The sequence below is a fragment of the Paenibacillus sp. PK3_47 genome, assembly GCF_023520895.1.
In the GTDB taxonomy this organism is placed as follows: Bacteria; Bacillota; Bacilli; order Paenibacillales; family Paenibacillaceae; genus Paenibacillus_AQ.
Map to the genome: position 1 here is coordinate 2,478,240 of NZ_CP026029.1, position 57,671 is coordinate 2,535,910.

General features: G+C 52.4%; 50 protein-coding genes and 1 riboswitch (2 of these 51 cut by a window edge). Of the genes, 10 read left to right on the forward strand and 40 right to left on the reverse strand.

Going from position 1 to position 57,671, the window contains the following annotated elements; translation table 11 throughout:
- Window positions 1–820: the 5' portion of a DUF2339 domain-containing protein gene (locus C2I18_RS11095; RefSeq protein WP_249901235.1), read on the reverse strand. Its footprint begins 1,757 nt before the window's first position; 820 of the gene's 2,577 nt are visible here — the first part of the coding sequence; the start codon lies at window positions 818–820; its stop codon lies beyond the left edge, outside the window.
- A 178-nt stretch (window positions 821–998) separates the two neighbouring features.
- Between C2I18_RS11095 and C2I18_RS11100 the strand changes: the two genes are divergently transcribed.
- Complete coding sequence (locus tag C2I18_RS11100) at window positions 999–2,030, forward strand: copper amine oxidase N-terminal domain-containing protein (protein WP_249901236.1); 1,032 nt, start codon at window positions 999–1,001, stop codon at window positions 2,028–2,030.
- Window positions 2,031–2,096: 66 nt separating this feature from the next.
- On the opposite strand, the gene C2I18_RS11105 is transcribed toward C2I18_RS11100, so the two are convergent.
- The 17 genes from C2I18_RS11105 to C2I18_RS11185 all read right to left on the reverse strand — a co-directional run bounded on the left by C2I18_RS11105 (window position 2,097) and on the right by C2I18_RS11185 (window position 23,519).
- Window positions 2,097–3,671, reverse strand: coding sequence for a histidine kinase N-terminal 7TM domain-containing diguanylate cyclase (locus C2I18_RS11105; protein ID WP_249901237.1), 1,575 nt, complete (start codon window positions 3,669–3,671; stop codon window positions 2,097–2,099).
- Window positions 3,672–4,048: 377 nt separating this feature from the next.
- Entirely contained in the window at window positions 4,049–4,903 is an 855-nt protein-coding gene (locus C2I18_RS11110; protein ID WP_249901238.1) for a diguanylate cyclase domain-containing protein, read from the reverse strand.
- Entirely contained in the window at window positions 4,893–6,986 is a 2,094-nt protein-coding gene (locus C2I18_RS11115) for a cellulose biosynthesis cyclic di-GMP-binding regulatory protein BcsB (protein ID WP_249901239.1), read from the reverse strand. Before C2I18_RS11115 ends, C2I18_RS11110 begins: the two co-directional genes overlap by 11 nt.
- A gap of 43 nt (window positions 6,987–7,029) precedes the next feature.
- Window positions 7,030–8,280, reverse strand: a complete 1,251-nt coding sequence (locus C2I18_RS11120) for a glycosyltransferase family 2 protein (RefSeq protein ID WP_249901240.1) — start codon at window positions 8,278–8,280, stop codon at window positions 7,030–7,032.
- Between the two features lie 26 nt (window positions 8,281–8,306).
- On the reverse strand, window positions 8,307–9,842 hold the full coding sequence (locus tag C2I18_RS11125; RefSeq protein WP_249901241.1) for a hypothetical protein: 1,536 nt from the start codon (window positions 9,840–9,842) through the stop codon (window positions 8,307–8,309).
- Window positions 9,839–11,431: a glycan biosynthesis hexose transferase WsfD gene (gene wsfD, locus C2I18_RS11130; protein ID WP_249901242.1), complete on the reverse strand. Its 1,593-nt coding sequence runs from the start codon at window positions 11,429–11,431 to the stop codon at window positions 9,839–9,841. Before wsfD ends, C2I18_RS11125 begins: the two co-directional genes overlap by 4 nt.
- A gap of 12 nt (window positions 11,432–11,443) precedes the next feature.
- Window positions 11,444–12,583 carry a glycosyl hydrolase family 8 gene (locus tag C2I18_RS11135; protein WP_249901243.1) on the reverse strand — a complete coding sequence of 380 codons (1,140 nt, stop codon included), beginning with the start codon at window positions 12,581–12,583 and terminating at the stop codon, window positions 11,444–11,446.
- A gap of 211 nt (window positions 12,584–12,794) precedes the next feature.
- Complete coding sequence (locus C2I18_RS11140; RefSeq protein WP_249901244.1) at window positions 12,795–13,808, reverse strand: potassium channel family protein; 1,014 nt, start codon at window positions 13,806–13,808, stop codon at window positions 12,795–12,797.
- Between the two features lie 79 nt (window positions 13,809–13,887).
- A complete protein-coding gene (locus C2I18_RS11145) occupies window positions 13,888–14,280 on the reverse strand; it encodes a DUF350 domain-containing protein (protein ID WP_249901245.1) in 393 nt (130 codons plus the stop codon).
- Window positions 14,277–14,933 (reverse strand): hypothetical protein, encoded by a 657-nt coding sequence (locus tag C2I18_RS11150; protein ID WP_249901246.1) that lies wholly within the window; start codon window positions 14,931–14,933, stop codon window positions 14,277–14,279. The genes C2I18_RS11145 and C2I18_RS11150 overlap by 4 nt, the downstream gene beginning before the upstream one ends.
- Window positions 14,930–16,144, reverse strand: a complete 1,215-nt coding sequence (locus C2I18_RS11155) for a glutathionylspermidine synthase family protein (RefSeq protein WP_249901247.1) — start codon at window positions 16,142–16,144, stop codon at window positions 14,930–14,932. The genes C2I18_RS11150 and C2I18_RS11155 overlap by 4 nt, the downstream gene beginning before the upstream one ends.
- Window positions 16,141–16,803: a hypothetical protein gene (locus C2I18_RS11160; protein WP_481857933.1), complete on the reverse strand. Its 663-nt coding sequence runs from the start codon at window positions 16,801–16,803 to the stop codon at window positions 16,141–16,143. Before C2I18_RS11160 ends, C2I18_RS11155 begins: the two co-directional genes overlap by 4 nt.
- Window positions 16,804–16,827: 24 nt before the next feature.
- The gene (locus C2I18_RS11165) at window positions 16,828–17,034 is read right to left on the reverse strand and encodes a hypothetical protein (protein WP_481857934.1); all 207 of its coding nucleotides are present in this window, start codon (window positions 17,032–17,034) and stop codon (window positions 16,828–16,830) included.
- 121 nt (window positions 17,035–17,155) lie between these two features.
- Window positions 17,156–18,280, reverse strand: a complete 1,125-nt coding sequence (locus C2I18_RS11170) for a response regulator (protein ID WP_249901250.1) — start codon at window positions 18,278–18,280, stop codon at window positions 17,156–17,158.
- Window positions 18,281–18,300: 20 nt separating this feature from the next.
- Window positions 18,301–21,387, reverse strand: a complete 3,087-nt coding sequence (locus C2I18_RS11175) for an ATP-binding protein (protein ID WP_249901251.1) — start codon at window positions 21,385–21,387, stop codon at window positions 18,301–18,303.
- A gap of 189 nt (window positions 21,388–21,576) precedes the next feature.
- A complete protein-coding gene (locus tag C2I18_RS11180; RefSeq protein ID WP_249901252.1) occupies window positions 21,577–22,908 on the reverse strand; it encodes a nucleobase:cation symporter-2 family protein in 1,332 nt (443 codons plus the stop codon).
- Window positions 22,902–23,519 (reverse strand): xanthine phosphoribosyltransferase, encoded by a 618-nt coding sequence (locus tag C2I18_RS11185; RefSeq protein ID WP_249901253.1) that lies wholly within the window; start codon window positions 23,517–23,519, stop codon window positions 22,902–22,904. The genes C2I18_RS11180 and C2I18_RS11185 overlap by 7 nt, the downstream gene beginning before the upstream one ends.
- A 194-nt stretch (window positions 23,520–23,713) precedes the next feature.
- Window positions 23,714–23,817, reverse strand: a riboswitch (purine riboswitch).
- A 248-nt stretch (window positions 23,818–24,065) separates the two neighbouring features.
- On the opposite strand from C2I18_RS11185, the gene C2I18_RS11190 reads away from it, so the two are divergent.
- From C2I18_RS11190 to C2I18_RS11200, 3 genes are all read left to right on the forward strand, one after another.
- Window positions 24,066–24,572: a hypothetical protein gene (locus C2I18_RS11190; RefSeq protein WP_342760355.1), complete on the forward strand. Its 507-nt coding sequence runs from the start codon at window positions 24,066–24,068 to the stop codon at window positions 24,570–24,572.
- A gap of 232 nt (window positions 24,573–24,804) precedes the next feature.
- Window positions 24,805–28,515 carry a response regulator gene (locus C2I18_RS11195; RefSeq protein WP_249901255.1) on the forward strand — a complete coding sequence of 1,237 codons (3,711 nt, stop codon included), beginning with the start codon at window positions 24,805–24,807 and terminating at the stop codon, window positions 28,513–28,515.
- Between the two features lie 53 nt (window positions 28,516–28,568).
- Window positions 28,569–29,744 carry an ATP-binding response regulator gene (locus tag C2I18_RS11200; protein WP_249901256.1) on the forward strand — a complete coding sequence of 392 codons (1,176 nt, stop codon included), beginning with the start codon at window positions 28,569–28,571 and terminating at the stop codon, window positions 29,742–29,744.
- Window positions 29,745–29,813: 69 nt separating this feature from the next.
- On the opposite strand, the gene C2I18_RS11205 is transcribed toward C2I18_RS11200, so the two are convergent.
- Complete coding sequence (locus tag C2I18_RS11205) at window positions 29,814–30,494, reverse strand: S-layer homology domain-containing protein (RefSeq protein ID WP_249901257.1); 681 nt, start codon at window positions 30,492–30,494, stop codon at window positions 29,814–29,816.
- A 130-nt stretch (window positions 30,495–30,624) separates the two neighbouring features.
- A complete protein-coding gene (locus tag C2I18_RS11210) occupies window positions 30,625–31,017 on the reverse strand; it encodes a winged helix-turn-helix transcriptional regulator (protein ID WP_249901258.1) in 393 nt (130 codons plus the stop codon).
- A gap of 161 nt (window positions 31,018–31,178) precedes the next feature.
- Here C2I18_RS11210 and C2I18_RS11215 point away from each other — a divergent pair, with 161 nt between their 5' ends.
- Both C2I18_RS11215 and C2I18_RS11220 read left to right on the forward strand, forming a co-directional pair.
- Window positions 31,179–32,384: an MFS transporter gene (locus tag C2I18_RS11215; protein ID WP_249901259.1), complete on the forward strand. Its 1,206-nt coding sequence runs from the start codon at window positions 31,179–31,181 to the stop codon at window positions 32,382–32,384.
- 72 nt (window positions 32,385–32,456) lie between these two features.
- Window positions 32,457–33,299: an aldo/keto reductase gene (locus tag C2I18_RS11220; RefSeq protein WP_249901260.1), complete on the forward strand. Its 843-nt coding sequence runs from the start codon at window positions 32,457–32,459 to the stop codon at window positions 33,297–33,299.
- 12 nt (window positions 33,300–33,311) lie between these two features.
- Here the strand turns inward: C2I18_RS11220 and C2I18_RS11225 are convergent, their stop codons facing one another.
- The 8 genes from C2I18_RS11225 to C2I18_RS11260 form a co-directional block, all read right to left on the reverse strand.
- Window positions 33,312–34,241 (reverse strand): AEC family transporter, encoded by a 930-nt coding sequence (locus tag C2I18_RS11225; RefSeq protein WP_249901261.1) that lies wholly within the window; start codon window positions 34,239–34,241, stop codon window positions 33,312–33,314.
- A gap of 166 nt (window positions 34,242–34,407) precedes the next feature.
- Window positions 34,408–34,884: a transcription elongation factor GreA gene (gene greA, locus C2I18_RS11230; RefSeq protein ID WP_249901262.1), complete on the reverse strand. Its 477-nt coding sequence runs from the start codon at window positions 34,882–34,884 to the stop codon at window positions 34,408–34,410.
- Between the two features lie 145 nt (window positions 34,885–35,029).
- A complete protein-coding gene (locus C2I18_RS11235) occupies window positions 35,030–35,317 on the reverse strand; it encodes a DUF6509 family protein (protein ID WP_249901263.1) in 288 nt (95 codons plus the stop codon).
- Window positions 35,318–35,337: 20 nt separating this feature from the next.
- The gene (rlmN, locus tag C2I18_RS11240; RefSeq protein WP_249901264.1) at window positions 35,338–36,426 is read right to left on the reverse strand and encodes a dual-specificity RNA methyltransferase RlmN; all 1,089 of its coding nucleotides are present in this window, start codon (window positions 36,424–36,426) and stop codon (window positions 35,338–35,340) included.
- A gap of 229 nt (window positions 36,427–36,655) precedes the next feature.
- Window positions 36,656–37,012: a nucleotide excision repair endonuclease gene (locus C2I18_RS11245; protein ID WP_249902085.1), complete on the reverse strand. Its 357-nt coding sequence runs from the start codon at window positions 37,010–37,012 to the stop codon at window positions 36,656–36,658.
- Window positions 37,013–37,120: 108 nt separating this feature from the next.
- The gene (locus C2I18_RS11250) at window positions 37,121–38,095 is read right to left on the reverse strand and encodes an SDR family NAD(P)-dependent oxidoreductase (protein ID WP_249901265.1); all 975 of its coding nucleotides are present in this window, start codon (window positions 38,093–38,095) and stop codon (window positions 37,121–37,123) included.
- 249 nt (window positions 38,096–38,344) lie between these two features.
- Window positions 38,345–38,893, reverse strand: a complete 549-nt coding sequence (locus tag C2I18_RS11255; protein WP_249901266.1) for a TetR/AcrR family transcriptional regulator — start codon at window positions 38,891–38,893, stop codon at window positions 38,345–38,347.
- A gap of 295 nt (window positions 38,894–39,188) precedes the next feature.
- Window positions 39,189–40,346 (reverse strand): nitric oxide synthase oxygenase, encoded by a 1,158-nt coding sequence (locus tag C2I18_RS11260; RefSeq protein ID WP_249901267.1) that lies wholly within the window; start codon window positions 40,344–40,346, stop codon window positions 39,189–39,191.
- A gap of 155 nt (window positions 40,347–40,501) precedes the next feature.
- Between C2I18_RS11260 and C2I18_RS11265 the strand changes: the two genes are divergently transcribed.
- Window positions 40,502–40,828 (forward strand): putative quinol monooxygenase, encoded by a 327-nt coding sequence (locus tag C2I18_RS11265; protein WP_249901268.1) that lies wholly within the window; start codon window positions 40,502–40,504, stop codon window positions 40,826–40,828.
- A 95-nt stretch (window positions 40,829–40,923) separates the two neighbouring features.
- Here C2I18_RS11265 and C2I18_RS11270 read toward each other — a convergent pair whose 3' ends face one another.
- The 6 genes from C2I18_RS11270 to C2I18_RS11295 all read right to left on the reverse strand — a co-directional run bounded on the left by C2I18_RS11270 (window position 40,924) and on the right by C2I18_RS11295 (window position 47,851).
- A complete protein-coding gene (locus C2I18_RS11270; protein ID WP_249901269.1) occupies window positions 40,924–41,757 on the reverse strand; it encodes an EcsC family protein in 834 nt (277 codons plus the stop codon).
- A 250-nt stretch (window positions 41,758–42,007) separates the two neighbouring features.
- Entirely contained in the window at window positions 42,008–42,280 is a 273-nt protein-coding gene (locus C2I18_RS11275) for a hypothetical protein (protein ID WP_249901270.1), read from the reverse strand.
- 76 nt (window positions 42,281–42,356) lie between these two features.
- The gene (locus tag C2I18_RS11280) at window positions 42,357–43,769 is read right to left on the reverse strand and encodes a hypothetical protein (protein WP_249901271.1); all 1,413 of its coding nucleotides are present in this window, start codon (window positions 43,767–43,769) and stop codon (window positions 42,357–42,359) included.
- 75 nt (window positions 43,770–43,844) lie between these two features.
- A complete protein-coding gene (locus C2I18_RS11285) occupies window positions 43,845–44,633 on the reverse strand; it encodes a class I SAM-dependent methyltransferase (RefSeq protein WP_249901272.1) in 789 nt (262 codons plus the stop codon).
- 287 nt (window positions 44,634–44,920) lie between these two features.
- A complete protein-coding gene (locus C2I18_RS11290) occupies window positions 44,921–46,909 on the reverse strand; it encodes an FAD-dependent oxidoreductase (protein WP_249901273.1) in 1,989 nt (662 codons plus the stop codon).
- Window positions 46,910–47,044: 135 nt separating this feature from the next.
- Window positions 47,045–47,851: a MerR family transcriptional regulator gene (locus C2I18_RS11295; protein WP_249901274.1), complete on the reverse strand. Its 807-nt coding sequence runs from the start codon at window positions 47,849–47,851 to the stop codon at window positions 47,045–47,047.
- Between the two features lie 179 nt (window positions 47,852–48,030).
- On the opposite strand from C2I18_RS11295, the gene C2I18_RS11300 reads away from it, so the two are divergent.
- The gene (locus C2I18_RS11300) at window positions 48,031–49,116 is read left to right on the forward strand and encodes a UvrB/UvrC motif-containing protein (RefSeq protein WP_249901275.1); all 1,086 of its coding nucleotides are present in this window, start codon (window positions 48,031–48,033) and stop codon (window positions 49,114–49,116) included.
- Window positions 49,117–49,226: 110 nt separating this feature from the next.
- Here C2I18_RS11300 and C2I18_RS11305 read toward each other — a convergent pair whose 3' ends face one another.
- On the reverse strand, window positions 49,227–50,093 hold the full coding sequence (locus tag C2I18_RS11305; RefSeq protein WP_249901276.1) for an SDR family oxidoreductase: 867 nt from the start codon (window positions 50,091–50,093) through the stop codon (window positions 49,227–49,229).
- A 128-nt stretch (window positions 50,094–50,221) separates the two neighbouring features.
- Window positions 50,222–50,809: an NAD(P)H-dependent oxidoreductase gene (locus tag C2I18_RS11310; RefSeq protein WP_249901277.1), complete on the reverse strand. Its 588-nt coding sequence runs from the start codon at window positions 50,807–50,809 to the stop codon at window positions 50,222–50,224.
- 122 nt (window positions 50,810–50,931) lie between these two features.
- Between C2I18_RS11310 and C2I18_RS11315 the strand changes: the two genes are divergently transcribed.
- Together C2I18_RS11315 and C2I18_RS11320 are read left to right on the forward strand one after the other, a co-directional pair.
- Window positions 50,932–51,360: a MarR family winged helix-turn-helix transcriptional regulator gene (locus C2I18_RS11315; protein ID WP_249901278.1), complete on the forward strand. Its 429-nt coding sequence runs from the start codon at window positions 50,932–50,934 to the stop codon at window positions 51,358–51,360.
- Between the two features lie 819 nt (window positions 51,361–52,179).
- Complete coding sequence (locus C2I18_RS11320; protein WP_249901279.1) at window positions 52,180–53,235, forward strand: C40 family peptidase; 1,056 nt, start codon at window positions 52,180–52,182, stop codon at window positions 53,233–53,235.
- An 81-nt stretch (window positions 53,236–53,316) separates the two neighbouring features.
- Here the strand turns inward: C2I18_RS11320 and C2I18_RS11325 are convergent, their stop codons facing one another.
- The 4 genes from C2I18_RS11325 to C2I18_RS11340 all read right to left on the reverse strand — a co-directional run.
- Window positions 53,317–54,306, reverse strand: a complete 990-nt coding sequence (locus C2I18_RS11325) for a sensor domain-containing diguanylate cyclase (protein ID WP_249901280.1) — start codon at window positions 54,304–54,306, stop codon at window positions 53,317–53,319.
- Between the two features lie 39 nt (window positions 54,307–54,345).
- A complete protein-coding gene (locus C2I18_RS11330; protein ID WP_249901281.1) occupies window positions 54,346–55,140 on the reverse strand; it encodes an alpha/beta fold hydrolase in 795 nt (264 codons plus the stop codon).
- Window positions 55,141–55,285: 145 nt separating this feature from the next.
- Entirely contained in the window at window positions 55,286–56,104 is an 819-nt protein-coding gene (locus C2I18_RS11335) for a methyl-accepting chemotaxis protein (RefSeq protein WP_249901282.1), read from the reverse strand.
- A 156-nt stretch (window positions 56,105–56,260) separates the two neighbouring features.
- Window positions 56,261–57,671, reverse strand: partial view of an S-layer homology domain-containing protein gene (locus C2I18_RS11340; RefSeq protein ID WP_249901283.1) — the 3' portion only. The gene runs 173 nt beyond the window's last position; the window shows 1,411 of its 1,584 coding nt (coding positions 174–1,584); its start codon lies off the right edge, out of view; it ends in the stop codon at window positions 56,261–56,263.

Genomic DNA, 57,671 nt, shown 5'->3' on the forward strand with positions numbered 1-57,671 from the left:
AGCCGTACAGAACAGAAATCCCTCCGCCCAGCACGCCAAGCGCAAACGCCCCTCTTCCCCTGCGGAACAGCCACTCGCCTCCGCCCAGCATCAATAATCCGAGCAGGAAAAAGGCTGCGCCCTTCATATATCCGTTGAACCAGGTTAAATAGGTGTACCTGAAGCCCGCACCCACAGCCAGAATTAACAGCAGAATGGCCAGACGGTTAATCCAGTTCAGCCCGATTTTCATTTCAATCACGTTCTGCTTGCGGCGGCGCTGCATCGTCTCCTCACTGACCCCTTCAGCAGCAAAATCATCCATCCGGCCCTGCATGACATCACTCTGCAGCTTATGGGATTCACCCAGTGCTTTTCTGCGCATTAAAATCCGCTCATCCAGCCTGCTCTTCAGCTCATCCAGCATGTAAGTGAATTCCGTCCGGTCTTTACCCAGCTCATGCTCGGCCGCCTTGTACATTCTCTCGATACGCTGCTTTGTTTCCTGTTCAAAAGATGTCAGACGGTCCAGATAGCGGCGGCTTTGTGATGCAAAATAAGTCTGGAGCTTCTCCCGCGATACCCGCAGAATACCCAGCTTTTCATCCAGAATCTGCTCCGCAAGCGCAGTCCGCAGCTCCGAATTTTCGCGGCGCAGCTTCGCCGCCTGGCTGTTCAGCTCAGCCAGAGCCGCTTTATTCTCTTCATACTGCTTCTTCAGCACTTCGTTCTCATGTACCAAATCGCTGTTCTCATATTCTGTGATCAAGGCTTTGTACTCTTTAAGCAGCACATCCTGCTGCTCCTGTACCGCTTTCAGCCGATCCCTGAACTGCTCCATAAGCGCCCCCCGGTAACACTATTTGTTAATATTTTCATTTTACCCTGAAAGAGCAATGTCGGAACAGGTGCAAATCATATCAATTAAATTCTTAAATGCATGCAACAAATTTCAGCCAACCCCCGTTAAGAAGATGACACCTACCTGACAATCCCGACGAAAAGGAGCTTACACACCAATGAACAAATCACTCAAAACAAGCGCAGCCCTTCTGACCTTATCACTGGCCCTTACCACTGGTGCCGTATCTGCCGCACCGTTCATTACCACGCTGCCGGCCACCAAAGCACCGCAGGCTGCCGCAGCCAATCAGACTTTTTCCATTGAGGTCAACGGAACCGCCATCGCTGAGCACGGCTTCCAGACTGCCGGAGCCAAAGAGCCTCTGATTCCTTTGCGTTCGGTTGCTGAGGCACTCGGATTCACGATCACCTGGAATCCTAAGACCAAGGCTGTGGATTTGAGCAAAGGCACTACTTTTACGACTGTAAAGAGCGGAGAGGACCGCTACGCCGTCAATAAAATGAACAAATCTCTGGGAACAGTCCCGGTAACAAAGGCGGACAAGCTGTTCGTTCCGGTTTCTTTTGTCAGCGAAGTGCTGAACCAGAACATCTCCGTGGAGGGACAACAAATCATGGTATCATCTGCGGTGGAGCATCAGAATGAGACCGGCGTCATTACCGCCATTAATCAGGACAAAAAATATCCTTCGGTTCAAATCAAAGGAACAGGCACAGCCGGCCTCGTGCTGAACCTGGGCGAGGATACTGTTATAGCTGCGGCTGACGGTACCAAGCTTGATATCGCCGACCTGCAGATTGGCATGACCATTGAAGCGGAGCATGCGAACTTTGCAACCCTCAGCCTCCCGCCGCAGACTCCTGCCTACGCAATCACCGTCCAGGACAGCAAGCTGCAAAAGGATACGCTCGGTACACAAGGCATAGTTGAAGAAGTGCTAACATCTGAAGACGGCTCGCTCAGCATCCGGATCAAGGGCACCGGTCTTACTGATACGTCCCAAAGTGAAGTCGTACTCCGCATTAACGCTGACACCGCCATTGTTAATGAAAGCGGCGAGGCCGTTTCGGGCAGCTCACTGGTTCAGGGCGCACAAGTGATCGGCTTCTATAGTCCGGTCTTGACCCGGAGCCTGCCGCCTATCGGCACGGCCCTGAAGGTAGTAGTGGAAACCGTTCAGCAATAAAGGAACATAAAAGACCACGTCTCCGGTAATTACGGAAACTGTGGTCTTTTGTTCAGAACGGAGCGGCTATCCGCCAACTGCATTTTTAGGAAACGGCCGGCGGCCGAGCGTCACCTTGTTTTTGCCTGTGGACTTGGAGACATAAAGCGCCTCGTCGGCTTCACGGTACAAATCCTCGAATGTAACATCACTGCGTTCTGTATAAGCAATCCCGATGCTGACGGTAAGCCTGATGCAGCGGCCATTGTCCAGCTGAACGGCATGCTCACTCATCGTGGTGCGGAAACGCTCCGCCTCCTCCAGCGCTTCCTGCTCACTGAACGCCGGGAAGCATACAGCGAACTCTTCGCCGCCCACCCTGCCGGAAATGCCGTTATTATGGTAAACCCTAAGTATTTTGCGGGAGAAATCAACCAGTGCCTGATCACCGGCCAGATGTCCGTATGTATCGTTAATCAATTTAAAATCATCGATGTCGAACAGCAGCAGTGCTGTCCCTATATCTTCCTGCAGCGTGTAATTCTGCACCAGCCTCATGAAATGTCTCCGGTTGTACAGGCCGGTCAGATCATCAACGGTTGCCTGATACAGCAACTCCCGCTCATACCGCTTCTTCTCGCTTAGATCGCTGAGAACGATAAGCATGCCGCTCTCCTCTGCCTTGGAACGCTCTGTAGCTATCAAAGATACGCCGTAGCAGGCTTCCTGCCGGCCGCCCGGATGAATCTCGAATTCCCCTTCAATCCGCTGCAGATAGTGGGAAGAGATCTCAGCGTAATGCTCCAGCATTAAATAGATGCTCCTGCCGGTCCACGTATTCTTCTGCACCCCTGTCAGCACCGGCAGCATTCCTTCTGCCGTCTCATTGACCACAATAATCTGGTCGTAGCGGTCTGTCAGCAGGATTCCGTCCTTCATGTTCTCGAAGATTTTATTGCCCGGAGGCGGATAGAGTGCAAGCTGCGGAACACGGAACAGGATGAAATACGCTGCAATAACAGGAGGCAGATACATGAAGGCCGTAAACCCGGTAATCGTTATCCGGAGCAACGGAAGCAGGGCAATGCTGGCTACCGGAATCAGAAGTGAGATCAGCAGCACCAGATTCCTGCGGAAATACGGTTTTGCCGTCCACCGTAATGAAGCAGCCAGCAGAAAGACTGCATACAGGCCGAAAAACTGGTCATAGGCAATCAGAATCATGCTGAGAGCTGTAGGCTCCACCATAATTCCGCTCACACCGGCTACCGTATCAATGGCCGTACTCCTGCGCATCAGATGATGATGGGAATCTGTGAAGATCAGCACAATATCAAAGATCACCGGAACGCAAAATAAGGCAAGTCTCTTGACCAGCCCTTCCGAAGAATGGGATAGATGCTCCTTGACGACAGCATAAGTGAATATTGTACTCAGAAATAAGGGGGCCTGCTGCACATTCTTCCACCACAGTTTGGCCTCAAAGCTTGAAGAAAGAATTTCCCCCGCTGTTGCCGCAAATATCAGGCCGGCCAGCAGCATTAAGATCCATAAAAAGCGCCTTCCTGGTGTATGCCGGTGAGTGTATGCACTGACGCTCATGTAGAGACTTAGAACACTGCCCATTAATAAATAATAGGGATAACCCTGCATCCACGGCATGTCATATTTCTCCTAATCAAAGATAACTTGGTTTTATTATATCCTAGTCTATCCTACAAATGAATCACTCTTGAAAAAATATCCAATCACACACGAAGACCCTGCGGGCAGCCCGCAGGGTCTTCAAAAAGGTGAGAAGCGGTTATTTAATTATGCAAGTTTCCAATTTCTAGGGTGCTGCACCTGAAAACCAACGGCGAAATCTTGACCTGGTTTTCCCTTTCAGATAGTACATGGGTAATCAACTACCTTTCGGAATACACGTTACATGTCGTTCCATCCGTTAATTGATGCCTTCCACTTCCCACCTGCTTATCATTACCCGGTAACGCATTCTGCTAAACACCTTAATTTACAGTTACATTACCATGGCGATGCTATACATCGTACTCCAGCTGCTTTTTGGCCTGAACAATGAAATCGAACGGGTTCTCGACCGCCGCCGGATCATACTGCACCGCCCCGATCTTGAGTCCCAGATTCACTTTGTACTTACCGGAGAACCCTGTGTCATTCAGCTGCTGCAGCTTGTACTTGATCCGCTCAATGACTATTTTGGCACCTTCACTGTCCGTGAACAGCAGCAGTCCCCAGGTCGCATCCTCCTTGTCGAGCAAATAGAGCGCGTCATTGGTCCGGATGCTGGACTGGCTGAGCTGGGATACATCATAAATCGCCTCCGACAGCTGTTCCTCAGGAATCAGGCGGCGGATTTCACTCCAGTATTTTACTTTGATGACCAGCAGGGTGAGCGGAATTTCATAGCGGGTTGATATTCCGGTGAACAGGCTGGCATCCTTTTGAAAAGAAATGCTGTTCCGCAGATCCGTATTCTCATCGACCGCAGCTAGACTGCTGGTCTTCTTCTCCAGCCGCTCATTCTCGGCCTGCAGCTCCCGCACGCCTGAAGTAAAAATCCAGATGACCACTGTAAGCAGCGGCGTCATAATCAGCCAGAAATAAGTGTCCACCCCTACAGTCCCGCCCTGAGTTACAGTCTGATAGACAACAAAGAAGCCGTAAAGGAAAATAAAGGCGAGGTTCAGCGTAAGCCCGGCGGTAACTGTGGTGAAATACGTGACCAGCGCCAGCAGAAAAGCGATATTCAGAATGATGATATTCTGAAGATACTGGTCCGGGGAGCCGGCGATGAACACGATGCAGATGAACATCAACAGCAGAAAGCCGAGAAACCCGAGATCCGAAATCAGGCTGCTGCGGTTACGTCTCACGCTGATCACCACGTTTCTTTTTATGTTTGCGGAGCAGGAGAAGCAGGGACAGGGCCGCCAGCAACACTGCGAGCATCACTGCGGCTACGAAGCCCAGCACATCGCCCCGGTCCAAAATTTGCGAGACTACGGAATCCTCAGCCGCTCCGGTAACGGTCTTGAAGCGGTAAGCGCTGATGTCCCCGTCCTTGTCGGTTACCACACTGTCCCCGTACACTTTCCATTTGTTCTCCTCTGTAGCAATCAGCTTGGAAGCAAGATATATATCTTCTGCGTTCACTGCAGTTACAGCCAGAAAGCCCCGGCCGCTTTCATAAGGAGATTCCAGCAGCTGCAGAATACCGATCCCGCTGCCGTACTGCTCTTCAATGCTCATTTTTTCGTTGGAGAGAAAAGTCTTTCCGTCCTTGCTGTACCGGAAATACAGCTTGTCATTATTATCGCGGATCACCCTGTTGTTCTCATAAGAGCCAACCGCAATAATGTTATTGTTCTTCAGATGCTCCGGACTGATATCATCACGGTAATAATGAATGTCGCCGGTATTGCCGCCCGCATATTGCCCAAGCAGATTAAACACATGGCCAAGTGTCTGGTAGGTGTAATCATCCATTTCCTGCGGCAGCACAACAGCTACATGATTATAGATTTCATCGCGCAGGAACGGATAAGGATAATTGTTAAAGAGCAGCTCGGTACGGTCCTTCGTGTTGAGATGAAGCTGTGATCCGCTGCCGATAAAAGCCCATGGCATCAGCTCTGTATTCGGTGTACAGACGGCATTCACCATTTCGAGATCAAAGGCTACCGCTACCGAGAAGCTGCCTGAAATATTCAGGCTCTGCGGCACGGCCAGATTAAGTGAATCTCCATTCGCCAGTTCCCGGGACAGCTTTTTGCTGCCGATTGGCGTATCATTGATGCTCACTGTCACCAGCGAGCGGTCGAAATCAAGATTTTGCGCATAGCTGAAGTCCAGACTGATTTTTCCCGAATCGGCAATGGAACGGTTGGACGGTAAAGAGACATAATAAGTCTGCACCTGATGCCCCGCACCGCTCAGCTTGTCGCCGTTCTCTGTAAAAGCAATCTCCGAATTCAGCGCAGCCGCCGGCCCACTGACCTCGGTTGCAAGGTCAACCACCTTTACATCACTTGCCAGCTGGCTCATCAGCTGCCTGTTCGATAACAGCCTTCCCGCTTTGACCAGCAGGCTCTCATCCCTGGAGGTGACCACCAGCGTTGGACGGCTGTCCTTATTTACGAGCTGGATCAACGCATGGGTGCCCAGATCCTCGGAGGTGCTTAGCAGCTGCTTCAGGCTGTCCGGCACGTTATCGTACATAGCTACAAGCACAACAGCGCTTTTGCCTTTGACAGTGTCCTCACGGTAAGGCAGCAAAGGAATCGTCTTGCCGGACACCGTATTGTTCTTGGCGAACCCGGAAAGGGCATAAGTAGCCGACTCCAGCTCCGGTCCGCTCGCATTCCGGGGTACAGTCATCAGGCTTTGATTATTCCTTACATTATCCATTCCGGAGAAACGGCCGCTGAAATCGCTGATTCCACCGGTAAGGGCCGTGGGCGTGTACGTTACCGCAACACTCGATGTATTGTACAGATGCAGCCAGTCTCCTATTTTATCGCCTATGTTGCACAGCCCGTTATCCCCCATGCTTGTCTTCACATTCCCCTGGATTCCCAGCGTGTTACTGCCTTCCTTGAGGAACCCCTTGGGGGCAGCAACAGATACGGTTTGTTCCCCGTTATTTTTAAGGGAGGGCCGGAAAGAATAGAACGGACTGCCGTTAAGCGACAGGGTGATACTCGACTGCTGCTCCTCTGTAATTTGCGAGATTTGAAAGCGCAGATGGACGGTTACCTGCTCCACGTTCCAGTAATCCATAATTGTAAAAGACTGCTGCCGCGCCTCCCCGCCGGAGAGCGGAGTGTCACTGCCGGCAAAGGCCGTCTCGTACGTCAGCTTGCCCGTTCCGGGAAGAACGGCAGCCAGGGCCTCAGGCATGTGCGTCAGGAACAGGGAGAGGCAGAGCGCCCATATGGTCAGCTGTTTTTTTATCATAATATGTTCTCCTGACTAACTGATTTCTCTTTCCCGGGTGCTTCTAGAAGCGCTCGGTTTTATACCATTTGGCTTCCCGCTTAAACAGGACATCCTTGAGATAAGTAAACAGCCCGTTTGCGGCCACCACCATCCACAGCTGGCAGTAAGACACATACATGAGCAGAATAATACATAGATTTGACAGGCTCATCTCGCCCTTCTCTGTCGTCAGCGTGACGAAGATCCCGACCACGAACAGGACAATGGCAAGCAGCCACAGGAAGCTGCTGAGCCCGGCGATTGTGGTATGCACATAACCCATCGCATGCAGCACCAGCAGCGTGTCCGAGGTGATGAGCGAGATCAGCAGCAGAAAGTAGATGGACAGATAATACAGGATATCAAAGCGGATTTTGCCCGCCGAGCGCTTGAACAGCATCGGTATATTTTTCACAATGACATAGATATTGCCCTTGGCCCAGCGTGTCCGCTGTCTGAACCACACCTTCACCGTCTGCGGCTCCTGCTCCCAGGTCACCGACTTGGGCTGGAATTTGATCCGGTAGCCCAACAGGTAAATCTGGAAGCTGATCTCCGTATCTTCAGCCAGCGCTTTGACATCCCAGCCGCCGACGCTCTCCACAATCGACCTGCGCATCACATAGTTGGTTCCGGGGATGGTACACAGTTTGAACAGCTTCCACCGGCCGGCCTGGGCCATCCACTGAAAGGATAAGGTCTCGATATTAATAAACCTTGTCAGCAGACTTGCATCACGGTTGCGTGTGCGGAATTTGCCGATCACTGCGCCGAGTGTGGAATCATTCACGAGCTCGGCTACCAGATATTTCAGCGCCATCCGTTCCGGTGTATTATCGGCATCATAGATGGCGATGAGCTCACCCCCGCTGCGGGCAAAGCCTATATTCAGGGCATTCGATTTGCCTTTCCCTCCGGTCACCTGATCCGTGTTAATAATGATCAGATTGCGGCCGGCGTATTTGCTCTGTATATTTGCCAGTAAATCAGCACTGTTATCCGATGAATTATCATTGATGACAATAATCTCGTACCGTTCATGCGGATAATCGAGCGCCAGCAGGGACTCAACGGTTTTGCCGATCACTACAGCCTCATTGTGTGCGGGAACCATAATGGTCACAAAGGGATACTCTCCCTTAATTTCGGGAACGGCCTCATTCTCAGTCCTGATGTAGTACAAATATCCGGCAATAATCAGGGTTACATTCACCAGCAGCAGCGACCAGATACAGAACACTGCAATTACCATCAGCACATCCGAGATTGTCATAATGTTCTCCTGATTATCAAATTTCTTTATTTAAAATACTTCCTCCGGTACAGCCTGCGTCCGATCAGCAGCAGCCCGCCGAAGAACAGCAGCGCGATGATAATGACCACGATAAAAAACCGGTTCTGCACACTGAACAGCCTTGTAAAGCTCCTGACCTGCTCCTCCTGGTACTGGTAATCACTGCTTACTGCCTTAGGGACATAGTCTGTGTTCACAGCTTCACCGTTGATCATGATTACACCGTCTCTGGCAGTCACCGTATTGTCATCCGTAAGGACTGTATGAGCTTCCTGCCGGTAATCGTCAAAAGTAATCCAGCTTGCCTTCAGGCTCTGCAGCATGGCCGCAAGCCCGTCCTCATCCTCCGGCAGATTAAGCGTAACCGCCACATTCAGCGGCAGCTCCGGCGCAGCTATCCCGGTGCCCGACAGCTCCTGGAGTGATTCCGGGGTCATGCTGTACAGGGAGGAGCGGAACGCTTCTGAAGTCGGGAGCTGCTCCATATAATGAATTTCTTCATCTGGAAACAGCGCTGCCGAATCAAAGAATCCCATGCCGGCTGCCGAATACTCCCTGTCATAGGCCCAGTATCCTTCTGCACCTATGCCAAGCGGCGCAACACCTCCGGCTGCCAATACATTGATAAAGCCCGCCATTTTACCCTTAAGGGTCCGGTCACTGCTGTTGATCGGCGGCCTGACGGCCGGTGCGTTCACCATGATGCTGCCCCCGCGGGACTGCACAATTTTCAGTGCCTCCATATAACGCTCCATGGCCGGGAAATCCGTATTGCTGAAGACAGGGCGGATACTGGCAATGAACGGGATGCCGCTCTCATAGAGACGCTCTGCCGCCTGCTCCAGCAGGTTCAGGTCAGAGAACGGATAAATCTCTTTAAGCACCAGATACATATGCGGCTCTGCAGCAGCCTGCAGCCAGTCCCGCAGCACATAAGCCAGCGCCGTCACACTGCCGTTATCCTGTTCCAGATAAGGAACATAGGTATATTGTCCGCTGCTTACCGCGTAGGGCAGCTCAAGGCTGCCTTCCTGCAAGGAGAGCGTGCCGTAAGCGCGCCCCGCCTTGTGTGCTGTAATGTATGGCATTTCCTCCACTTTCAGCGGCAGCCCGGTCAGATCCCCTATGGATAGAACGGCAATGCCGGACGGCCAGACAGCAGTACTAAGCTGTAACCCGCTTTTCATCAGGCCGGGAAGATTGTAGCCGATATGCAGGGCTTGCCCGTGATAATCCTTCAGATCTTCAAGATAGGCTCTATTGTTTAATGGCAGATCCGCACTGTTGCTGACTGTAATTATCCTTGAATAGGCAGCCATCGTACCTTTTTCATAATCCTTCAGCCTTTGCAGTGTGACCGTGACGCTGAAAGCAGCCAGCAGCCGCTGGAGCTCAGTTACATTGCCTTCACGGGACGTTCCTTTCGCCAGGCTGTCATAGAGCAGCAGCACCTGCCCCCCCGCCGGAGCAGCTTGTGCAGGTGCAGGGAGCAGCAATACCGCCGCAAGCACCAGGCAAATCATCATCTTTGCAAGCTTCAAGCACTCACACCCTCTTTGGCTGCCGTATGCGGTTCTGCAGGAACTAACGGAATTACCGGGATGTCCGGAGCTGCCGGAAGTGGTTCGGCAAGCTTTCTGCGGAATATTCCGCGGCCGATCACATCCGAGACAGTCAGAAAAGACACCAGATCAAACGATAACGTGAACAAAAACTCATGCTTCGCAATGTCGGCATCGCCTGCTCCGATAATGGATACGAAGATTCCTGATAAACCGACCAGCATCGTGGCCAGGATCAGAACCGAACGCTGCATTCCCCTGGCATCGCGTTTTTTGACTGCAGCTGCAAATGACGGCATGTATGCTCCTGTCACTACCGCCATCCACAACAGAATGAAGGAAAATGTACGGGGAGCCAGCTTTTCCTTTAGCTGGCTGTATCCGGTGAAAAAGTGGCTCTGCGCCCGGAACTCCTTGCCTGCCGACTTCTCATAGTTGCCCATAGCATCCGGTTTGATGGTGTAGGCGCTTTTGGCTGCCACATCCAGAATGGAGCCCAGCTGGCCGGGATGTGCCGCATAATATTTCAGAATCGAGACAAAACCGTAGCGGCTGTAAAAGCTGTCCTCGAGAATCTCTGATTTCACATCAATGGTGCCGTATTGGTCATAGTACGTATTCCCCTTCAGAATGGCGTACTGCCCGTTGATGCCGAACTTCCCCAGAACCGTCTCCGGATTATCTGACTGCATAAGGACACCGCGGGTCATGGCATGATACTGGTTGATATTTACAAATTCCCTGGAAATGTTCAGGTATGTAGCTGCTCCGGTGAACAGCATCAAGGCGGCAGAGGCGGCGGCAAGCCAGCGGAACAGCCGTTCCTTGCGAATCCACACCAGTGAGACCGCCATAAGGGCAACAACGATCCCCACCGGGGCATTTTGCTGCTTGGAAGACGTCAGAATGACGGTGCTGGCCAGAAAGATCAGCAGGAGCACATAATCGTTGTATCTTTTGCGGTACATCAAGAGCCACGAGGCGAAGACGAAGATCATCATGATCATCACGACGCTCTCGCCGAAAAAAGAATTGAAGTACGCAGTGTACCCGGTATCCCCGAAAATAAAGACGGCCACAGCCGCAACAATCATCCCGCGCTTGCGGGTCATCCGGCAGGTGACGGCTTCAATCAGCAAATAGACCGCAGCCACATACAAAATCACATAGACCGCAGCCTGAAAACGGATATCAAAGACTTCCTTACTAAAGAACAGCTTGTTAAATACTATAGCCAGCTTAATAAACAGGGACTGGGAGGAGAGCAGCATGGAGCTGTTCTCGTTGTAATACTGGTAGATGCCGTATTGTCTGACAAAATAGCCGAAATACCGGCTGTCATAATCGGGCAGATTGAAATAGAGGCCGTTGCTGTAGATAATCCGGAAAAAGTCACCGTTATCCGCCATGCCGACATAGGGAGCCGTAAACAGGGCGATGACTGCAATCATCAGCACCCCGAAGGCCGCTGCAAAGGCAGGAGATATCCGGAGACCGGCTATGATCATGTTCTGCCGCAATGTTGTTTTTACCGTGCTGCCGGTCATGCGGTCTTCACCTTCATTCACTTCATTGTTGGTTCAGTAAGAGTAGGCCAATAAAGCCATCAGATTGTCAAAAGAGTAGGCCTCACCGGTATCCGGATTGCCGAACCCGCCGTAGAGAGGGCTATCCGGGTCCGTAATTCTGAATTCATTCATTCTCGCAAGGCCCGCCTGGTAGAGGTCATCATCCCCGGCTTCAGCGCCGATCATTGCCGCAAGCGCATAGATGGCAGTAGAGCGGATATCATTCGCCGGTTGTCCATCCCGGGTATACTGCCCGTACAGGGTCCCCGCTTCCACCTGTTCCTTGATATAGGTGATACTGCGCGGATTCTGCCGCTTCATTTCCGTCAGGTTGAGAATACTAAGCAGCGACTCCACCGTATTTATATTTTCCGAGCTGTATTTACCTGTTCTGTAATCAAACCGGGTTTCATAAAACGGAAATTCATTGGAAAGATAGCCCTCCTGAAGAATTCCGGTCATATTATGCAATAAAATACCTCTTAAACCGTCAGGAATCGACAATTTTTGCAGAACGCTCAGATTAATATAACATAAAGTAATAAACTCGTTAGTATTTTTGTAATAATTGTCATAAAAATCTTTTAAATAACCATCTTTTACATTATTACTATAAAATCTTAGCGCGTACTTATCAGCCTCTTCCGTATAACTCCGGTCTGCGAAGGCTTTGCCGGCATCATACAGGGCACCGATCAGCCTGAGATCATCTACAGCCGCATTCACCGGGTACTGCTTCTCAAGCTTCGGACTGTAACGGTAGCTGAAGCCCCCGTCCATATCGAAAACCGCTCTGGCTATGCTCCAATGTCTGTCAAAAAGCTCTTGATTGCCGCCAAGCACGGCGCTTCTCATGATCAGCGAGGCTGATTCGCTCAGCACCTCATGTCCTGTAGCTGCTTCATCCGACTGGTCTGTATCCAGCAGATTTGTATATATGCCATCAGGCCCGCTGAGCTGTGTCTCTATAAAATCCAGCAGCTGCGCTGCCTCTTGCGGATGCTGCATGGCAAAAGGGTCCTGTACAGGTGAAGGCACTTCCGAGGGAACCGCTTTTGAAGTAGGTATGGGCCGGGATTCATGAGTACTGCAGGAGGCCAGCAGGGCCACGGACACTAAGAGAGCAGCAAATATAATGAGCCTGTTCCCCAAACCACCACTTCCCTTAACAGTTAATTTTGCGTCCATAACAATATAACGGTAATATAAGTCACAAGTTGAATGGCAAAAGCGATAAAAATGTGTCCATAAAGCTTAATATTTGTTAATCTTGTCACCCTGACTGTTTGGTAAACCTCTGCTGCGCTTACTTAGACAAAAAAACGCCGCCTTCCCGACGGGATGGCAGCGCAGTTTCCGTTATCTAACCTCTGATCTTACGGTAAGTGTCCTCGTCCGCTACGATATACAGCCTGGCATCCTGCGGGATCTTCTGGTCCAGCTTGCGGTTAATGCCAAGGTCTCCGCGGTCGGCGAGCAGTGTCGCTCCGCGGGACAACAGATCCTGAAAGGCATCCCCGTACGTTGTCCAGGCGGATTTGAGCGGGATTTCATAAATATCATCGCCATGCTGGCGGCTCAGCAGCTGGGTAATCACTTCAGCGTTTCCTTCCTCCAGCGCAGATCTTACAGCCAGCCGGGAGATGGCATCATGCGAAAGCACAAATTCATTCACATGAACATGGCGGAAGTTCTGGATGTTCTTCTCCTGCATAATCTCTACAGTTGTATGTACCTGTGGGGCGATCCGCTCAATGCTTGAGGCAATCAGCAGCGTTTTGCCGTCAGTCAGCGAGGCTTCGTCAATCCGGGTATCCCCGAATATAATAGCTGCCCTGGCCTCATGAATACAGGCCTTCTGCAGTATCTCATCACTTGAGGCATCGCCGCTGATGAAGTGGACCTGATCCATCTGCTCCAGGGGATGCTGACCGGATTCATCGATGATGACGATCCGGCAATCCGGTGTGTAGCATAAAATCTCATGGACCGCGGCCTGCGTCTTACGGTTCCAGTTAATGAGAACGATATGATCCTTCCCGTAAAAGCTCAAGGTTCCCGCTCCTCTCCTTCTCTGCATCTCCCCGAACGCCTCAACGATCTTGCCGATAACCAGGCTGAGCAGGCCGATGCCAAATATGTACAGAAAAATGGTGAACACCTTGCCCGCTGCCGTTACCGCAAAGTAATCGCCGTAACCGACTGTCGCCATCGTGGTCAGCACCCAGTAAAAGGCATTGAACCAGTTCCCGAAAGTACCCGGTTCAATGGCAAACGCTATGGTGGAGCTGAGCACCACAAACAACAGGATCATCAGCCCGATGGACTTCTTCTTCAAACGCATCAGCTTACCGGAAATCCGGAGTAAAAAATGCACCCTCTTTGCCCCGCTTCCACAATGGAATATGGCTGCCGCCCGCTGAATCTGCGGGGGCAGCCTCGGCCTGCCTGGTCTGCTAAATAATGAGACTGCTTACGGCAAAAGCGGTACCGATGAACACCAGGCACAGCATCGTGCCGACAGCCGTATTTCCCTGCTGCAGCTGCTCGGAAATCCGGAATCCGGGAGTAAATAGTTCAAAAACCCAGTAAGAGACGATCAGACAGACGTAGCCTACTGCAAACCACAGCATCATATGCCAGATCGAGGTATTCGTATAGGCTGCGACACCGAGAATAATCGCAGTGGCCAGGAACTTTCCGCCAAGCGCCAGGGCGACTGCCACGTTGCCTTTCTTCAGTTCATCCATATCCTTGAACGGTGTCATCAAGGCAAACACAACCATACCGATGACCTGGAGCAGGATAATTGTCAAAACACTAATTACGAGATTCATAACAATCGTCAATTCGCCCACCCCCGAAATTTCGCATATGCCGAATCATAATCGGCAAAATCATGTACTTCCTCCAGGACTACGGAGGCTGTTTTTTGTTTCTCCAGCGCGGTATAGCGCTTGTCATCTATCGGCTGCTTGATCCGGTTGCCGGAGGGCAGCTCAAGCACAGCGAAATTTCTGGTCTTATCCTGATATTTGGTCTTGTATACTCCGACAAGGTCAACATCAGTGGTGATCGATACCTTCAGATTCTTCAGGTCCTCAGCCGCAGCCTGCTGGTCCCCGTAGGATTTAAGCGTGCTCCATGAGGATAAACGGACTTCATTCTTCTGGTCCGCACCGGTGATCAGCTCAGCATCCATGAACTGCAGCGTCCAGATTTTGTCGCCTGTCGCATAGTTGCCGTCATTCGGCAGCAGCTCATTGTCCGGCAGAACCGTCATGTCGCTCCCGATCAGGTCGCCTACCGTGCTCTCCACCACGCGGTAATCCCACGGAACACGTGATACGTTGCTTGTCGTTTCCGAATCACCGGTACGAAGCACGCTGTTTGCATTACCGCACGCGCCCAGCAGCAGAACTGCTGCAAGCAGCATGACGAGCATGCTGCCGGCACGGGCCGTTCTGCTGCCGCCGGCCTGCCGCTTTCTACTCTTGTTCATCTCGTAAGCCCCCTCACTCCTAGCGCGATAAAATGACTGGTATTGCCTGTAATAGGTCCGCCGGCACGGCCAAGCAGCCCGCACGGCTTTCCGTTGATTACGAACATTCCGGTCAGCAGGTGAAGCTCTCCTTCAGCTGTCCTGATCCGGGCCATCTCAGCTCTTTTTTGATAAACCGTAGGAAATAACTCACTGCTGTCAAAGCCGTCTTCATCCTTAAGCTCCAGCGTCCCGCTGTCGTCGAACAGGCGCACAGATCCGCCTTCACGGCCGAATACCGTTTTGGACACGAAGTTTCCCGAGAATACAGGCTTATTATAGGTCGGCAGCACATAACGGGAGATCAGCTCCCGTTCCTCTGCATCAAACAGCAGCCCCAGCTCATACATTCCCCAGACCGCAGCGATCAGTCCCTTGGACTGAAGCAGAATGCTGTGCGGCCCGTTGAACAGCTGCAGCTGTCCGGTCTCAATAGCATAAGCAAGCGCCTCTCCGCCTTCGTCAACGGCCATCCATTCCTTCGGATAGAGCGCGAACATCCGCTGAATGACCCGGTCTTCGCCAACCCGGACGCTGCCTTCATCAATCCACAGATCAAGACAGTCAACGCACTGTACATCCAGTCCGCTATGCTGTACAAGCGCCTCAATTGTCCCCGAATCCTCCTCATGGGAGCCGTAAGCCACACAGGCAGCCGTATCCGGCTGCTCCACGGCCCAGGCCGCCGCAAGCAGCCCCTTCATAGCGGTGTTGGGGCTGGTAATGCCGGCCTGTTCACAGATCCAGGGCGTGGCTATTGAGGCTTCCACGTAACCGGTGGGCGTATCGGCATTCAGCTCCAGCAGCTTGATAGTCCCGTCATCCGCCACCGCAAAATCAAACCTGGCATACCTGCTGATCAGTCCCGGCTCAGGCAGCGGACAATCATCCAGCATCTCCCACAGCACAGGCGGAATACCCAGCAGATCATACAAGTCACGTCTGCGGTGGATGTAGCGGACTGCTTTGTCCAGCACCGCCCACAGTCCGGCGGAGGCCTTCTCCAGCTCCTGATAGGTCTCCCGGGACATCACCGCGACCGCATCCAGCCAGTACTCCTCATCTTCCAGGTCGGCCCAGGTAAACCCGAGCTCACGCAGCTGTTCTACCCGCGGAGCCCGTTCAAGGTGCGACTGGTCCCTGAATTCAAATACACTCTCTGCCCGGTTCATCCTCCGAAACCGCTCCTGCTGGAGCTTTTGCCGGCGCTGGACTTGCTGGATCCCAATCCGCTGGAGGTGCCTCCGATTCCGCCGCTCTTCGAGGAAGTCCCTCTTCTTGTAATGGAGCCGGTGGAGGAGGTTGAGGTTTTGGGCTTGGCAACCGAACCGGCCACCGGTCTGTTCTGAAAGCTGCCGCTGTTATAAGTAGGCGGCCGGTAGGTTGTCCGTGTGCCTCCATAATAGGTGGGCCGGTCATTGTACCAGCCTCTGGAGGAATAGTACGAACCGCTGTTGAACAGCATGTGGTACAGGAGCAGATCATCCCAGCCGAAGCCCGAGCTATATCCGCCGTAGTTGTTGATCACGGTTGTTCCGCCGGAGGTGCTGACACCCGTCCCCTCCTGGACGGTCTCCTCCGTGCCTTCTTCCGGATAAGGAATATTCCAGTCTACATTCTTATCAAAATAAGCTTTGACCTCTTCCGTAGACCACGATACCAGCTCCGGTTCTCCGCCCGCGCTGCCGCTGGCGCCTGCTCCCCCGGGAACAAACAAGGCATTGGCCAGCAGGGCAATGCCCAGCGAGGTCGACAAAACACGCAGCGGCTTGCCCTCTGCATTAAATAATCTGGTACCGGCCGTTTCTTTTGCGTTATCATCATTTGCCAACATGGGCCCCTCCTTTCCTGATCTTTAGCCTTCTGTACGCATCGGGACAAGCAGAAGCTCCAGCTTCCCTTCATCCACATTCAAACGCCCCTCAACCGCTTCATATTCCCGGCTGCCCACCACCACGTAATTGACATGCTCCAGGGCAGCAATCATATTCATGCTCCAGGTGCGCTCCTCGATGACCCGCAAATCTCCCTCAGGCATTTTCTCAAACAGGATGACATTCATTCCATTATCCACTATATCCTTCCTTCCTGAAAACTATTATGCTTCTGATACGCTGATTTTACCAATTCGTTTCATCACAGATGACCTGCACACCGGGGCAGGAAGAGAAATCCGGGGGCTGCTAAAAAATATTTTTTACCCAGCTGTCCATGACATGGTCGGGATGAATGCCCAGCTCATTTTGCAGCAGCGCTTTATAATTTTCATAATGGTTCTTGAATCCGATAAAATCCCCCAGATCAGCATAACACCGGAGAGTAAGCCGGCAAATATCCTCTGAATAGGCATCCGCCTCCCGCAGAGCCAGCAGACGTGTAAGCGCCTGGCGGGGACGTTCCGTGCCGAGCTCATATTCGGCTGAGCGGAGCGCCATCTGCAGATATTTGGCCTGCAGTTCCTTGCGCCTGCTCTCCGCCCAGCTGTAGTGGTGCTCCCCGAGATAATCACCGCGGTATAATGCAAGCACAGCTTCCCTGCGGCCCCAATCCTGATCATTTTCAACCGGAGTCCCGGACCATCCCTGCTCAAATTGCTCCACATCCAGCGTTACATTCTCCCTGACCAGCCGGTACCTTTCCTGCGAGAATTCCACAAGCACACCCATTTCCCGCGTCTTCAGCAGCTTGCGGATATGGTATACCGTAGTATGGAGATTGGCCAGGGCCTTCTCCGGATTGAACTCCGGCCACACCAGATCAACGATCGTATCTTTCAGGATCCACTGTCCGCGGGAATGAAGCAGCAGGGCGAATACCTCCTGTGCTTTGCTTGTTCTCCACTGTATTTTTTGTCCGGGCTCTCCGCCTTCAAGAAATTCGAGCTGCTTGAAGCAGAGAATGCCCGGCTGACGATCGGCCTCAACCACAGCAGCTGCCTGCTTGGCCTGCTCCTCACGGCTTACCAGCCGCTCCAGCGTTTTGCACAGACGCTGGGAGGTAACCGGCTTCAGCAGGTAATCCACCGCGTTCAGTTCAAAGGCATCAATGGCATATTCGGTATATGCCGTAATGTAAACCACACGGATGCTCCGGTCAAGATTTGCGATATGCTCAGCTGCCTCCAGCCCGTTCATCTCGGGCATACCGATATCCAGGAAGACAATATCGGCCTTCTCCTGCTGTAAATGCTGGAGTCCGAGTCTTGCCGAGGTATACTTGCCTGTAATCTCCAGCCGGGAGTCTTTGGTCAGCAGGCGCTCAAGGTGCTGCAGGGCGGGTTTTTCATCATCTATCAGTATCGCTTTCATGAAGCGGCTTCACCTCTTGTTCATAGTTCTGAAGATGTAGTGATCCGGGGTATTGCATAAGAGATCGTCGTCCCCATGCCCGGCGTACTTACAATGGCCAGGCCGGTGCCGTAGATTTTGAGCAGGCGTCTCTGTATATTTCTCAGGCCGATTCCGCCTTCAGGCCTGTCGTAGGCCAGCACTTCAGCAATCCGTTCCGGTGACATCCCGACCCCGTCATCCGATACTGCAACCACAAGCATTCCGGGATGCAGGCTGATGGACAGTCTGACGGTTCCTCCGGCTTCTTTTCGCATAAGTCCGTGGTTAACTGCATTCTCCACCAGCGGCTGGATGCTAAGCGGGGGAATAAGCTCTCTGATACCCTCCTGCACATGAAACTCAATATTCAGCCTGTCATCGAATCTCGCCTTTTCCAGTGCCAGATAGGATCTGACTAGCTCCAGCTCTTTATCAATCAGTATGGTCTGCCCCCGGTTCTGGAAATCAAAGCTGCTGCGCAAATACTGGCTAAGCTCCAGCAGCAGATCAGTAGCGGTGTCCGGATCATCCGGAGTGATCGAAATGATGGCATTGAGCGCATTATATAGGAAGTGCGGTTTGATCTGTGCCTGCAAAAAGGCAACTTCCGCCTCCACCGATTTACGGATCGATTTACGCATCTCCAGCAATGTGTGCACACGGGCCTTGAATTCGCGAAGCTCTACCGGCTTGGTCAGATAATCATTCGCTCCTGCTTCAAAGGCTGCCTGAATATCCTCCGGCCGGTTGCTGGATGTCAGCACGAGTATCGGCAGCTCCGACAGAATGAACCGCTCGCGGATCGCCTTGCAGAGTACCAGTCCCGGCATTCCAGGCATTACCCAATCCGTAATAATGAGATCGAGCTCCGGATAATTCAGCATTTGCTGAATCGCATCCGGGCCGTTGCTTGCCGTGATAACCGTGTGATTCTCCAGCTGCAGTGCATTGGCAAGCACCTGAAGATTGACAGGATCGTTACCGACAACCAGAATCAGGCAGCATTCGCCATCCTGGGCCGATACACCGCCCGCTCCTGATCTCTCCATAGCCGCAGCCGGTTCCCAGCCGGTAACCTCCATATAATAGGGACCGGAAAAGGCTGCCTTCTTCTGAAGGACGGGCAGTGTGAAGCGGAATTCAGTGCCTTTTCCCGGTTCAGACTGCGCTTCGATCGTCCCCCCGTTAAGCTCCACCAGCTTCTGGGTAATGCTGAGGCCAAGCCCGTTCTCCCTGTACAGCTTCTGCGCACCCGCCCCCTCCGGATCATAGGCGTCGAAGATCGTCCGCAGACGTTCCGGAGAAATACCTGCACCCGTGTCCGTTACAATGATAACAACATACTCATCTTTAACCTCTGCGGAGAGGGTTATCACACCTTGATGGGTATTATTCACAGCATTTGACAATAAATTAAATAAAATCTGGGCCAGCCGCTGTTCATCCGTCTCCACCAGCGGAAGGTGATCAGGAAAATTCAGCTCGAAGTCCAGCTTGGCCTTGCCTGAAATATGACGGGTAACCGCCATGACTGAGGAAGCCACCATCCGCAGATCCACAGCCTCCCGCCGCAAAAAGAGATCGCCGTGGTTCAGCTTGGCGAAGTCGGACATATCGTTAATCAGTGCAGACAGCCGTTTGCCTGTAGAGACAATCATGGATAACTGTCCGGTCTGCTGGGCTGTAACATGGCCTGCGGCGCCCTCAGCCATTGTCTGTGCAATGTTCACAATGCTCTGCAGCGGCTGCCGCAGCTCATGCGAGGTATCTGCCATAAAGTCATCCTTCAATCCGTCCAGCGTAAGCAGCCTGCGCGACAGCTGCTCCACTTCGAGAAACGAAGAGCTGTACTGGCGGGTCAACACCAGAGCCTGAAAGAGGCCGAACAGGATAATCTCATAGGAAACGATAACACTGCTGAATGAGAGGACAGTAAAACTCAGCAGATAATAGATAATCACTACACTGAGGCTTTCAATGCTTACCATCATCAGAAACATATTTTTGGGGTTCGACCTGGTGCCTTTGATCATGGAGTACAGCACGAAGCTTATACTTATAAGCCCCCAGGACAAGAGCAGTCCCTCCAGATAGCTGAAATAGTAGGCAGGCACAAATGTCGCGGTCAGGAGCAGAAACGCAGTGATAACCTTGGAAGCTTTGATCACTGATTCGGGCATAGGATAGTTGACCGAGTTCGCTACATACCGCAGTAAATAATAGTACACCAGTGTGGAGGAAGCCAGCTGCAGTTTAAGAACAATTTCATAAGGCAGTACCGGCAGCAACGAGGCAATAAGCTTTTCCCCGTGAGTCAGTATGTACACCAGAGCCGCTACACAAAAAAGACCCAAATACAGCGTTATACCGCGGCTCTCCCTTACCCTGGAGAACATCAGCAGAAATATGGACAGGATAAAAAATCCCAGCACTGTCGCCCCGTCTATAAAAAGCGCAAACTCACGGTGCTTGATTATGGAGGCCTGGTCACCGATTACAATCGGCTGGATAATTCCGCCTGTGTAATAGCTGTAATTTGCCACCTGGACAATAATCTCCAGCGTGTCTCCGGATGCAGACGCAAATCCCATAAAGGGAATGTTGTTCTGTCTGCTTGCGGACGGAGAAGAGGCCGGAGTGCCGCTGCTTCCGATTTCCTGTCCGTTCACGAAGATCTTGCTGGACGTCCGGATATTGCTCGTCCTCAGACCATAAATCATCTCTTCACCGGCAGGTACCCTGGCCTGCAGACGGTACGTACCGTACCCCTTGCCCTTCCCGGTGTCCGAGACATAAGCATTCCATTCTCCAGGCACCTGGGCTAAGACCGGTACGGGAGGCGGCAGCTGATCACGGCTTCCGGGGTCAAAATTGCTTGGCGTAAGCAGCGCATCCCCGTAAAATTCCCACTCCCCGTCCAGATGGACAACACCGTCATGCCGGAAGTCCCATTCCCGGAGATCCAGAACGCCCTGCTTTGCAACGGGCTGCTTGTGATTATCTGTCAGCAGCTGCTGTATGGAGAGCACCGGCAGTATCAGTACAAGCAGCAGACTGCCGAGTATGCTGAGCCAATACTTCTTCATCTCCCGCCTCCTTTGCATTAGACATTTATCGCCGCTCATTTACGGCACTCGGATGATGATATCCGGCAGAAAGCCCTCCATCCGCTTACTTTATTTAATTAACGCAAAAAAACACAAAAAAAGCCGATTCCTTATATTTTTTCGGAATCGGCTGCCATTCTTGTTAGAGGATTATATTGGAATAGAGATTTACTGGGCTTTCTGCACTGCGGCAGGCACTGCTGCCGGCGCTGTGTCAGGCAATGCGGCCGGCACAGTGTCATCCTTGGTTTTGGCCAAGAAGATATTCAGGATAATCGCTGTCAATGACCCGGATACTATCCCGTTTTGCAGCAGCATTCTGGCGAATTCAGGAAGCTGGTTAAACATCGCCGGCAGTACCGCCGAACCCAGGCCGACAGCGATACTGCAGGCGGCAATCAGCAGATTCCCGTCCTTGCGCAGATCAACCTCGGAGAGAATCGATATGCCCGAGGCGGCAACAGAGCCGAACATCACGATCATTGCACCGCCAAGCACGGCATTCGGCACCACAGTTGTCAGGGCAGCCAGCTTGGGCAGGAGACCCAGTACAACCATAATACCGCCTGCTGCAAAAATGACATTCCGTGTCTTCACACGTGTCAGCGACAGCAGCCCGACATTCTGGGAGAATGCCGTATAAGGGAAAGCATTGAACAAGCCGCCAAGCATAATAGCAAGGCCTTCGGAACGCAGGCCGTTAACAATTTGTCTCTTCTCCACCTTCTGGTCGGTAGCTTTACCGACAGCGAAGTATACACCGGTTGACTCTACCATCGAAACGATATTAACAATGATCATTGTAAAGATTGCAGTAATGCTGAACTCCGGCCAGCCGAAATAGAAAGGCTGGGCAATACTGACCCATGAGGCTGTTCCCACGGTGGAGAAATGGACGATGCCCATAGCATAGCCGATGGCAGTCCCGACAGCCAGTCCCACAAGCACCGATATCGAGCGCAGGAATCCTCTCGCCAGGCGGTTTACAGCCAGAATTACCAGCAGTGTAATCAGGGCAAGCAGCAGATTGCGGGGATGGCCGAAGTCTGCACTTCCCTCGCCGCCGGCTACATTATTCATCGCTACCGGGATCAGGGAAAGCCCGATAATGGTTACCACCGAACCGGTAACAACGGTCGGGAAGAATTTAAGCAGCTTGCCGTACAGCGGGGCCGCAAGAACAACGAACAGTCCCGATACAATAATTGCGCCGTACGCCGTGGCCAGGCCGCCGCCGGAGGCAATGGCGATGATCGGGCTGACTGCGGTAAAGGTACAGCCCAGCACAACCGGAAGCCCGCTTCCGAAGTACTTGCTGCCCATAACCTGCAGCAGTGTCGCCAGTCCGCAGGTGAACAAATCGGCAGCAATGAGATAAGCCATCTGCGTGCCGTTCAGATTCAATGCGCCACCAACGATAAGCGGCACAATTACCGCCCCCGCATACATCGCCAGCACATGCTGGAGCCCCAGGGCAAAAATCTTTTGTTTGCTTAACATCCCGCACTCTCCTTGATCATTTCTTTATATTGGACATCATTATCTATAAAATGCACTTCCCCCGGAGACATCGAGGATATGCGTGCCAGAGAGTGGACAGGAATACCTCTCTGCTCCAGCAGGCCCCGCCCTTTCTGAAAGCTCTTCTCGATAACGCAGCCCACCCCGAGCAGCTCCGCACCGGATTCCTTAACAATATCAGCCAGTCCTATGAGCGCTACGCCCGTAGCCAGAAAGTCATCTATAATCAGCACTTTGTCTTCAGGTCCGAGATACTTCTGAGAGATGCTGATCCGGTAATCCTCCCGGCGGGTAAAGGAGTGCACCGGTGCAGAGTAGACAGCCTCCGACAGGGTGACAGCCTTCTTTTTCTTGGCATAGATGAACGGTACCTTCAGGGCGATCCCCGCCGCCATGGCGAACTGGATTCCGCTTGCTTCAACCGTCAATATTTTGGTCACCGGCAGGTCCCGGAAAATTGATGCAAATTCCTGCCCGATTTGCAGGGCCAGCTCCGTATCCACCTGATGGTTCAGAAACGAGTCTACCTTAAGCACTGTATCCGACAGAATCAAACCTTCTTCTCTGATGCGTTCCTCTAATACTTTCATAATTGCAGGTAATCTCTCCTTTACTTTCTTGGATCTTTCTGTACGGTAAAACTAAAAAAGGACAGATTCACCTGAGCGTTTCTCTCAAGTGAATCTGTCCTTCTGGGTTTTTGTCCCTAAGCGGTGTAACACATCATCAGTGTCCGCATCGCTTGGACCAGCCCTTCTGCCGCAAAGCTGCAGAAACGGAACCCTAGATGCGCTATTTCACTCATAGTCGGATAGTTACAGTGGTTATCCGGTAGAAACTTATGGGCCATATCCCCAAGATTATATGAGTTGTTTATAGTTGGTTGATTAAATACCTGTATATCTTACACGCTCTGTCTGATCCTTACAAGTATATTTTTAAGGAAAATTTCCATGGCAGGTGACACTTTTTCATGAAATACATCTATTTTCATTCATAATTATGGGCAGGAATGTAATTATTGCTCTCCTCGGCCCGTTTTGCTCACGGTTTCCACTGCTCCGCATTAATGGTAGGGGAACCCAATCACGGAGGGAATGATGCAGATGGCTAAACAAAAGGACCGGATTGTCGTCATGATCCAGCGCGGCAAGCGGAAGATTGTTACACGTACACCGCTTGCAGGCATCGGGCGGCTCGTATTCGTGATCAATAATCAATACACGAATGCGGCCAATACCACGCAAATCGCCAGCGGTGCAGGACGCAGCAGTGCAGGCGGCAGCAATGCCGCCATCGCCTCGCCTTATACAAGGCAGCAGCAGAGTGTCGGAGCAGGCGGAGATGCCGCCAACTTCGGCAGCAAGGGCCGGAGCGGCCGTAAACAGCAGCCTCCCCTGCTGTCCCCTTCGTTCAAGGAGATTGTTATAGTCGTGAACAATCAGACGGTCAGGCTGGCCAGAGGCAGCACGGGCTCTTCAGCAACACAGATTGGCAGCGGAGGCGGCACCTACAGCACAGGCGGGACCAACGCGGCTATTGAGAGCACCGGCACCAGGCAGCAGCATGCGGTTGGCGGAGGAGCCGGAGGGCATGCCGTAAACAGGGCCTCAGCCAAACGGAGCCGGAGTAGACAGCGTTAATGCCGACCGTACGGGCCAGGGCCGGGCCACAGAGTCATACAGGTCCTTTTCGCCTGGTGCCCTGGCCGGCACAAAAATGTTAAAATCACCGCAACGCCTGTCCTTACGCCAGAAAAATTCGCATAAACTGCGGATTTACTGGCGTTTTTCCTTACTTTCCCCTATCGCCTGCCCTCTATTAAAAGTATACTTAGTATGCTTCTTTAAATTAACTGAACAAAGGCGGACGACCATGAATATAAAACAACAGGTTTGGTTAGCAGCATTTGTCTCTTCTCTAATGCTCAGCGGTATGGCCGCTGTATCTATTATTTATCTGCAAGGGCTCCCGCGGGTTGTGTCCCCCGTGCTGGCTGCTGCCGGCATTATGGCTGTTATTCTGCTGGCGGGGAACATTCAGCGGACCGTGGGCCGGGGGCTGGGCAGAATCGGGGTCATCACCAGAAACATTGCCCAGGGTACGGTTGATTTAACAGAAACCTCCTCTGAAGCCAATGACGAGTTCGGACAGCTGGCCTCCACCTTTCAAGGCCTCGCTGTTGACCTGCACCACAAAACCATAGAGGAGCGGAGTCTGCGTCTACGGGCGGAAGAGCAGGCCTGGATTAATACCGAGGTCTCGGAGATGGCCCTGATGCTGCAGGGCTCTGTCCATTTGCAGACTGCCTCACGCATTTTTATCAGCAGACTGGCTTCTTCCGTGGGCGGAAACTATGGTGCAATCTATATGCTGCAGGGGAATAGTCTGCATTTCACTGCCGGTTATGCCTTTGATGAAGCTGCAAGCACCCGAAATGCGTTTGAACTCGGTGCAGGTCTCGTCGGGCAGTGTGCGGTGGATAAGAAGATGCTTATACTGCATAATCTGCCGGACAATTACATTACCATCCATTCAGGTCTGGGTGAAACCCCGCCTTCCACTTTGATTCTGCTTCCCGTCCTTTATGAAAATGACGTTGTTGCCGTTGTCGAACTGGCCACCATGGGTGAACTCGGGGACAAAGAGCGGCAGCTGATTGAACGGACCGGCCAGAACATGGGTGTCCTGATCAATACTTTGGCTGATGTTGCCAGAATTGAAGAGCTGCTGGGAGAAACGCAGCTTCAGAAGGAAGAGCTTGAAGCCCAGACTGAGGAGCTCCAGGAACAGACCGAAGAGCTGGCCGCACAGACTGAAGAACTGATGGCGCAGACTGAGGAGCTCGGTATGCAGAAGGAACAGCTGCTGGCCCAAACGGAAGAACTGCGGCTCCAGAAGGAGCAGATTGAAGAGCAAATGAATCTGACCGCTGCACAAAAATCCGAAATCGAAGCACAGGCTGCCGAACTGAAGCAGCAGGCAGAGGAACTGCTCACCTCCAATCAGGATCTGAAGCTGCAGATGGAGCTGACCGCACGTCAAAAGTTGGAAATTCAGGAACAGGCAGACGAGCTGCTGGCTCAGACCGAGGAGCTGCAGGACCAGAAGGAAGAGCTGCTGGCCCAGACCGAGGAGCTGCAGGCCCAAACGGAGGAGCTGGCCTCACAAACGGAAGAGCTGGCGGCACAGACAGAAGAGCTCCAGGCTCAACGCGACGAGCTGGCCGCCTCTAACAATCAGCTGCAGCACCAGATGGAGCTGACTGCGCGCCAGAAGACGGAAATTCAGGAGCAGGCTGATAAGCTGCTCGTTCAGGCAAGCACGCTGCAGGATCAAAAAGAGGAACTGCTCGCCCAGACACAGGAGCTTCAAGCACAGACGGAAGAGCTGGCATCACAAACAGAGGAGCTCGCCTCACAGCGTGATGAATTAAGCGCCTCTAACGATCAGCTGCAGCTGCAAATGGAGCTGACTGATAAGCAGAAGGAAGAAATCAAAGCCCAGGCCGAGGAAATCTTCATGGCTGCCCAATACAAGTCGGAATTCCTTGCCAACGTGTCGCATGAGCTGCGGACACCGCTGAACAGCCTGCTGATTCTCTCGCAGATTCTGGCCGAGAACAAGGAGCAGAACCTGAACGTCAAGCAGCTTGAATATGTGCACACGATCTTCTCTGCAGGCAAGGATCTGCTGCAGCTGATCGATGAAATTCTCGATCTGGCCAAGCTGGAGGTCGGCAAAATGACCCCGGTCATGGAGCCCGTCTCCCTCCAGGATACCAGCAGCCATCTGTACCGCCATTTCGAACAGCAGGCCAAGAAGAAGAATCTGCGCCTTGATGTCCACTGTGACAGCCGGATACCCGGCCATGTGATGACTGACGGGCACCGCCTCCAGCAGATTATGAACAATCTGCTGTCTAATGCACTTAAGTTCACTCCGGAGCAGGGCTCTGTATCCCTGTTCATCCGGACCAACGGTGATGAAATTATCTTCTCCGTCAGCGATACCGGTATTGGTATCCCTGCCTCCAAGCTGGAGAGCATCTTCGAAGCCTTCCAGCAGGCAGATGGTACAACCAGCCGTAAATACGGCGGCACCGGCCTCGGCCTGACCATCTGCCGCGAGCTGGCCTCCCTTCTGGGCGGCCGAATTGAAGTCGATTCTGTGGAGGGCAAAGGCAGCACCTTCTCGCTGATTATTCCGGCGGTTGAACCGGGCAGTGAAGCCATGAAGCTGGCTGCTGCAGAGCTTGCAGCCGCACCGGCTGCGGAGTTCAGCAGCCCTGAGCCTGCAGCCCGGGAGAATCCGTCCTTCCGCGAATCCTTTATTCCCGATATTTCCATCTCTAATCCCAAGCTGCTGCAGTTTGCGGAAATGGATGATGACCGGAACAATCTGGACAGCAGCGATACGCTGCTCCTGATCATTGAAGAGGATGCTGAATTCGCTGCGATTCTGCTGGAGCTGGCCCGCAGCAGAGGATTTAAGGCCATCGTTGCCTTCCAGGGCGACCAGGGGCTTGCACTGGCCCATGCTTACAAGCCTGCTGCGATTCTGCTGGACCTGCATCTTCCCGTTCTGGACGGCTGGGCGATTATCAGCCGCCTGAAGAGCCGTCCGGAGCTGCGTCATATTCCGGTGCATGTCATCTCCACTGCAGAAGAGAACCAGCAAAGCCTGGCTATGGGCGCCCTCTCGTTCTGGAAGAAGCCAAGTGACGAAGCCGAGCTGGAAGCCGCCTTCCTCCAGATTGAAACTTATATCCGGCGGCCGGTCAAAAGCCTCCTGATTGTCGAAGACAACCAGGTTCTGCGCAGCAGCCTTGTGGAATTCATTGCGCATCCGGATGTGCGCATTGTCGCCGTCGGAACCGGACGGGAAGCCATGGAACAGCTGTCCAGCCATCATTTTGACTGCATGGTGCTTGATCTGGGATTGTCCGATATAAGCGGCTTCGATCTGCTTGAACAGATTAAGACCAACCGTAAACTGCAGACATTGCCTGTTATTATTTATACCGGTAAAGATCTCAACAAGAGTGACGAACAGCGTCTGAAGCATTACGCCGAGAGCATTGTCATCAAGAACGTCCGTTCCATGGAACGGCTCTATGATGAAACAGCACTCTATCTGCACCGCAAGCATGCCGACCTTCCGCCGGACAAGCAGCTGCTGATCGAGAAGCTGCATAATCCGGAAGCCGCTTTTGCCGGCAAAAGCATCCTGCTTGTGGATGATGATATGCGCAATATCTTTGCGTTATCCAGCGTGCTGGAAGGCTATAATATGGATATCAGTTTTGCCCAGAACGGAAGGGAGGCGCTCGAGCATCTGGAGCAGCATCCGGAGACCGAGCTGGTGTTCATGGATATCATGATGCCGGAAATGGACGGATACGAAACGATGAAGCATATCCGGGCCAATCCCGAGTACGATCATCTTGTGATCATAGCCCTGACTGCCCGCGCCCTGGAGGAAGACCGGGTCAAATGCCTGCAGGCAGGGGCTTCTGATTATATTTCCAAACCGATCAATACCACACAACTGGTAACCGTGCTGAAGGTGTGGTTGATTCAATAACCATCCGGATGTAGACTTATCATCAGATCATTTAGCTAACCGCGGGAGGAATCATGGAATATCCTGTTAATATTCTACTTGTTGATGACCGGCCGGATGAATTCCTGAATATCCAGGCTGTGCTTACAGACACAAATTATCAGCTGGTTTACGCCTCTTCCGGTATGGATGCCTTGAAATGCCTGCTGGAGCAGGAGTTTGCCCTGATCATCATGGATGTATTAATGCCGGACATGGACGGGTTTGAAACGGCCAGACGGATTAAGATGCGCAAGAAATCGCGCAACATCCCGATTATATTCCTGACCTCTCTGACTTCCGAGCTGGAGAACTATATGATGGCCTACACAGCGGGTGCGATTGATTTTCTGACCAAGCCCTTCCATCCCCTTGTCTTAAGAAGCAAGATTGACGGCTTTGTGCGGCTCTTTCAGACGAACAAGGCGCTGCAGCTCAAAACGCAGGAGCTGGAGGCGGCCAATGTTGTGCTGACCGAGCTGAAGGAGACGGCCGAGGTCGCCCTGCAAATCAAAAGCGGCTTTCTCGCTATGATGAGCCATGAGATCCGCACTCCGCTGAACGGAATTATTGCGATGTCGGATGTACTTAGAAGCTCTGACCTTTCGGCAGACGATCTGGAAATGGCAGAGATCATTCATACCAGCGGCCATGCCCTGGTGTCCGTCATCAATCATATTCTGGATTTCACGAAGATTGAGTCAGGTAAAATGGAGCTTGATTACACACTGTTTAGCCTGCATGACTGTCTGAAGGGAACAGTAGACCTGTTCAAGGCACTGGCCAAGGAACGGGATCTTCATCTGGAGACCTATATTGACCCCGCCCTTCCCGCCCTGATGATCGGAGACCCCAACCGGCTCAGACAGGTGTTGAACAATCTGATCGGCAATGCCATCAAATTCACGTCCTCAGGCGGAGTCAAGATCCGTGCCGGACTCAGGCAGGCGATTGACGGGGTTCTGCAGGTGGAATTCATTGTTGAGGATACGGGAATCGGCATTCCGGCGGATAAAATGAAATACCTCTTCCAGCCGTTCACCCAGATCGACGCTACAATTAACCGCAAGTTCGGCGGTACAGGTCTGGGCCTGTCGATCTGCAAAATGCTGGTTGAACTAATGGGCGGCACTATCTATGCCAAGTCCGAAGTCGATCAGGGATCGGCATTTATCTTTACCATTCAGGTTACTGAGGGACAGCCCCGGTAAAATAAACAAAGCACAAAAACCGCAAATCTCCGTGCAAGGAGATTTGCGGTTTTTGTGCTGCAGCTATGCTTACTGTGGATAGCCCTCAGCAGGGGCCGGATGGGCTGCAATGTATTCAAGCGCATTGTAGACCATTTCCGCCGCTTCAGCGCGGGTCACTTCCTGTGCCGGATGGAACTTCCCGCCAGAGTCCAGACTGGCGATTCCAAACACCAGCGCCCGCTGGATGGAGCCGTCATACCCTGCGGTGAATTCGCTGCCGTCGGCCATCTCCACCGGCATAATCTTGATCATCGGGAGGTTGCTGTGCTTCTCAACCGCCAGCATCAGCTGGTGAGTGAATTCTTCGCGGGTCCAATTCTCTGCAGGATCGAGATCAGCCGGCAGGCCGAGATCGTTATTTGCTGCGATAATCAGCGCAGGTGCATACCAGGCAGCATCATTGGCATTCGCAAAATAATCCGTTGCCTTAGGCTCCTTGACGAACCGGAGCAGATCAATATTCAGGTCTAACGCATTGACGAACAGCTGGATTCCCTGTGCTGCAGTAACCGGGCCGTCCGGCAGAAACTTGCTGCCGCTGACACCCTGGACAATGCCTTTCTGCTGCAGTGCTGAAATTTTATCCTTGGCAGGTATCCCTTCCAGATCACTGAAGAATCCGGAAGCCGCAAAGCTTTGTCCCCCCAGCGTCAGGGCGAGCACAGCTGCCGCCGTTAATGTAAACCGTTTAATTACCGGGCTTCTCATAACCTGTCACCTCACAGTAAATTTGTAGGCTCTACCTCTGCTTCTTTCTTCCAGACGGACAGGATCAGGAAAGGTTGCAGGCTATATCCGGTCATTATCCAGCCGGAAAAGCTGCATGATCGTTAACAGTCTACTCAGCACCCGTCGTCTGTACCTGCGGGTTCTTCTGGTTAAGCACACTATCTTCCAGCATACCGTCAATATCTCCGTGTTCCCTGCGGATATGCTGTTCACCCCATGCACAGAGGGAATCCAGAATCGTCTGCAGTGACCGGCCGTATTCACTGAGCTCGTACTCCACCTTGGGCGGCACCTGATTATAGCTGATCCTGTTCACGATACCGTCCTGCTCAAGCTCGCGGAGCTGCTGGGTGAGCATTTTCTGCGTAATATTCGGCATATGCCGCTTCAGATCACTTGTCCGCATCCGGCCATGATTCAGATGGCAGAGGATGACACACTTCCACTTGCCCCCGATGACCTCAAGCGTTGCTTCAACCGAGATATTATATTTTTTAACCATAAAGGTTCCTCCCGAAAGTTATATTTGCATGTTCATTCCGTAGCGGTACAGGTACTTTTTAGTACCTATAGTACTTTAAAGTACGTACTACCCTTTATCGAACGGATAATCCATAATAGCATTTACCGGCCGGTGATTACCATAGTGTAGGAGTGGAAAGCATGTTTATAGCTCAAAGAAGAAGTACCCTTGCGCTGCTGGCCTTGGCAATCAGCGCCTTTGCAATAGGGACAACCGAGTTTGTCAGTGTCGGCCTGCTGCCGCTCATCGCTGATGACCTGAATATATCCGTAACTGCTGCCGGATTAACCGTAACTTTGTACGCACTGGGTGTAACCTTTGGAGCACCGGTGATTACATCCCTGACCTCAGCAGTCTCACGCAAAACACTGCTGGTCTCGCTGATGGTCCTGTTCATCGCAGGCAACGGTCTTGCCGCTGCTGCAGACAGCCTTGCCGTACTGCTGACTGCCCGGGTAATCTCGGCCCTCTCCCATGGCCTGTTCATGTCGATTGCCTCTACAATCGCCGCAGATCTGGTACCGGAAGACCGCAGAGCCGGCGCGATATCCATTATGTTCACCGGACTTACAGTAGCCACCGTAACCGGTGTGCCGCTCGGCACGTTCCTGGGACAGCAGCTGGGCTGGCGTGCCGCTTTCATTGCAATTGTCATTACCGGGATCCTTGCACTGGCTGCCAATCTGGCGCTTGTACCCTCCGCTCTCCGCAAAGGGGTAAGGACGCCGCTGGCCGAGCAGGTCAAGCTGGTGACCAATGGCCGCCTGCTGCTTGCCTTTGCCATTACGGCTCTCGGTTATGGCGGCACCTTTGTCGTCTTCACTTACTTATCGCCGCTGCTACATGAAGTCAGCGGATTCAAGGAACAGACGGTTGCCGTCATTCTCCTCCTATACGGGATAGCTATTGCTGTCGGAAATGTGATCGGCGGCAAGGCAGCCAACCGGAAACCGATGAATGCCCTGTTCTATATGTTTGCGCTGCAGACTGTTGTTCTGCTGATTCTGACCTTTACCGCTCCGTTTAAATCTGCGGCTCTGATCACTATTTTCTTTATGGGGCTGCTGGCTTTCATGAATGTCCCCGGCCTGCAGATATTCGTAGTGATGCTTGCTGAACGCTACGCTCCCAATGCCAGAGATATTGCCTCGGCAGTCAATATTGCCGCCTTTAACGCAGGCATTGCCATCGGCGCCTATCTCGGAGGAATTGTTACAGATCATCTGGGGCTGATTCATACCGCCTGGGTAGGTTCACTCATGGTTCTGGGAGCTGTTGTCCTTACAGCCTGGAGCCGTGCCCTGGAACGTAAAGAAGAGACTACCCTACAGACCGTTACCGGCTGACGTTCCCATCCGGCGGCATTCAGCCAACTTTACAAAGACACATTTAATATCATTTCAGGAGGTCATTTATTTATGACACAGCATATACAAAACAAAACTGTATTACAAAACGGTGTAAACATGCCTTGGCTTGGACTCGGTGTTTTTCAGGTCGCTGATAATGAGGAGTTAATTCATGCAGTAAAATCGGCTATTGCCCACGGCTACCGCAGCATTGATACTGCGGCTATCTATGAGAATGAACGCGGAGTCGGACAGGCGGTGGCTGAAGCGATGATTGAGAATAAGCTCACGCGCGGGGACCTGTTCATCACTTCGAAGGTTTGGAATGCCGATCTGGGGTATGAGGAGACACTGGCTGCTTTCGAAGTCAGCCTTAAGAAGCTCGGCCTTGCATATCTGGACCTGTATCTTATTCATTGGCCGGTCAACGGAAAATATAAAGAGGCCTGGAGAGCAATGGAAACCTTGTATCAGCAAGGCCGCATCAGAGCAATTGGTGTAAGTAATTTTCAGATTCATCATCTGGAGGATCTTATCGCAGACGCCGCTGTCAAGCCGATGGTGAACCAGGTGGAGATGCACCCTTACCTCTCCCAGCAGGAGCTGCGCAGCTTCTGCAAGGAACAGGGCATCCAGATTGAAGCCTGGGCACCTCTGATGCAGGGCGGGCTGCTGGATCAGCCTGTGCTGCAGGAAATTGCCGCGAAATACGGCAAATCGGTTGCCCAGACCATTCTCCGCTGGGATCTGCAGCACGGCATAGTGACGATACCCAAGTCGACCAAAGAGCAGCGGATTATCGAGAATGCTTCCCTGTTCGATTTCCGGCTGAGTGCTGAAGATATGGCCCGGATTGACAGCCTGAACCGTGACCAGCGGGTGGGGCCTGACCCGGACAACTTCGATTTCTAAGCTTCCGGTTAATTATTGGCCTCCTACCACGGCAATGAGCACGGGCAGGACAAGGAATGATGCCAGGGTCGTCCAGACAATGCAGCGCGATACCAGCGAAGGCGAGCTGCCGAACCGCTCGGCGAGCACCACGGAGTTAACGGCCACAGGCATGGAGGCAAGCACCAGCAGGACGGAGAATAAAGTTCCTGTGATATTCAGCAGGGACAATACAGCTGCGGCAAGCAGCGGAGCCAGCAGCAGGCGGACTGTGATGCCCGTCCAGAAGGCCAGCTGGACGTTGCGCTGTGTATGGGCGGCTCTGACCTTGACCATCTGTGCTCCCAGGATGGCAAGCACCACGGGTGAATAGGCGGCAGCCGCCATCGATACCCCTGATGCCAGCTCCCCGGGCATATGCAGGCCAAGGCCCCGCAGCAGGAAGGCCAGAATAGCCGCGTAGATCGACGGCAGGGAGAACACGGACTTCACGGCGCTTTTTACCGAAAACTGCGATCTGGCGGCAAAGTAAACCCCGATGGTATTTACGATTACCATTTGAGCAATGACGTAGACGGATGCCTTATCCAGGCCAAGCTGCCCAAAAGCCAGCAGCACCAGCGGAAGCCCGTAATTGACGCTGTTTGTAAATGTGGAAATCAGCGTCAAGCCCGCCGCTTCCGCAGGTGCCAGTTTCAATATTTTGCTCAGCACATTTGCCAGCCCCCACAGAAGAAACAGGTTCAGCAGTGAGAAAGCGAGCGTCTTGTACACATCATCCAGTGAAATCTCTGCCGTTGCCAGCGTGTCCAGAATAATGGCCGGACTGAGAAAATAAAGATACAGCGTAAGCAGCGGTTTGGTGTCGAGATTCTTGAACCGGCCCAGCAGCGCTCCGGCACCCACCGGAATCGACAGCGGGACAATAACCTCTACCAAGGTTGTTAACACGGTTTGAATCACAATCAGGACTCCTCTGTTCTATAGTTTCCCTTACTATAACGCCATTATGCCGGCATCGTCCAAGATGTGAGGGCAATATGCTTAATAGATAATGCCTATGCAGCCCGCAATCTGCCTCACCGCAAAAAAATCCCCATTCCCTTGGTACAAGGGGACGGGGATTTTTTTACATTTTGATCTCCAGCAGCTCGTATTTAATGACGCCCATTGGAGCATTTACGCTGATGACATCGCCGACTTTTTTGCCGATCAGCTCTTTGCCCAAGGGACTTTCGTAAGAAATCTTGTTGTCCAGCACATCGGCCTCAGCCGGGCCAACCACTCTGTATTCAATTTTTTCGGAGTACTCTACATCATTCAGGATAACCAGCATACCCACGCTTACTTTGCTCAGATCCATCTTGCTCTCGTCAACGATCTGGGCTTTGGTCAGCATTTTTTCCAGAGTCATGATGCGGGTCTCCATAAACGACTGGTCTTCCTTAGCCGAGTGGTATTCGCTGTTCTCCTTCAAATCCCCGTAGCTAATGGCCAGCTTAAGCCTGGCTGCAAGCTCCTTGCGCCCCACTTCCTTGAGCTCCCTGAGCTCTTCCTCCAGCTTGGCTAATCCTTCTTTGGTCAAAAATACTTCTTCATTGGACATGTGTTTACAACTCCTATTTTGGCCTGCTTTATTGTATTCTACCCCATATTTCCCCAACATGCGAAAAATAACTGATCCCACCACAGGGGCGGCCGATTACATTAGCAAAAACCCCGGACAAAGCCCGGGGCTTTCTGACATTCTGTTATTCCGGAAGATGCTCTTTGCAGAAATCATGCAAAACCGCTTCTTCATCCTCTTCCAGATCAAAATCAAGCAGCTTGCCGGTTGTTGTCTCCAGCAGGTCATAGGTAACGATGCTGAACTGCCCCTCCAGGACTTTGGCCACCACACGGGCCGAAACCCCGCCTTCTACGTACAGTTCATCATCTTCCGGCACATCCAGCTGAATGACATACTCGTAACGTTTACCGCTAATGATCCCGAACGGATCTCTTACATCCTCCACAGTGTAGCTTGCAAAGGTCAGCATTTACATTCCTTCTTTCCTTGTTATCCAGCCACTACGCTGTTCTTGTCGGCACTGTCCTGCCTGATCTGCTTGCTGCGCAGCTGGCCGCAGGCGGCATCGATATCGGTGCCGTGCTCCAGCCGGGTGCTGACGCTGATTCCCTGCTTCTTGAGCGTGTCAAAAAAGGCTCTGACCGTCTCGCGCTCAGGACGCTGGTATTGGCCGTGCTCATCCACCGGGTTATATGGGATAAGGTTAACGTTGGCCAGCTGACGGCGGTCTCCGATCAGTTCAGCCAGCTCCAGGGCATGCTCCTGCTGGTCGTTAATATCCTTCAGCAGAATATACTCCAGCGTGATTCTCCGGTTGGTTTTCTCCAGATAATAGTCGATGGCCGGCATCAGCTTCTCCAGAGGGATTGCACGGTTAATCTTCATGATCCGTGTCCGCAGCTCATTATTCGGGGCATGCAGGGAAATAGCCAGATTCACCCCGGCGTTTGCGTCGGCGAACTCTCTGATTTTACCGGCCAGACCGCTTGTGGAGACCGTGATGCCTTTGCCGGCAATCGCCAGACCCTTGTGATCCTTCACGGTGGCCAGGAAGTTCATCAGATGGGTAAAGTTATCGAACGGCTCACCGATACCCATAACCACAACGTGGCTTACTCTCTCTCCAAGACCGGCCTTATCCAGATGCTGCTGCACCTTCATGATCTGCTCGACGATCTCACCGCTGGTGAGGTCACGGCTCTTGGCCAGCAGCCCGCTTGCGCAGAAGCTGCAGCCGATATTGCAGCCCACCTGGGTGGTTACACAGACGGACAACCCGTATTTTTGACGCATCAGCACGGTTTCAATCAGGTTGCCGTCCTTGAGGCGGAACAGGAACTTGATCGTCCCGTCAGCCGACTCCTGCTTCACATGCTGCTCCATGGTATGAAAAATATAATGCTCCGACAGCAGCTGTACACACTCTTTGTTTACTTCAGACATCTCAGCAAAATCAGTAATCCGCTTGCGGTATATGGAATCCCAGACCTGTGCTGCGCGGGATTTTTTGTGCCCGTGTTCCTGCAGCCATGCGGTCAGCTGATCCAGCGTTAATCCATAAATGGATGGTTTGTTCATTTCTCTTCCTCTTTTCAAAACTTGAAATGCAATCTATTTGACCTTGAACGGACTATGCCAACAACATCTACTCATTGTCTCAAATTTTGTATATTAAAACAAGGGAAATACCTGTCACAGCGCTCATTTTACCAGTAATTCAGGACCGGATTTGTGCTATTGTTCATATTTGGTGCCCCAAACCAAAAAAGCGCAGTCCCTGTGACCGCGCTTCCTGTGCCAAAGCAGTTTATTTATACAGAACTTTTTCCACATTGTATTTCGCTTTAAGCTTGTTCACAATGTAGGTCTCATAAATTTCTCTGTCCACCGGATCTTCTACGACGCACACTTCAATTTTGGCGACTTCATCGCGGTGCGGCTTCATGACGGATACATTATCCTCAAAGTGCTTTTTGATTCTCGGTCTGAGCTTTCTCGCTTTGCCCACAAAGAGCAGTTCATCCTTGTCGTTATAGAACATGAAGATCCCGCCGGCTTCCCGTGTAATCAGGTGAAAGTCCGTAAATCCGTAAATATTGCTCAATACAGGATTTTCCTGCTTTGTAATGGTCACATCCGGTTTCGGGATGGTAATATTGATCATATAGCTCACTTCTTCCCTCTTGTATATAGAAATAAATAGTAACACAGTTCCGTTAGCCTGACTATTTCTATTCTTTACAGAAAGGCTGTATTTTAGAAGCGCTGTCCATTATTCTGACTGTGACTGCCGCTTCCGGATCGAAAGGATGGTCTCAGTAATCCCCTGTTCAAAAGATGTTGCCGGTATAGGACCCACCAGCGCCTCATATTTCTTTCCGCTCAGCACAAGCGGTTCCTTAGTCAAATACAGCATTTCTACAATCTCCTTCATGACCGGAACAAACAAACCCAGCAGCGTCAGTCCAAAAGCGCCAACAGGAACGACCATTCTGGACTTGCCGCTTGCCTTACGCGCAATATCTACAATCTCCCGGCCTGATATAACGCCTCCTCCCGGGATATTCCAATTCTGCCCATATGCTTTGTCCCTGGCTGCCAGCTCCACAATCATAACCGCTGCATCCGGAAGGTATACATACTCTCGCGGAACCGTCATATTGCCGATGAACATTCCCGGCTTACCCGCAGCAACCGCCTCCAGCGTTGCACCGAGATAGGAGGCTTCATTGGCTGTCGGCCCATAGTAATCCGGCAGCCGGACAATCAGCCGCTCCGCATGTTTCCAGCGCGGGCTGAACAGCATCTGTTCGAATTTAAGCTTGGTTTTACCCTTACGGGTGTGCGGGTTTTTGGGATGATCCTCTCCTGCCGGCTGCGCATCGATTCTTCTGCCGTATGGATAGATGCCGTCGACTGCGACAACTCTTGTACCCAGCCTGTCTGCAGCCTCCATCACCGACTCGCCCATAGGCAGTAATTTGGCGGTCATTTCGTGATAAGGGACAGAGGCACAGTGGAAAATTACCTCCGCACCCTGTGCTGCCTGCTGCACATCAGCCGGTTTAAAAATATCACCTGCCGCCAAGCACAGTCCAGCCGGATTACCGAGCGTTGCTGCCAACTGCTCCAGCTTGGGCATGGACCGCCCGAAGGCTACCGTTTCAACACCTCTTTTTAACAGTTCCTCAATAATGGCTCTGCCCGTTCCTCCTGTTGCGCCTAATACAACCGCTTTATTAAACATCTAATTTTCCTCCTTTAGTACTGTAGTATTGATTGGTCACTAACCTGCTCTGTGAAATAGGTTTCTATACCTTGATTCTGTTTGGTATATTCCTGTCTGGGGCTACAGCGTCTGAATTCCTTGTACTACTTGCAGATGTACGCAGTAAAGCGCAGCTCTAAAGTTATTGGTTAATCACTAACTTAAATTGATAATGACTAAGGGGATCTCCCCCTAATCATGCCCGCTGCGTCTGAGACTCAGCCGGACTTACAAATGTTTCGGCTTCAGCTCCGGCATTCCCAGCGCCATTGCAATATTGCAGAGCATACCGTTGGCCATGAAGGTGCTTACCAGCACTTCCGGGTGCTTCATTCCAGCGCCAACAAATTTCTCTTTAACCACGTCCGTTACTTCAAGCATTCCCTTCTGCATCGAGCCCAGGATAAGCTCATCACGGATTCCGAATGCCTGCACCTGCAGCAGAATCTCGTTGGGATGGGTCTCCATGAGCGCTTCATAGGAACGGATGCATTCAGCAAGAAGCTCTTCTGCCGGAGCCTCAACTCCTCTAAAGGTACGGATAATCCGCTCGAATGCCCGGTCCAGGGCTGCTATAAATAATTCCTCTTTGTTCTTAAACAGCTTAAAAATGTACGGCTGCGATATGCCGACCTTCTCAGCTACCTGAGCGGTGGTGGCCCGGTAATAGCCGTATTCGGCAAATACAATCACTGCCGCCTCCAAAATCTGCTCCCTGCGGTTTACAGACACGGACTCATCAGCTTTATTCCGGGTATTGCCGGATTGCTTATTCATTAATCATGATACCCTCCTGTTCGGCTGGAATAAGTAAATCGGTAGCGGTTCATCATCTGCTTCGATATGGGAATCTATCCGTGAAGAATTGGTTATTGATCAATCACTTTCTTGGTAATAATATAATGTCCTTCCTTTAATTTATCAACCCCCCAATTCAAAATTTTTTTAGCTGGCTGAAAACCATGCCTTTGGAGCATATATGTACTCCATGCAGTTATAATCTCTGATAGGACGTGGAAATTATGATTCAGAGATATAACTGTACGGACTACACTTATGTTAGAACCGGAGCCTACTTATGATGAAAAGGACAGACCTGAGCCTCCTGAATTGAATCAGGCTCGCCGGTAAAGGCGGCATAAGCAGATTTCTGATAAATTAGGCGGGGACTCAAATGAAGCTCCTTCAAGGTGTGGTCCTCCCAGATTGGAGTGGAAGACGGCGACATCGGCGGAATGAGCCAGTGCCATTTGCCTGAAACCTCCCGCTCCCGCTGCTTCTCCTGCTCCTGAAAACGGACGAACTGGTCGGCCGCTGTATGATGGTCCACAATGCTGACTCCCGCCCGCTTGTAGGAATGCAGCACAGCCCGGTTAAGCTCCAGCAGGGCCCTGTCTTTCCACAGCGAGGTATTAGTCGAACGGTCCAGTCCCAACAGGTCAGCCACAGCCGGGAGCCGGTTATACCGCCCTGTATCCCCAAAGTTACGTGAACCAATCTCAGTTTCCATGTACCAGCCGTTAAAAGGGGCGGCAGTGTATTCCACACCGCCGATTTCCAGCAGCATGTCCGAGACAATGGGAACGGGATACCAGCGCAGCTGCAGGTCTGCAAAACGTTCAATTTCCGGATGAGTAAGTTGAACCTCCTGAACCAGAGTTTCCGGAATAGGGAATACACAAGGCGGTTCATCGCCGATGCTGACCACGAGCGGCAGTACATCAAAATCCCCGCCGCTTCCCTGCCAGCCAAGCCTACGGCAGACGGAAGTGAAAGCATCGGAAGACGGGTCGCCCGAACGCCGATGCACACCATCCCCGGGATATCCCGCATACCGGATCAATTGATGATTCCAGATGCGGATCATCCCGTCCGGGTCTTCACCGCTATGAAAAACCGTCATGACCGGACGGATCCGGCCGTTGTTATAAGCCCGCCCGATATGCCCCATGAGCGCTTCGGCAACCTCTCCGGCGGTCCTTGCCCCGCGGGCATCGACCACCTCCAGCGTATGCCAGAACAGCCGCCCGATGCAGCGCGCATTATTCCGCCAGGCCATTTTAGCCCCGTGGGCAAGCTCTTCCCCCGTATGCCTGTATGTACTTGTCTCCGCAATTTCCCGCCGGACGGCCTGAATCCGTGCAACGGTTTCTTCCTCGGTCTTCTGAAGCTCGGCATAACACTGCCATATGAATGTTTCTGCCTGATCTTCCAATCTTTTATGCTGCAACCGGCGATCTCTCCCTTCTGTCTCGTCTGCAAGTAACACCTTTATCAATAAGCAAGAACCCAGCCAAAACTAATACTTAACTTGTATATTATAACAAAGGAAGCTATAGTACTCGCTAAAAAGCCTCTAACTAAACTAACCACGGAGAGTGAGCTATGAGTAAATTCGGTATGTATGCCAAATTCACGGCCAAGCCCGGCCAGCGCGATGAACTTGCGGAAATTCTGCTGGAGGCGGCTGCGGCTGCTGAGGCAGTGGAGGAATGTGAACTTTATATCATTAATTTCACGGATAGCGACCCTGATACGCTCTGGGTAACGGAGGTGTGGAGCCGGAAGGAAGCACATGCAGCTTCGCTTACCCGGGAAGCCACCAGGGCCGCGATCCAGCGGGCCATGCCGCTGATCGCAGGTGTCGAATCCATACCGCTGAATCCTGTCGGCGGCAAAGGGCTAAGCTTCGCTGATGCTACCCTGCTGTAGCCGCAATTCAAACAGCACACAGCGGCCTTGCAGAAGCCTGTCCGCTGTGTGCTGTTTCTGTTGGCTGCGGCGGCTGGAGAGTTATGGTCATCAGGTTACTCCATCTCGGCCAGCCTTGCCATAATTCTCCTTTTGCGGTAGAGCATCCGGGCCGCTTCCGCCACATCCTCCAGCGTCTTCCGGTTGGTATAGGCCCCGAAGAACATTCCGGCGACCGGAACCGCCTGCAGCATCTTTTTCCAGCCCCAGTTATCACGGTATACTGTAACAACTTCCTTCCAGCCCTGGATTTTCGAGACGGCTTCGTTCGTTCCGGCGGCAATATCACCGCTGCCTCCGGCCTGCAGATTCAGCTCCTTCAGAATCGCCTTCTTGCCGACAACGTCTGAAGAGGCAAACTGCATCACCTTTACCGTGAATATCCGTTCCGCTTTGTCTGTCGGATCATATCCATAGCACAGGGCTATTTCCTGAATAACCTTTAGTGAAAGGCCAAGAATAGCGGGGATATCTGCCGCCAGCGTGAACACACCGCCGAAGCCTGTAGTAGCTCCCTGTGCAGTCGCCACATTCCGGCTGCTGTGGCTCAGCTTCTGAGCCGTCTGATCCATCACCGCGAGTGAGAAAGGCCCTTTCTCCGGCCCTCCTGCAGCCACGCTGGCAGCTTCGATCAGCGAGCCTACCTTGCGTCCGGCAACCAGATAGTTGCCTCCATTCTGAATGTAGCCCCCCAGCTCGTCCAGCAGCTTGCCCAGCTTATCGTGAATGATCTTCGGCGTGATCTTGTCCAGCAGCTTGAACGGCAGGCGGGTGAGCTGATCCCAGATCATCAGCTTGTTCTGCTCCTTCTCCCAATTCGCAATCTCGGCAAGTGCGGCCTGCAGCTCCCCGGCAGTCTCCAGGTGCGGCAGTTGTTCAGGCGTTGTCATCGTATCGGCCTCCTAAAAATTATATTTTTCTCCAGCAAAATATGCTTCATCAGCATCCTTATATTCGATCCTGTTTGCTGTTAGCTTCTACGCTTGGCAAAGGGTTCGGTTCCGCATCTCTATATTTAATAACCCGAAACCCCGGGCCATGAATGCCGCCCCTAGTCTGGAAACCCTTTTTGATATGTAAAAAGGGCATTCCCGGTGTGACAACCGGAAATGCCCGCAATCAAGCTGGCTAACTCTTGTATCAGCTGTTCTGATCACCCAAAGCGGCAAGCCGTTTTTTCTCTTCGGCCAGCCGCTCTTCGGTTAATGCTACACCCTGCCGGCCGATGGAGCCCTCAGGCGCATGGCTGACCGCCTCCTCTGCATGCGTCAGGCTGTTCTCTGCCTGGGTGATCATCTTCTCAGTCGGATGACTTTGAGCCTGAGTGATGGCGTTATGCAGCTTGGTTACAGAATCATGCGCCTGGTCCACTGTGCTGTTGGTCCGCAGGCTGGATTCATAATGTCTATCCATGGTAAGCCCTCCCTTATAACACGCTGTATTCCTCTGTTAGCATGGATAAGGCGCGGGATTCTTATACCCGGATTTCTTACACCAGGATCATGGCGGTAATCGTCATCGCGGCAAGTCCGAGCAGCACCGGCTTCAGATTGCGGCGGGCCAGCTCGAACGGGCTGACTCCGCAGATGGCTGCTGCCGGAATCAGCGCCCAGGGAATCAGAGTCCCGCCGCCGACCCAAATGGCAGCGACCTGGCCAAGAGCAGTCAGTGTTGCAGCGCCGGAGTGGATGGCTGCCGCGAACAGCTGGGCAATCGATCCGGCCAGTGAAATCCCGGAGAAGCCGGAGCCGTCAAGCCCTGTAATTGCACCGATCACGGTCATCGTTACCGCCCCCACGGCACCGTTAAGCGGGACATGCTCCGCCAGGGCAACCCCAAGGTCATTTACAATGCCGTGCGAGCCGTCAGGCAGTGTGTTTCCGAACAGCACGCTAAATGCTGAATCTCCGAGATAAAAGAAGGCCGCTATCGGGATTACCGGTCCGAATACTTTGAAACCAAAGACAAAGCCGTCGATCAGATACGAAGTAATCCTCTCCAGCCCCTGATTGCGGTGGCCGAGCAGTGTAACGATGATCAGGATCAGTACGGCAGTTCCTCCTACAAGCGCCGTGGCATCGCCGCCCTGCAGATCCAGCAGGAACATGATGATAACATCCAGCAGAAACAGCAAGGGGATGGCGATAGCCAGCCCCTTTTTGAGCCGGTCGCTCATGAAGACAGGCGCCGTTTCCTCACCCGGCGGTGTAAGCGGGCCTGCCTCTCCCTTGCCGGCAATCAGCCCGTCCCGCCAGGTTCCGTTCTTCTGATCCCGGCGCATCATCCAGAAGGCAGCCACCGTGGTGACAACCCCCATGACAATCACAAGCGGTACGCTGGCTTCCATTACACTTGTCACCGGAAGCCCGGCGGCATCAGCGGTCAGCTTCGGCGCTCCCTGAATAATATAATCCCCTGAAAGGGCGATGCCGTGGCCGAACAAATTCATGGCCATGGCCGCACCAAGTGCAGGCAGGCCGACACGGACCGCCACCGGAAGCAGAACCGCACCGACCAGCGCAACTGCCGGCGAAGGCCAGAAGAAGAACGAGGTGACCATCATAATGATCCCGATGCCCCAGTAAGCCATCGCCGGTGTGCGCAGAAAGCGGGTAAGCGGGGCAACCATCGTCTCATTGATGCCTGTGATAATCAGAATCCGGCTCATCGCCACAATAATCGAAATAATCATAATTGTGCCGAGCAGTTCTGTCGTCGCGTAAATAAAAGAATTAAAGATCCCCGACACCGAGCCGCTCAGACTCTGCGTGGCAAGCAGCCCCAGGGCAAAAATCCCGGCTACACAAATCATTGTCGTATCACGCCGCCGGATCAGCAGCGCCAGTATAAACACAATAAACACCAGATATACATAGTGGATCGCACTTAAATGTATGCCCATTTGGAACGCGCCCCTTTTCTCTTCCGCAGGATGGTGCTATATGCTATGCGGAGGAATAGGCGTATGTTCGCAGGGTCAGTGCGGCTCTTCCCGGAGATAGTCCGGCTGTTTGACGGCAATAATCATAAATCTGTGCTCGGTACTCTCAAGGGCGCCCTCTTGTATCAGCATATCCTGGAGCATGCACAGCTTCTCGTAGCACTTTTCCACAGTAAAGCCGGGAAACTCCCATTCAATAATTGTGGCAAAGTACACCAAGGCCCCGATATCCCGGAATCTTAGCACCGGATAAGCCTCGTCCGCTTCAAGGACTGTAAACCCGCTGCTGCGGAGTTCAGCACAGACCGGTTCCAGGCTGAAGGCTTCATCTGCAGCAGCAGCCTCATCACCTAACAGAAACTCTGATAAGGCCCGGTTATTCTGTCCTCCAACCTGCTGGGTGATGAATACGCCCCCTGGCTGCAGAATCCTGTGCACCTCACGGACAGAAAAGGATTCATGGCGGTTAATAACCAGGCTAAAGAATCCGTCTTCAAACGGCAGGGCCTCATCGCTGAACACCTGCCTAAGCTCAATGCCGTGGGAAGGGAACCGTCCCCTGCATAACTCCACATTAGGCGGATACGCTTCTGTAGCATAGGTTCTGTTCCGTGGCGGCGACAGCGACAGAAGAAGTTCCCCTCCGCCGGTGCCCATGTCCAGCAGGTTGCCTTTGTTCTGGCCCATATATGATTTAACGGCTGCTTCGTAATCCCAGGGTAACTTCTCTTCCTCCATCCGTCCGGACAGTGAAGAGAAATCCCAGCCAGTGAAGGTCCGTCGGGCCTCCTGCAGCCATATTTGCTTCCAATTTTCAGTTTTCATAATGAACTGTACCCCTCTCGCATGCTAATGTTTGCTGTGCGGATAAGGTGCAGCTGAGCGCTTCACTGATAACATTCCCTTCCTCTAAGCCCGGTATCAATCTGTTATCAGATTAGTTCAACCGCACCGGGCAGTTACCTCGTTTAATCACCATGCCAAGCCTCTCTTCCGGGTGACAGAGCTTCCGGACACCCTGATATTTCCACCTCATATTATCATAGCCGCAGCACAAAGAGGAAGCCTGAAGGCTTCCCCTTAACAACAGCTCTTTCAAGCAGAGCTGTCCTCTATTTCGCCAGGGCGCTGGCAGCTGCATCTTCACCGCCAAGACGGCCGGAAGTGAAGGAGTAGCCGAGACCGACGCCGTTGCCGACATAAGTATCATTGTAGAGTACACCTTCTGATTCAAGGCCTACTGCGTACAATCCCTTAATTGGTACACGCTGGTCATTGAGCACCTGGAATTGGGTATTGACGAGCAGTCCGCCGACCGAACCCAGGTTATTAATCTCAGCGATAATCGCATAGTATGGACCGCTGTCTCCCATCGGAAGCAGGTAATCCTTCGTTTTGCCGAATTCCGTATCAACGCCGGTCCGGGTCGCTTCCTGATACTTGTTGAACGCTTCAGTGAATACAGCTGTATCCATACCGGCGTTTGCTGCCAGCTCCTCAATGGAATTGCCTTTAAAGCCGTCGCCATTGGCAACCATCGCTTCAAATACTTTGTCTGCATCCTTCCAAGGCGTATCCAGCTTGAACTGGTCAGCGAACACCGCATAGAACTCCGGCGGCATGCCCGGAAGCGCAGGCGCTTTTACACCGTTCATTCCTTTGGCCGTCAGGGCATCAATCTGCGCTTTAGAGACAATTACCAGATGATAAGGTCCGTTAAAAGCACTGGTGTTGGCAGCCGCTACGGCGGTCAATGTTGCCGATTCATCCCTGAAGCGCGCGCCGGAGGAGCCGACATTCATGAAGTTAGGGAGATAGGTCAGCATCAGCGGATAGCTGGCAGCGAACGGCTCATACTGGGCCTTCAGCTTTTCGGTCGCTCTGGCCAGCGTCTGGTGCAGCATTTGGCCGCCAAAATTGTCGGGCACCTTGGCCCCGGCATCCCAGGACATCTGCAGTCCTTCCCCGATATTCTGGCCAAGACCGCCGTTCACACCCTCGAATCCAAAAGCCTCTTTAACCATTTCCTTATTGGCAGCATAACCGCCTGTAGCCATGATGATGCTCTTTCCGGTAATTTCAAGTGTTGTGCCGTCAGCCTTCTCGGCAACTACACCTGTAACCGCACCATCTCTGCCGGTCATCAGCTTCTTGGCCGTCGTTTCGGTCAGGACCTCCCCGCCTGTTGCCTCCACCGAAGCGGCAAGCATAGCGCGAAGCAGATCCTGGCGGGTCTCATAAGCCGGAAGCATATGCAGCTGTTCCCCGTCAAAATTGATAAAAGTCGTCTTGTAGCCTTTTTCATCAAGCCAGTCATAGGTTGCACCCGACTCGGTTACATACTGGCGGATCGCTCCGGCGTCCACACGCCAGTGGTTGTCCACGATCCAGTCGGCGATTTCCTGCTCCACATTGACTTTGAGCCCGCTGCTGACCGCGGCCGAGGAATTGTAGAACTTGCCCGCCCAGGACAAATTGCTCGCGCCGCCGATCGTGGCTGTCTTCTCGATAAGGATGACCTTGGCCCCTTTGTCTGCAGCAGACACGGCTGCCGATACGCCGGAAGCCCCGGCACCTACGACTACGACATCTGCCGACAGCTGTTCTGTTTTGCCTTCGCCGGATTTGGCCACGGCTCTGGATTTGAAAGCTTCCACGTTGCCGCCTGCCTGTGCAAGGGCATCTTCAACCGCAGCCAGAAGCGCGCTGCTGGATTCGGAAGCGCCGCTGACGGCATCGACCGCCAGTGTCTGGCCGGCAATGATCTCTTCCTTCACTTTATTGATCGCCTCGACACCGATGCCTGCCGTCTCATTCTGGCTGAGCACCTGGATATCCGTAATGGTCTGCTTCTCATCCAGCGTTACCTCCACCTGGATTTTGCCGTCTTTACCGTCGGCCTCCGCCTTGTAGGTTCCTGCCTTAAAAGAATCCGGTATTTCTGCTGATTCCTCCGGCACCTGCGATGCTTCCGGTGAAGCGGACGGCGGTACTGAAGCTTCCTGTTCAGCTGAATTGCCGCTGCAGCCGCTAATGACAGTAAGCAGCATGATGAGACACAGTGTTACCATGAACATTTTGGATGATGATCGTTTGTGCACTTTCTTTTCCCCCTGTATCGTTGTTAGCAGTCCTTATGAAGCTCATCAGAGCCCGATGAATATGCCCAGAGTGTAAACCTTAGTGCAGGACCAAGGTCAATGAACTATATGTGAAACTTTTCTCAATCTAAGCAATCAAATAGGAATGTTGATCTCCAGATAAGTCTTGTGCTCTCCGCCCGTTCTTTCGGTAAACAAAATTTTGCCCGTGATATCCCCGGTGATGGCATAGCGGTGCTCTTCAGCATAATCCAGCATGAATTGGAACGCCCCCCGCTCAAGATACTCCTCGTCATGCGAAACAATCACTGAAGAGATGCAGGTGCCAGGCTGAACATATTCCACACTGTCATTGAGGCAGACCGCAAGCTTGTCCTGATCGGCTTCAAGCAGAGCCAGCCCCCAGCTGTAGCTCAGACCGGCGTTTCCGCAGATGTCTCCCGTATTCTCTATACGAAAAGAGTAGAAGGTAAAAGGCAGCAGCTCCATCCATTCCTGAACCGTTCTTTTGAGACAATCCTTCTGAAGAAGGGTATTCCTGTCCGTCTGCTGGATCCGGTACATCCCCGGCGCCTGCCTGATCCTGCACTTGTAAAAGGAACCGCCGATCATCCGGAGCTCCTTGTGAATCTCCTCCATCTTCTCCAGCAGCAGCGTGCTGCGCCTGATCTCCGCCTCTAACTGCAGCCGTGCGGCAGCGATTGTATCAACTACCCGCTCCGACGGTGCGTCATTTATCAGCTCGGCAACATCCTGGAGCGGAATCTGCAGACTCCGGTACCACCTGCTCGACAGCAGGTTTCTGGCATCCAGGTCGCCAAAATATCGGTAGTTATTGTGATGGTCTTTGACCGGCCTGACAATATCATGCCGCTCATATAAGCGCAGTGTATCTGCTGTGACGCCGAGAATTGACGCGAACTCCCCGATTGAATATTTCATGAAAAGCCCCCCAGCTTTGTCGAAATTTATCTTTGACTACTTCATGATAGTGTCTTTCGGTGCCAATTCTTGTGGATTTTGTCACATTTGCAGCCATCTTTTCCTGTCGCCCCCGCCGCCGGCATCGTATATACTAGAATTTACTAGAAAATCTGATCAGCGGAGGAGTGGTCATCCCTGTGAATCTGTCAGAAAAGGTAGCAAACCTCCCTTTGACTCCCGGCGTGTACCTGATGAAGGACAGTCTCGGGCATATTATCTATGTAGGTAAGGCCAAGCAGCTGAAGAAACGGGTGCAGTCCTATTTTTACAACTCCAAAGGGCACTCACCCAAGGTCAAACGGCTGGTCAGCAACATCCGGGACCTCGAATACAGGCTTACTGATACCGAATTTGAAGCGTTTATGCTGGAATGCCAGCTGATTAAAGAAATCAAGCCCATGTACAATAGAAAAATGAAAAATCCGCTCGCCTATACCTACATCTCTATCCGCAGAGAGGGGGCTTACCGCCAGCTTGAAGTCGGCTATGAGCCTGGTGCAGGGGAGAAAAGCCATCATTTCGGCCCTTACACGAGCAGAAGCACGGTGGAAAGAGCGATCCAGGGCATCAAGGAATCCCAGCGGATTCTGTGCAGCAGCCCTCATGTCAAAAACAGTTTGTGCCTGAACCATTCGCTGGGCTTGTGTATCGGCATGTGCGGGGGCGGGAAAGCGCTGGAGCAGTATAATCTGATCATCGATCAGGTCATCGCACTGTTAAACGGGAGTGATACCGGAATTTTGAACGATCTGGAGCGGCGTATGGAGGAGGCTGCGGAGCGGTTTGATTTTGAGGCAGCGGCCAAATACCGCGACTATACCGGGGCAGTGCAGGCATTGCTGCATAAGGAAAAGGTCTCCAGATTTACGGAGGAAAACCGCAACATCGCTGTGCTGGAATCGGTCAGTGAGGCTGCACTGAAGCTCATTCTGATCAAGGGCAGCCGGATCATCCATCAGGACAAGCTGGACAGCGGACATCCCGGACTGCAGCAGCTGATCACCTCAGCGGTCAGGGATCATTTCCGCCTGGCAAAAGACCAGCCCCCTGATGAGGTCAACCGCCATAAAATTGACGAAGCCCAGATCATCTACAGCTACCTCAAGCACAGCTCCGGCTGCTACATCCTTATTCCGGGAGAATGGCTGGAGCCGGGGCCGCAGGCAGATCTGGATGAGGGAGTCCGCGGACTTCTGGACAGCTGCTTTGAGCAGGCAGAATAACGGTAATTCAAAAAGAGGCTGTTCTCCGGTCAGAGTGATAATGACCTACGGAGGACAGCCTCTTCTTATGGCGACCGGCCGGGTAAGCGGCTGGCTTTAGTCAAACGGTGTTACGCCTTGTCTGCATTCAGCAAATCGCTGACACCCTGGCTGAGCGGTGTAAGCGGGCGGCCCAGCAGGTTCGTAAGGTCGCTGCTCTCCAGATCCAGAGCGCCTTCACGAATGGCCTGCTGGATCGCAACCACGATCGGCAGGGCAAAGTCCGGCACACCGGCACTGGCCATGACACTGGAATATCCGGCATCATCCACCTGCTGCACAGCAACCTCTTTGCCGAGTACTCCGCCGACAACTGCAGCCAGCTCTTCCTGGGTCAGCGCAGGTCCGGACAATTCGTAGGTCTTATTCTCATGTCCTTCACCAGTCAGAACCGCTGCCGCAGCTTCTGCATAATCACGGCGGGTTGCCCAGCCTACTCTGCCGTTCCCTGCCGAGGTTACCCATGGCGCACCGGCTGCAGCAGCCTGAATGGACCCCGCTTCATTCTCCAGATACCAGTTATTGCGCAGGAAGGTGTACGGAATCCCGGTTTCCCGGATGAAGCCTTCTGTTGTGCGGTGTACAGGGGCCAGGAACAATGGGCTCTCCTCTGCGTTGGTTGCACTGGTATAAGCAATAAAGCCTACGCCTGCACGGACAGCGGCATCGACAGCGGCCTTATGCTGGCGGATCCGTGTATCATTGTCGCCGTCCGCGGACACGATAAGCAGACGGTCCACGCCTGCGAACGCCGCATCCAGCGTCTCCGGCTGATCAAAATCGCCATGTCTTACCTCCACTCCACGGGCCCGCAGGTTTTCTGCCTTCTCCGGGTTTCTTACACTGACCACAATATTCTCCGCTGGTACGGAGGCGAGAAGTCTCTCTGCCACAATTGCACCAAAATGTCCTGTTGCTCCGGTCAATCCGATTTTCATATCCATAACCTCCGTATAAAAATATTTATTTATGCTAATGTCTTCTTCATATCCTGCCGGTTGAACATTTGTTATCCTGTAACTATTGTAGTTACATGTGCTGAAGATGTCAAATCCTAATCTTTGTCCTATGCTTTGACCGTCTGAAAATAACGGTAGATCCGCTGCAGCTTCCTGCTGTGCTTCCCCCGCGGACTTTCCATGCTTCCGAACTCAAAAAATTTCACCTTACGGATGCCTACAAAGTTGAACAGTGCCTTGCGCATCAGCATTTTATGGGCATTCCCCAGCCACAGCAGCGGATAATTAGCGGGTCCCTTCATCACGGAAACGCATACCACCGATTTTCCCTTCAGCAGTCCTTCCGGAAGCAGGCCGCCCTTGTCACGGTAGGCAAAACCGGAAGCAAACATCTGGTCTATGTAGCCCATCAGCATCGCCGGCGGCCGTCCCCACCAGATCGGATAGACAAGAACAATCTGATCCGCCCAGCTCAGCTGTTCCCTGTACTTGGCCAGCGCTGGATCACTGTGCATATCCCTCCTGCGCTTTTTTTCATTAAAAATCAGTACCGGATCGAACCCCTCCTCATACAAATCAAGCACCTGAATCGCGGAGATATGCCGGTTCTCACTGCTTCCCCGGATGACTTCCTGCAAAAAAGCATAACTTAAGCTGTGATGATTCGGATGTGTATAGATGATCAGAGTGTTCATACAGAGGATTCCCCTTTACTTGTCATTTGATAACAAAAGGGTAGCACATCCTGATTTTAGTTGTCAAAAGATAATTGTTTTTAGATAATTATTTTGCTATCGTTTCATCTGGAGGTGATTGTATGGACAACAGCGTTTTATTTCAGAAAATTGTGGCTTTTACCACCGCCGTCCATCAGATTACAAACGAGATAACCAAAGATGTGAAATCCGCAGAGCTAACCTCTGTCCAGTATAAAATAATGGAGTACATCGCTGTCAGCCAGCCTGTAACGTTAAGTGAAATCAGCGATTGTATGCATATGTCCATGCCGAATACGAGCCGGGAGATGCGCAAACTGAGTGAAAAGGGTCTTTGTGACAAAGTGACCGATCCGCTCGACCGGCGGAAACAGGGCATCACCTTATCTCCCTCCGGCCAGGCGATGATGAACGAGGCTTTCCTGACGGTTGCGGCCCGGTTCGCGGAGCGGATTTCACAGGCGAATGAAGCCGAGCGCCGGGAGATCGCACAGGCGCTGGATCTGCTGCAGAGGAAGGTGTTTTACTAGATTGGCCGTATCAGGTACAGTGAAGCGGTGTTTTCCCGAGTGACGCTTCAAGATGCTGCGCCGGTACGCAATGGGGAGGATCTGTGTGGGAGGGCATAACGCTTAGTTGTATTTACTGCAGTTAAAAGGCTGCGAAAAACCGGATTTCAAAGTTTAACTGCATTCTGTGCATGTAAAAATAGCGAATTCTCTCTTTCTGCGGAATTTGGAGACTTTTAATTGCAGAACATGCAGCTAATGCTTATACGGCACAAGATTTCGGCGTTATAGTTGTAAGAAGTACAGCTATGTGAATTGGCACCGGGATACTGTGGTTCGGTGGGACTGAGATCGCTGATTTACTCGTGCATCCGCTAGAGGGGTCCGCAAAGTCTGCCGCAGCTAGAGAGCTGCGGAGCCTAATTGGATATCCTCCACCTAATCCTGTTCATTTTGCGTGTTTAAGAGATTTAGCCGGAAATTCTCCAGCTATTGAGGCGGATACGAGCTTTTTGAGACTCATCCAGTACATTTAAGTGGAGTTTTTCCAACAAGGATTGGAATAGCGGCATTTTTCAGTGAAACAGATGGAGATTTTCCACTTGGCTTGATCTGTACATGTCTCTTAAGGCGTTTGCCGGATAGTAACGCTGTGGTCCAGGTCCAATTTGCATCATGCTATAGTGCGTTAGTTAGCCGTCTGCATTTTCATTTTTTGCCGGTGCCACCGCCTCTCTTCCGGTTCCCGCCACACGCGTTGGCAACAATTGCCACACAACCATTCTGTCTTGTCATAGTCCAATGTATAGAGACCAAATCTATCCATAAGGTGATGAATACATGACGAAAAGCAAAAATATCCTGCTCACGCTGCTGGCTCTGCCCTTATTCTGTTCAACCTCTGCGCATGCCGGTGCAGCAGCCCAGACACACAGTGCTCCGGCGGCGTCAGTATCGATTTATCTGGACGGTGCACGCCTTCAGCCTGAAGCTGCCCCGCTCAATATTAACGGCAATGTGCTGGTTCCCATGCGCAGCGTATTTGAGCAGCAGGGTGCGAGGCTGTCCTGGAACAACACATCCAAGACGGTCACCGCAACCAAGGGCGGCACCAAGCTGACCTACCGTATGGGGGAGTCCGCAGCCAAGGTAAACGGGACTACCGTGAGTCTGTCCGTGCCCGGTCAAATCTCCGGAGGATACAGCATGATTCCGCTGCGTGTGATCAGTGAAGCGCTCGGAAGCACAGTATCCTGGGAGCAGGCCACCCGTTCTGTACGGATTGCATCTGCTGTAAACTATGAAACATCCATTAAGTGGGGTGTCAATGTGCGCAGCGCTGCGGACGGAAAGAGCAGCCTTGTTCAGCCGGAAATGCTGGCTGCGGGCGCCAAGGTTCATGTCATACGCGAGGCCGGTGCGCTCTGGCTGGAAGTGCGGACAGAGGATAACCGTACCGGATACATATCAGCTAAACCGAAATATACGGACTATACCAGCTCTTCGCTGCTGGACAAGCAGGCGGATGCGCTGCTGGCATACGGCAAAACGTTTACGGGGACACCCTATGAATTCGGGGCATCACCGGATCAGACAGATACGTTCGACTGTTCTTCCTTTGTAAAACGCCTGTTTGCCGATATCTTGTCGGTAGACCTTCCCCGCGTCTCCTACGATCAGGCCAAAGAAGGGGTGAAGGTCGGGCTGAATGAGCTCCGTAAAGGCGATCTGCTGTTCTTCAGCGCACGGGGCCTGGACATAGGACATGTCGGAATCTATGCAGGCAATAATCAGATTCTGCATACCTATTCCAAAAAAGAGGGTGTCCATATCGAGCCCTTCGACGGCCAGTGGAAGGAACGGTTTGTGACCGCCCGCAGAATTTTGCAGCAGTAACATTAAGAGCCCCTTTAACAGCAGACCCCGCCACATGTCTGCTGCCCTTAAGGGGCTTTTTCTTTATATCAAAAAAGCCCCTTACAGGAGCTTTCCGGCCAGCTTCAAACTGTGGGTCACGCGGTTTCTGCCTTCTTTTTTGGAAGTATACAGGGCCTCATCGGCTTTCTTGAGCAGAGTATCGGCTGAAACACCTTCTGTACAGGTCGCAATACCGATGCTTACCGTGATATGTCCGGTATCCCAGACTGTCTGTGCTGTCACCTGCCGCAAATTTTCGGCCACCATCCCGGCTTCGGAAGCATTGATATCCGGCAGAATGACTACAAACTCTTCTCCGCCGTATCTGGCTATAATATCCTTTTCACGGGAATGGAATTTCAGCAGGCTCCCCAGCTTCTCCAGGACATGATCCCCGGTCTGATGCCCAAAGGTATCATTTACCTGTTTGAAGTGATCAATATCAATAATAAGCAGGGACAACGGCTGCTGCGTCTTTGCGGCTTGCTCCAGCTGATCATTCAGCTTCTCTTCGAAATATCTTCTGTTCTTAAGCCCCGTAAGCTTGTCTGTAGTAGACAGCTCCAGCAGAATGGCATTAAGCTCCATAAGCTCGGCCTGTTTCTGCTGAATTTCGGAGTGAATCTGGCCCAGGCTGGCCAGTGCCTGATCCTTCTGCCAAAAGGCTTCTTCAATCTGCTTCTTGGCCGAACGCAGCTCCAGCTCATAGTCCATGCGTTTGCTCATCTGTACCAGCACGCAGTCAATAACCGGTACGCCATCTGACACCAGACTGCGGCCGTTCAGAATGTACGGCACCGGTTCACCCCAGCCGTTCTTCAGGCTGATGAACAGCTCCTCTACATGCCCGTGCAGGTTGATATTGGGGTAGAAATAAGAATGGAAAACCAGCTGGTTGGCCTTGGACATTATAGATTCAATATGCTTATGCAGCAGAGCCTCCCGTGTATATCCCAAGAGATACAGGAAGGTATGATTCATATCCGTAATGATGCCCTGATGTGTGATAGACAGGTATCCGCACGGTGCATATTCCAGTCGTTCATCCATTGGTAAATAACCTCGCATTACTGCATAATCTTATGGTTTTCATAGATACTCATTAATAAGCGCAGCTGTCTCCTCCGGGTGGCTGATATGAGGGTAATGTCCCTTTGCCTGCATCAGGCGGAGCTCACTGTTCTTCAAATTTTTGTGCAAATATTCACCAACCTGCAAAGGGACAATACTGTCATCCGAGCATTGCAGAATCAGAGTGGGCACCGCGGCCTCAGCCAGCGACTTACGGTGATCCGACAAAAACGTAACCTCCGCAAATTCCCTGGTAATCACGGGGTCGGCAGCAATAAAGCTGCGCTCCAAATCCTGAGTCAGCTCCGGCAGATGCGGATTGTTCATCGCAAGCGGTGCCATAAAGCTGGCCCAGCCGCTGAAATTCATCTCCATCATCTCCAGCAGCTCGGTAATATCGCTTCGTTCAAATCCGCCGAAATACCCGTCGCTGTCATTCAGATAACGGGGTGAGGGCCCGATCATCACCATCTTGCCAAACAGCTCCGGCCGCTCTATGGAAGCCAGCATACCGATCATGGAGCTGACAGAGTGCCCTACAAAAATAATATCGGTCAGCTGCAGCAGTTCGATAACATCCAGCAAATCCTGTACATACCCGCGGAACGTACCGTACTTCTCAACACTGTATGCGCTTAAATCAGAGTTGCCGGAACCGACATAATCAAAAAGTACCAGCCGGTATTTCTGTTCAAAGTAAGGCGTTATAAATTGCCACATGCTCTGATCGCATCCAAAGCCATGGGCGAACACAATCGTCTGCGCGCCTTCTCCAATTACTTTCACTTTATTCCTTGCCCTTACATCATTCATTCCTGCTTCTCCCTTATATTGCTTACTATCAGCTTATTGTGGACGTGAACAGCAAAAATAACAAGTAAATCGTTATGCCAATCCCCCTGATCGTTCCAGTTAAAATAAGGCTTTATGGTGAATCTGCCGGCTGCATTACAGCTGCCTACAGCTTCCTGGCGAATTCATTCAGCTTCTCGGACATCTGCTGAATCTCGGCAATGAACGCTGAGATTTGCTCTGAGGATGCTGCCTGCTCTTCGACGATGGCCGCAATCCGCTCGATAGAAACCCCCATTTGCGAGGTCGCCGCCTTGAAGGAACCGAGCGTATCCTGAATGGTTTTGGTAGAATTCACAGTCTCATTCGACAGCTTGCGGATTTCCTGGGCTACGACTCCGAACCCCCTGCCTTTGTCGCCGGCATGGGCCGCTTCAATCGCCGCATTAATGCCCAGCAGGTTGGTCTGACTGGCAACATTGTTAATCAGAGACACCACTTTATCCGTCTCATTCACCTGGCTGCTGCTTCTGTGTGCAATCGCGAGCAGCTGCTGGGTAGAATCAGCCAGCTCACTCGATCCGTCCGCTATCTGCAGGAGCCGGGCGCTGGCTTGGCTGAGCGAGACGGCCAACTGATCGGATATCGCTATCAGCTCGCTCTGCCGTCTGAGCTGTACCGCAATGCCGCCGATCACCTCGCCTTCAAGGTTATGAACCGGTGTTGCCGTTCCGGTAAATTCAAAGCCATAAAATTCAGCAGGCACCTCCGCTTTCAGTGCCGTATTGCTCCTGATTGCAGCAGAGAGCGGTTCCTCCGGGTGCAGGAATTGGCCTGCCTGAATATTCAAATGAATATTGTCACCCGGCCAATAGGCGAGGAATTTCTCCAGATCGCAGACTGCGATAGATAAATCAGCGGGGACCGCTGCTTTCAGCAAAGGAATTGCAGCAATGAGCTGCTCCAGCGAATCTACTTTATACATATTTTTAAAGCCACCTTTTTTAGTAAGTCTGGTTGTTCCTATATTTCGAGGTGTTTATCGCAATTTTTAATAATCTAAATTTATATCGGTTTACAGACAGATTTATTCAAGCATCTCCCTCTTTTTGAAATCAAAAAGAGCCCCTGAGGGCTCCTGTCAAAATGAATAGCCTGCAAATTTCTCGGCATTGCCCAGGCTGGTCCAAATATCGGGACTCTCTCCGCCGATATGCCAGTAAGCAATCCCCGCCAGCTTATGCTTCGCCGCAAGGTTAAATTTGGCAGTTAAGGAACGGCCGTCTTCCAGCCAAATGGTGTGCTTCAGCGATTGTGCCGTGTAACTGAACACATATTGCCCAATGACGCTGTCCCACACCGGACGCTGCCCGTAGCGGCTTACAATCGCGTTCTGCTCTATTAATGAGAGCGGAGCTGAGGACGGAGATATCCCGTCCTGCTTCAGCGTCCAGTCATGGTTAAAGAACGGCAGGGCCAATATCACCTTTTGACTGGGAACGGCTTTGAGCAGTGTGCTTACCGCTTTCTCATCATAGGGCAGTGAAGCATTGGACCCCGGATTCCGGCTGCCGCTGTAGTGCTCATCATAGCCCATCATCACGATATAGTCGGACTGTCTGCCAAGCGCGGCATAATCAAACGCCTCCGTCCAGTCTGTCCCGAGATCGGGAGAGACATCGACCGACAGTACGGCTCCGAGGGCGTGCAGCCTGGCAGCCAGTTGTGTAACAAAGGCAGTCAGCGCGGCCCGGTCTGCGCCGCCCACATTCTCAAAATCAATATTCAAGCCATCCAGCCCGTATTTGCTGACCGCTGCCGCCAGTTGATTCACCGCAGTGTTTCTCGATGACGCGCTGGAGAGCAGCTGATGTGTAGCGGCGAGGTCGGACCGGTTGCCCATCATTGCCCAGATCTGCTTCCCCTTCTTCTCAGCCCAGTGAACGAGTGAGGCATCGGTATAATCCGTAACAGCTCCGGTCCCGCCTACGAAAAACCAGCGCGGAGATAACGTATTTACATTGGATCTTAGAATGGTACTCTCATACTGGGCTGTCGTCTGGCCGTACTGCCAGCCCAGCACAATCTGCTGATCCGGCGCCTCTGCAAGCTCTGCCGCCCACGGCTTCCGCTGCAGTACACGGTCAATCAGCACCGCTGTCTCCTGCCTCGTAATCTTATCCGACGGCCGGAAGGCCCCCATCTCATCGCCCTTCATCAAGCCAAGCCTGCTGACAGCACCCACAGCGCTGCCTGCCCAGGCGGCAACCTCAGTCTTATCCTTGAAGGCCGTTTGTGCAGCTGTGGTATTCTCCGGCTGCTTAAGTGCCCTGGCCATCCATACCGCCGCCTCCTGCCGTGTAACCGGCTGTGCCGGAGCAAAGGTCGATCCCGAGGTGCCGCTCGCCAGCTCCAGCTGGACCGCTGCCTGGATCCAGCCATAATACCATGCATTTTTTGCAACATCGGTATAAGGTGATATAGGACCAGGCACTGGCTCAAGCTTCAGCAGCCGGTCCAGCACGGTGATGAACTCGGCTCTGGTAATCGGC

What these genes read in the sequence shown, in the direction of transcription:
- C2I18_RS11100 (WP_249901236.1), top strand. Translation starts at nt 999, where the DNA reads ATGAACAAATCACTCAAAACAAGCGCAGCCCTTCTGACCTTATCACTG.
- C2I18_RS11105 (WP_249901237.1), bottom strand. Translation starts at nt 3,671, where the DNA reads ATGCCGTGGATGCAGGGTTATCCCTATTATTTATTAATGGGCAGTGTT.
- C2I18_RS11115 (WP_249901239.1), bottom strand. Translation starts at nt 6,986, where the DNA reads ATGATAAAAAAACAGCTGACCATATGGGCGCTCTGCCTCTCCCTGTTC.
- C2I18_RS11120 (WP_249901240.1), bottom strand. Translation starts at nt 8,280, where the DNA reads ATGACAATCTCGGATGTGCTGATGGTAATTGCAGTGTTCTGTATCTGG.
- C2I18_RS11150 (WP_249901246.1), bottom strand. Translation starts at nt 14,933, where the DNA reads ATGAACAAGAGTAGAAAGCGGCAGGCCGGCGGCAGCAGAACGGCCCGT.
- C2I18_RS11155 (WP_249901247.1), bottom strand. Translation starts at nt 16,144, where the DNA reads ATGAACCGGGCAGAGAGTGTATTTGAATTCAGGGACCAGTCGCACCTT.
- C2I18_RS11165 (WP_481857934.1), bottom strand. Translation starts at nt 17,034, where the DNA reads ATGAATGTCATCCTGTTTGAGAAAATGCCTGAGGGAGATTTGCGGGTC.
- C2I18_RS11170 (WP_249901250.1), bottom strand. Translation starts at nt 18,280, where the DNA reads ATGAAAGCGATACTGATAGATGATGAAAAACCCGCCCTGCAGCACCTT.
- C2I18_RS11175 (WP_249901251.1), bottom strand. Translation starts at nt 21,387, where the DNA reads ATGAAGAAGTATTGGCTCAGCATACTCGGCAGTCTGCTGCTTGTACTG.
- C2I18_RS11180 (WP_249901252.1), bottom strand. Translation starts at nt 22,908, where the DNA reads ATGTTAAGCAAACAAAAGATTTTTGCCCTGGGGCTCCAGCATGTGCTG.
- C2I18_RS11185 (WP_249901253.1), bottom strand. Translation starts at nt 23,519, where the DNA reads ATGAAAGTATTAGAGGAACGCATCAGAGAAGAAGGTTTGATTCTGTCG.
- C2I18_RS11190 (WP_342760355.1), top strand. Translation starts at nt 24,066, where the DNA reads ATGATCCAGCGCGGCAAGCGGAAGATTGTTACACGTACACCGCTTGCA.
- C2I18_RS11195 (WP_249901255.1), top strand. Translation starts at nt 24,805, where the DNA reads ATGAATATAAAACAACAGGTTTGGTTAGCAGCATTTGTCTCTTCTCTA.
- C2I18_RS11200 (WP_249901256.1), top strand. Translation starts at nt 28,569, where the DNA reads ATGGAATATCCTGTTAATATTCTACTTGTTGATGACCGGCCGGATGAA.
- C2I18_RS11205 (WP_249901257.1), bottom strand. Translation starts at nt 30,494, where the DNA reads ATGAGAAGCCCGGTAATTAAACGGTTTACATTAACGGCGGCAGCTGTG.
- C2I18_RS11210 (WP_249901258.1), bottom strand. Translation starts at nt 31,017, where the DNA reads ATGGTTAAAAAATATAATATCTCGGTTGAAGCAACGCTTGAGGTCATC.
- C2I18_RS11215 (WP_249901259.1), top strand. Translation starts at nt 31,179, where the DNA reads ATGTTTATAGCTCAAAGAAGAAGTACCCTTGCGCTGCTGGCCTTGGCA.
- C2I18_RS11220 (WP_249901260.1), top strand. Translation starts at nt 32,457, where the DNA reads ATGACACAGCATATACAAAACAAAACTGTATTACAAAACGGTGTAAAC.
- greA (WP_249901262.1), bottom strand. Translation starts at nt 34,884, where the DNA reads ATGTCCAATGAAGAAGTATTTTTGACCAAAGAAGGATTAGCCAAGCTG.
- C2I18_RS11235 (WP_249901263.1), bottom strand. Translation starts at nt 35,317, where the DNA reads ATGCTGACCTTTGCAAGCTACACTGTGGAGGATGTAAGAGATCCGTTC.
- rlmN (WP_249901264.1), bottom strand. Translation starts at nt 36,426, where the DNA reads ATGAACAAACCATCCATTTATGGATTAACGCTGGATCAGCTGACCGCA.
- C2I18_RS11245 (WP_249902085.1), bottom strand. Translation starts at nt 37,012, where the DNA reads ATGATCAATATTACCATCCCGAAACCGGATGTGACCATTACAAAGCAG.
- C2I18_RS11250 (WP_249901265.1), bottom strand. Translation starts at nt 38,095, where the DNA reads ATGTTTAATAAAGCGGTTGTATTAGGCGCAACAGGAGGAACGGGCAGA.
- C2I18_RS11255 (WP_249901266.1), bottom strand. Translation starts at nt 38,893, where the DNA reads ATGAATAAGCAATCCGGCAATACCCGGAATAAAGCTGATGAGTCCGTG.
- C2I18_RS11265 (WP_249901268.1), top strand. Translation starts at nt 40,502, where the DNA reads ATGAGTAAATTCGGTATGTATGCCAAATTCACGGCCAAGCCCGGCCAG.
- C2I18_RS11270 (WP_249901269.1), bottom strand. Translation starts at nt 41,757, where the DNA reads ATGACAACGCCTGAACAACTGCCGCACCTGGAGACTGCCGGGGAGCTG.
- C2I18_RS11275 (WP_249901270.1), bottom strand. Translation starts at nt 42,280, where the DNA reads ATGGATAGACATTATGAATCCAGCCTGCGGACCAACAGCACAGTGGAC.
- C2I18_RS11280 (WP_249901271.1), bottom strand. Translation starts at nt 43,769, where the DNA reads ATGGGCATACATTTAAGTGCGATCCACTATGTATATCTGGTGTTTATT.
- C2I18_RS11285 (WP_249901272.1), bottom strand. Translation starts at nt 44,633, where the DNA reads ATGAAAACTGAAAATTGGAAGCAAATATGGCTGCAGGAGGCCCGACGG.
- C2I18_RS11295 (WP_249901274.1), bottom strand. Translation starts at nt 47,851, where the DNA reads ATGAAATATTCAATCGGGGAGTTCGCGTCAATTCTCGGCGTCACAGCA.
- C2I18_RS11305 (WP_249901276.1), bottom strand. Translation starts at nt 50,093, where the DNA reads ATGAAAATCGGATTGACCGGAGCAACAGGACATTTTGGTGCAATTGTG.
- C2I18_RS11310 (WP_249901277.1), bottom strand. Translation starts at nt 50,809, where the DNA reads ATGAACACTCTGATCATCTATACACATCCGAATCATCACAGCTTAAGT.
- C2I18_RS11315 (WP_249901278.1), top strand. Translation starts at nt 50,932, where the DNA reads ATGGACAACAGCGTTTTATTTCAGAAAATTGTGGCTTTTACCACCGCC.
- C2I18_RS11320 (WP_249901279.1), top strand. Translation starts at nt 52,180, where the DNA reads ATGACGAAAAGCAAAAATATCCTGCTCACGCTGCTGGCTCTGCCCTTA.
- C2I18_RS11325 (WP_249901280.1), bottom strand. Translation starts at nt 54,306, where the DNA reads ATGGATGAACGACTGGAATATGCACCGTGCGGATACCTGTCTATCACA.
- C2I18_RS11330 (WP_249901281.1), bottom strand. Translation starts at nt 55,140, where the DNA reads ATGAATGATGTAAGGGCAAGGAATAAAGTGAAAGTAATTGGAGAAGGC.
- C2I18_RS11335 (WP_249901282.1), bottom strand. Translation starts at nt 56,104, where the DNA reads ATGTATAAAGTAGATTCGCTGGAGCAGCTCATTGCTGCAATTCCTTTG.